Source organism: Nocardia sp. NBC_00508, from assembly GCF_036346875.1.
GTDB lineage: Bacteria > Actinomycetota > Actinomycetes > Mycobacteriales > Mycobacteriaceae > Nocardia.
The window spans coordinates 115,343-173,013 of record NZ_CP107852.1 but is presented as its reverse complement, the minus strand read 5'-3'; the positions used below and the strand labels follow the sequence as shown (position 1 = coordinate 173,013).

Annotated in this window: 52 protein-coding genes and 4 pseudogenes (2 of these 56 running past the window's edge); 35 read left to right on the top strand and 21 right to left on the bottom strand. The window is 65.1% G+C overall.

The genetic code is table 11. The features are described 5' to 3' along the window. Nucleotides 1-512, bottom strand: partial view of a sensor histidine kinase gene (locus OHA40_RS00695; RefSeq protein WP_330231120.1) — the 5' portion only. Its footprint begins 1,066 nt before the window's first position; the window shows 512 of its 1,578 coding nt (coding positions 1-512); its start codon is at nt 510-512; its stop codon lies beyond the left edge, outside the window. Nucleotides 513-688: 176 nt separating this feature from the next. Here OHA40_RS00695 and OHA40_RS00690 point away from each other — a divergent pair, with 176 nt between their 5' ends. The 4 genes from OHA40_RS00690 to OHA40_RS34605 are packed head-to-tail and all read left to right on the top strand — an operon-like array spanning nt 689 to nt 4,450. Next, nucleotides 689-1,666 (top strand): Bug family tripartite tricarboxylate transporter substrate binding protein, encoded by a 978-nt coding sequence (locus OHA40_RS00690; protein ID WP_330231119.1) that lies wholly within the window; start codon nt 689-691, stop codon nt 1,664-1,666. Then, the gene (locus OHA40_RS00685; protein WP_330231118.1) at nt 1,663-2,268 is read left to right on the top strand and encodes a tripartite tricarboxylate transporter TctB family protein; all 606 of its coding nucleotides are present in this window, start codon (nt 1,663-1,665) and stop codon (nt 2,266-2,268) included. Before OHA40_RS00690 ends, OHA40_RS00685 begins: the two co-directional genes overlap by 4 nt. Nucleotide 2,269: 1 nt before the next feature. Further along, complete coding sequence (locus OHA40_RS00680; RefSeq protein WP_442943887.1) at nt 2,270-3,826, top strand: tripartite tricarboxylate transporter permease; 1,557 nt, start codon at nt 2,270-2,272, stop codon at nt 3,824-3,826. 57 nt (nt 3,827-3,883) lie between these two features. Next, nucleotides 3,884-4,450 carry an alpha/beta fold hydrolase gene (locus tag OHA40_RS34605; RefSeq protein WP_442943886.1) on the top strand — a complete coding sequence of 189 codons (567 nt, stop codon included), beginning with the start codon at nt 3,884-3,886 and terminating at the stop codon, nt 4,448-4,450. Between the two features lie 485 nt (nt 4,451-4,935). On the opposite strand, the gene OHA40_RS00675 is transcribed toward OHA40_RS34605, so the two are convergent. The 3 genes and pseudogenes from OHA40_RS00675 to OHA40_RS00665 all read right to left on the bottom strand — a co-directional run. Then, on the bottom strand, nt 4,936-6,003 hold the full coding sequence (locus OHA40_RS00675) for an ABC transporter ATP-binding protein (protein ID WP_330231117.1): 1,068 nt from the start codon (nt 6,001-6,003) through the stop codon (nt 4,936-4,938). A gap of 141 nt (nt 6,004-6,144) precedes the next feature. After that, the gene (locus tag OHA40_RS00670) at nt 6,145-6,519 is read right to left on the bottom strand and encodes a hypothetical protein (RefSeq protein ID WP_330231116.1); all 375 of its coding nucleotides are present in this window, start codon (nt 6,517-6,519) and stop codon (nt 6,145-6,147) included. Between the two features lie 34 nt (nt 6,520-6,553). Next, nucleotides 6,554-6,866: pseudogene (locus tag OHA40_RS00665) on the bottom strand (transposase); the annotation flags it as partial. Nucleotides 6,867-6,875: 9 nt separating this feature from the next. Between OHA40_RS00665 and OHA40_RS00660 the strand changes: the two are divergent. From OHA40_RS00660 to OHA40_RS00655, 3 genes and pseudogenes are all read left to right on the top strand, one after another. Beyond that, a pseudogene (locus OHA40_RS00660) lies at nt 6,876-7,711 on the top strand (IS3 family transposase); the annotation flags it as partial. 357 nt (nt 7,712-8,068) lie between these two features. After that, nucleotides 8,069-8,365: pseudogene (locus tag OHA40_RS34600) on the top strand (alpha/beta fold hydrolase); the annotation flags it as partial. Between the two features lie 178 nt (nt 8,366-8,543). Continuing rightward, nucleotides 8,544-8,819, top strand: coding sequence for a hypothetical protein (locus tag OHA40_RS00655; RefSeq protein WP_330231115.1), 276 nt, complete (start codon nt 8,544-8,546; stop codon nt 8,817-8,819). 638 nt (nt 8,820-9,457) lie between these two features. On the opposite strand, the gene OHA40_RS00650 is transcribed toward OHA40_RS00655, so the two are convergent. Both OHA40_RS00650 and OHA40_RS00645 read right to left on the bottom strand, forming a co-directional pair. Beyond that, entirely contained in the window at nt 9,458-10,837 is a 1,380-nt protein-coding gene (locus OHA40_RS00650) for a DEAD/DEAH box helicase (protein WP_330231114.1), read from the bottom strand. Nucleotides 10,838-11,423: 586 nt separating this feature from the next. Further along, on the bottom strand, nt 11,424-12,065 hold the full coding sequence (locus OHA40_RS00645; RefSeq protein ID WP_330231113.1) for a TetR/AcrR family transcriptional regulator: 642 nt from the start codon (nt 12,063-12,065) through the stop codon (nt 11,424-11,426). Between the two features lie 14 nt (nt 12,066-12,079). Here OHA40_RS00645 and OHA40_RS00640 point away from each other — a divergent pair, with 14 nt between their 5' ends. Further along, nucleotides 12,080-12,811 (top strand): hypothetical protein, encoded by a 732-nt coding sequence (locus tag OHA40_RS00640; RefSeq protein ID WP_330231112.1) that lies wholly within the window; start codon nt 12,080-12,082, stop codon nt 12,809-12,811. A 152-nt stretch (nt 12,812-12,963) separates the two neighbouring features. Here OHA40_RS00640 and OHA40_RS00635 read toward each other — a convergent pair whose 3' ends face one another. Beyond that, nucleotides 12,964-13,176: a hypothetical protein gene (locus OHA40_RS00635; protein ID WP_330231111.1), complete on the bottom strand. Its 213-nt coding sequence runs from the start codon at nt 13,174-13,176 to the stop codon at nt 12,964-12,966. Nucleotides 13,177-13,775: 599 nt separating this feature from the next. On the opposite strand from OHA40_RS00635, the gene OHA40_RS00630 reads away from it, so the two are divergent. The 4 genes and pseudogenes from OHA40_RS00630 (at nt 13,776) to OHA40_RS00615 (ending at nt 18,132) form a co-directional block, all read left to right on the top strand. Beyond that, on the top strand, nt 13,776-14,714 hold the full coding sequence (locus tag OHA40_RS00630) for an MFS transporter (RefSeq protein ID WP_330231110.1): 939 nt from the start codon (nt 13,776-13,778) through the stop codon (nt 14,712-14,714). Between the two features lie 69 nt (nt 14,715-14,783). Next, the gene (locus tag OHA40_RS00625; protein WP_330234030.1) at nt 14,784-15,896 is read left to right on the top strand and encodes an IS630 family transposase; all 1,113 of its coding nucleotides are present in this window, start codon (nt 14,784-14,786) and stop codon (nt 15,894-15,896) included. Nucleotides 15,897-16,176: 280 nt separating this feature from the next. After that, a pseudogene (locus tag OHA40_RS00620) lies at nt 16,177-16,647 on the top strand (TSUP family transporter); the annotation flags it as partial. Nucleotides 16,648-16,812: 165 nt separating this feature from the next. After that, nucleotides 16,813-18,132: an MFS transporter gene (locus OHA40_RS00615; RefSeq protein WP_330231109.1), complete on the top strand. Its 1,320-nt coding sequence runs from the start codon at nt 16,813-16,815 to the stop codon at nt 18,130-18,132. On the opposite strand, the gene OHA40_RS00610 is transcribed toward OHA40_RS00615, so the two are convergent. Continuing rightward, a protein-coding gene (locus tag OHA40_RS00610; protein ID WP_330230251.1) for an IS3 family transposase occupies nt 18,101-19,263 on the bottom strand; the annotation gives its coding sequence in 2 pieces (ribosomal slippage) (nt 18,101-18,976 and nt 18,979-19,263; 1,161 coding nt in all). The genes OHA40_RS00615 and OHA40_RS00610 overlap by 32 nt on opposite strands. A 196-nt stretch (nt 19,264-19,459) precedes the next feature. On the opposite strand from OHA40_RS00610, the gene OHA40_RS00605 reads away from it, so the two are divergent. Together OHA40_RS00605 and OHA40_RS00600 are read left to right on the top strand one after the other, a co-directional pair. Then, nucleotides 19,460-22,144 carry a helix-turn-helix transcriptional regulator gene (locus OHA40_RS00605; RefSeq protein ID WP_330231108.1) on the top strand — a complete coding sequence of 895 codons (2,685 nt, stop codon included), beginning with the start codon at nt 19,460-19,462 and terminating at the stop codon, nt 22,142-22,144. A gap of 54 nt (nt 22,145-22,198) precedes the next feature. Next, on the top strand, nt 22,199-23,740 hold the full coding sequence (locus tag OHA40_RS00600; RefSeq protein WP_330231107.1) for an SDR family oxidoreductase: 1,542 nt from the start codon (nt 22,199-22,201) through the stop codon (nt 23,738-23,740). A 241-nt stretch (nt 23,741-23,981) separates the two neighbouring features. Here OHA40_RS00600 and OHA40_RS00595 read toward each other — a convergent pair whose 3' ends face one another. Continuing rightward, the gene (locus tag OHA40_RS00595; RefSeq protein ID WP_330231106.1) at nt 23,982-24,866 is read right to left on the bottom strand and encodes an oxidoreductase; all 885 of its coding nucleotides are present in this window, start codon (nt 24,864-24,866) and stop codon (nt 23,982-23,984) included. A 24-nt stretch (nt 24,867-24,890) separates the two neighbouring features. On the opposite strand from OHA40_RS00595, the gene OHA40_RS00590 reads away from it, so the two are divergent. From OHA40_RS00590 to OHA40_RS00570, 5 genes are all read left to right on the top strand, one after another. Further along, the gene (locus tag OHA40_RS00590) at nt 24,891-25,793 is read left to right on the top strand and encodes a LysR family transcriptional regulator (protein WP_330231105.1); all 903 of its coding nucleotides are present in this window, start codon (nt 24,891-24,893) and stop codon (nt 25,791-25,793) included. A 1,350-nt stretch (nt 25,794-27,143) separates the two neighbouring features. After that, entirely contained in the window at nt 27,144-29,426 is a 2,283-nt protein-coding gene (locus tag OHA40_RS00585) for a sensor histidine kinase (RefSeq protein ID WP_330231104.1), read from the top strand. A 65-nt stretch (nt 29,427-29,491) separates the two neighbouring features. Continuing rightward, complete coding sequence (locus OHA40_RS00580) at nt 29,492-29,884, top strand: roadblock/LC7 domain-containing protein (RefSeq protein WP_442943883.1); 393 nt, start codon at nt 29,492-29,494, stop codon at nt 29,882-29,884. After that, on the top strand, nt 29,881-30,255 hold the full coding sequence (locus OHA40_RS00575) for a DUF742 domain-containing protein (protein ID WP_330231102.1): 375 nt from the start codon (nt 29,881-29,883) through the stop codon (nt 30,253-30,255). Before OHA40_RS00580 ends, OHA40_RS00575 begins: the two co-directional genes overlap by 4 nt. Beyond that, a complete protein-coding gene (locus OHA40_RS00570; RefSeq protein WP_330231101.1) occupies nt 30,236-30,844 on the top strand; it encodes a GTP-binding protein in 609 nt (202 codons plus the stop codon). The genes OHA40_RS00575 and OHA40_RS00570 overlap by 20 nt, the downstream gene beginning before the upstream one ends. Nucleotides 30,845-31,015: 171 nt before the next feature. Here the strand turns inward: OHA40_RS00570 and OHA40_RS00565 are convergent, their stop codons facing one another. The 11 genes from OHA40_RS00565 to OHA40_RS00515 form a co-directional block, all read right to left on the bottom strand. Further along, nucleotides 31,016-31,456, bottom strand: a complete 441-nt coding sequence (locus tag OHA40_RS00565; protein ID WP_330231100.1) for a hypothetical protein — start codon at nt 31,454-31,456, stop codon at nt 31,016-31,018. A gap of 124 nt (nt 31,457-31,580) precedes the next feature. Then, nucleotides 31,581-32,504 carry a VOC family protein gene (locus OHA40_RS00560; protein WP_330231099.1) on the bottom strand — a complete coding sequence of 308 codons (924 nt, stop codon included), beginning with the start codon at nt 32,502-32,504 and terminating at the stop codon, nt 31,581-31,583. Nucleotides 32,505-32,507: 3 nt separating this feature from the next. Then, nucleotides 32,508-33,368: a fumarylacetoacetate hydrolase family protein gene (locus OHA40_RS00555; protein ID WP_330231098.1), complete on the bottom strand. Its 861-nt coding sequence runs from the start codon at nt 33,366-33,368 to the stop codon at nt 32,508-32,510. Between the two features lies 1 nt (nt 33,369). Then, nucleotides 33,370-35,010, bottom strand: a complete 1,641-nt coding sequence (gene mhpA / locus OHA40_RS00550; RefSeq protein ID WP_330231097.1) for a bifunctional 3-(3-hydroxy-phenyl)propionate/3-hydroxycinnamic acid hydroxylase MhpA — start codon at nt 35,008-35,010, stop codon at nt 33,370-33,372. Between the two features lie 30 nt (nt 35,011-35,040). Continuing rightward, nucleotides 35,041-35,502, bottom strand: coding sequence for an anthrone oxygenase family protein (locus OHA40_RS00545; protein WP_330231096.1), 462 nt, complete (start codon nt 35,500-35,502; stop codon nt 35,041-35,043). Nucleotides 35,503-35,505: 3 nt separating this feature from the next. Continuing rightward, nucleotides 35,506-35,883 (bottom strand): hypothetical protein, encoded by a 378-nt coding sequence (locus OHA40_RS00540; protein WP_330231095.1) that lies wholly within the window; start codon nt 35,881-35,883, stop codon nt 35,506-35,508. A 91-nt stretch (nt 35,884-35,974) separates the two neighbouring features. After that, complete coding sequence (locus OHA40_RS00535; RefSeq protein ID WP_330231094.1) at nt 35,975-36,532, bottom strand: hypothetical protein; 558 nt, start codon at nt 36,530-36,532, stop codon at nt 35,975-35,977. Nucleotides 36,533-36,536: 4 nt separating this feature from the next. Beyond that, nucleotides 36,537-37,274 (bottom strand): hypothetical protein, encoded by a 738-nt coding sequence (locus tag OHA40_RS00530; RefSeq protein ID WP_330231093.1) that lies wholly within the window; start codon nt 37,272-37,274, stop codon nt 36,537-36,539. A 258-nt stretch (nt 37,275-37,532) separates the two neighbouring features. After that, nucleotides 37,533-38,081, bottom strand: a complete 549-nt coding sequence (locus OHA40_RS00525) for a pyridoxamine 5'-phosphate oxidase family protein (RefSeq protein ID WP_330231092.1) — start codon at nt 38,079-38,081, stop codon at nt 37,533-37,535. Continuing rightward, nucleotides 38,078-38,467 carry a hypothetical protein gene (locus tag OHA40_RS00520; RefSeq protein ID WP_330231091.1) on the bottom strand — a complete coding sequence of 130 codons (390 nt, stop codon included), beginning with the start codon at nt 38,465-38,467 and terminating at the stop codon, nt 38,078-38,080. Before OHA40_RS00520 ends, OHA40_RS00525 begins: the two co-directional genes overlap by 4 nt. Nucleotides 38,468-38,894: 427 nt before the next feature. Further along, nucleotides 38,895-39,728: an IclR family transcriptional regulator gene (locus OHA40_RS00515; protein WP_330231090.1), complete on the bottom strand. Its 834-nt coding sequence runs from the start codon at nt 39,726-39,728 to the stop codon at nt 38,895-38,897. A 181-nt stretch (nt 39,729-39,909) separates the two neighbouring features. On the opposite strand from OHA40_RS00515, the gene OHA40_RS00510 reads away from it, so the two are divergent. From OHA40_RS00510 to OHA40_RS00450, 13 genes are all read left to right on the top strand, one after another. After that, a complete protein-coding gene (locus tag OHA40_RS00510) occupies nt 39,910-40,125 on the top strand; it encodes an SDR family NAD(P)-dependent oxidoreductase (protein ID WP_330231089.1) in 216 nt (71 codons plus the stop codon). A 94-nt stretch (nt 40,126-40,219) separates the two neighbouring features. Beyond that, entirely contained in the window at nt 40,220-40,489 is a 270-nt protein-coding gene (locus OHA40_RS00505) for a nickel-binding protein (RefSeq protein ID WP_330231088.1), read from the top strand. Nucleotides 40,490-40,497: 8 nt separating this feature from the next. Beyond that, entirely contained in the window at nt 40,498-41,499 is a 1,002-nt protein-coding gene (locus tag OHA40_RS00500) for a TAXI family TRAP transporter solute-binding subunit (protein ID WP_330231087.1), read from the top strand. 2 nt (nt 41,500-41,501) lie between these two features. Next, nucleotides 41,502-42,491 (top strand): NAD(P)/FAD-dependent oxidoreductase, encoded by a 990-nt coding sequence (locus tag OHA40_RS00495; RefSeq protein ID WP_330231086.1) that lies wholly within the window; start codon nt 41,502-41,504, stop codon nt 42,489-42,491. 66 nt (nt 42,492-42,557) lie between these two features. Then, nucleotides 42,558-42,890 carry an indolepyruvate ferredoxin oxidoreductase subunit alpha gene (locus OHA40_RS00490; protein WP_330231085.1) on the top strand — a complete coding sequence of 111 codons (333 nt, stop codon included), beginning with the start codon at nt 42,558-42,560 and terminating at the stop codon, nt 42,888-42,890. A 6-nt stretch (nt 42,891-42,896) separates the two neighbouring features. Further along, nucleotides 42,897-44,078 (top strand): FAD-dependent monooxygenase, encoded by a 1,182-nt coding sequence (locus OHA40_RS00485; RefSeq protein WP_330231084.1) that lies wholly within the window; start codon nt 42,897-42,899, stop codon nt 44,076-44,078. Nucleotides 44,079-44,086: 8 nt separating this feature from the next. After that, complete coding sequence (locus OHA40_RS00480) at nt 44,087-44,785, top strand: class II aldolase/adducin family protein (RefSeq protein WP_330231083.1); 699 nt, start codon at nt 44,087-44,089, stop codon at nt 44,783-44,785. After that, complete coding sequence (locus OHA40_RS00475) at nt 44,775-45,452, top strand: maleylpyruvate isomerase family mycothiol-dependent enzyme (RefSeq protein WP_330231082.1); 678 nt, start codon at nt 44,775-44,777, stop codon at nt 45,450-45,452. Before OHA40_RS00480 ends, OHA40_RS00475 begins: the two co-directional genes overlap by 11 nt. Nucleotides 45,453-45,455: 3 nt before the next feature. Beyond that, the gene (locus OHA40_RS00470) at nt 45,456-46,127 is read left to right on the top strand and encodes an MBL fold metallo-hydrolase (protein WP_330231081.1); all 672 of its coding nucleotides are present in this window, start codon (nt 45,456-45,458) and stop codon (nt 46,125-46,127) included. A gap of 15 nt (nt 46,128-46,142) precedes the next feature. After that, on the top strand, nt 46,143-47,231 hold the full coding sequence (locus OHA40_RS00465) for a cupin domain-containing protein (RefSeq protein ID WP_330231080.1): 1,089 nt from the start codon (nt 46,143-46,145) through the stop codon (nt 47,229-47,231). Nucleotides 47,232-47,235: 4 nt separating this feature from the next. Continuing rightward, a complete protein-coding gene (locus tag OHA40_RS00460; RefSeq protein WP_330231079.1) occupies nt 47,236-48,069 on the top strand; it encodes a fumarylacetoacetate hydrolase family protein in 834 nt (277 codons plus the stop codon). Nucleotides 48,070-48,082: 13 nt separating this feature from the next. Further along, a complete protein-coding gene (locus OHA40_RS00455; protein ID WP_330231078.1) occupies nt 48,083-48,802 on the top strand; it encodes a maleylpyruvate isomerase family mycothiol-dependent enzyme in 720 nt (239 codons plus the stop codon). Between the two features lie 503 nt (nt 48,803-49,305). After that, the gene (locus tag OHA40_RS00450; RefSeq protein WP_330231077.1) at nt 49,306-52,605 is read left to right on the top strand and encodes a protein kinase domain-containing protein; all 3,300 of its coding nucleotides are present in this window, start codon (nt 49,306-49,308) and stop codon (nt 52,603-52,605) included. Between the two features lie 1,209 nt (nt 52,606-53,814). Here the strand turns inward: OHA40_RS00450 and OHA40_RS00445 are convergent. After that, nucleotides 53,815-54,768, bottom strand: a complete 954-nt coding sequence (locus tag OHA40_RS00445) for a LysR family transcriptional regulator (RefSeq protein ID WP_330231076.1) — start codon at nt 54,766-54,768, stop codon at nt 53,815-53,817. 79 nt (nt 54,769-54,847) lie between these two features. Here OHA40_RS00445 and OHA40_RS00440 point away from each other — a divergent pair, with 79 nt between their 5' ends. The 3 genes in view from OHA40_RS00440 to OHA40_RS00430 are tightly spaced (at most 18 nt apart) and all read left to right on the top strand, a layout consistent with a single transcriptional unit that may run on beyond the window. Continuing rightward, nucleotides 54,848-55,684: a glucose 1-dehydrogenase gene (locus OHA40_RS00440; protein ID WP_330231075.1), complete on the top strand. Its 837-nt coding sequence runs from the start codon at nt 54,848-54,850 to the stop codon at nt 55,682-55,684. Beyond that, nucleotides 55,681-57,156, top strand: a complete 1,476-nt coding sequence (locus OHA40_RS00435) for a benzaldehyde dehydrogenase (protein ID WP_442943882.1) — start codon at nt 55,681-55,683, stop codon at nt 57,154-57,156. The genes OHA40_RS00440 and OHA40_RS00435 overlap by 4 nt, the downstream gene beginning before the upstream one ends. Nucleotides 57,157-57,174: 18 nt before the next feature. Continuing rightward, nucleotides 57,175-57,671, top strand: the 5' end (the start) of a protein-coding gene (locus tag OHA40_RS00430; protein WP_442943881.1) for an NAD(P)-dependent alcohol dehydrogenase. The gene runs 607 nt beyond the window's last position; the window shows 497 of its 1,104 coding nt (coding positions 1-497); it begins with the start codon at nt 57,175-57,177; the stop codon falls past the right edge of the window.

Sequence of the window (57,671 nt, the reverse complement as noted above, 5' to 3'; positions counted from 1 at the left end):
CCGAGCAGACCGGAAAACGAATCGGTGAGTACCTGCCAGACGGAGGGCTGCTGTTTGCGTGCGGCGACAAAGCCGACGACGCGGTGGGTGTCCTGGGCGATCACTGGAACGTGCGCCACCACCGAGCCGTCGATCTCGCCCACCCAGGCCCGGCCCTCGGACACCGACGAATCGGCCAGCCGTAGCGGCTCGCCGATCTCGTCGGGGTACTGCGAGGTGAGCACCTTGCCGTCGGCCCGCGCGATCACCACCACGTCCGCGCCGGAGGCCACCTGCGCCGACGTGGCGAACGGCGCGAGCCGCAGATGCTGCTTCGGATCGGCGAGCAGCGCACGCAGGCTCGGATTGGCCGCGACATCTTCGGCGATACCGAGCATCCGCCGCGATTCGGTGGTCCGGAATGTCTCGCTCGCCTGCGCAACCACCACCGCGGCTACCGCCGCGAGCAGGACGAGCACGATCAGCAGCTGCAAGGCGAGCAGCCGACGTGCCAGCGAGCCCTTCTTGCCCACGGTCCTGGTACCTCCTGGCAAATCACCCGCAGCCAGTGTGACCCGTACCACGCCGATCCGTGGCCTGCTCTGCTGTGAACACTACGAACACAACGACCGTTGCGGACGCAAAGCAGACACAGCGCAGTGACAGTGCTCACAATTTCGCCAGTTCGATGAAGAGATGAGGATCGACAATGCGAACCCCGAAACTGCTTGCCGCCATCGTCGGTGTGCTGGCAGCCGTATCCATGACGGCCTGCACCGACACGGGCGGCGGTGCCGACAAGATCACCGGCCTGCGGATCATGGTGCCGAATTCCCCCGGCGGCGGCTACGACATCACCGCACGCACCTCGGCGAAGGCCATGGAGGACGCGAACATCGCGCGGTCCGTCGAGGTCTTCAACCTGCCGGGCGCCGGAGGCACGGTAGGCCTCGGCCGATTGGTCGGCGAGAACGGCAACGGCAAATTGGTGATGCAGATGGGCCTCGGGGTGGTGGGCAGCGTCTACACGAACAAGTCGCCGTCCGACCTGACCGAGACCACACCGATCGCACGACTGGTCGAGGAGCCGGACATCATCGTGGTGTCGAAGAACTCCAAGTACACCGATATCAAGCAGCTCGCGGCCGAGTGGAAGGCGAACCCGGGTGCGGTCCCGGTCGGCGGCGGCTCCTCGCCGGGCGGACCCGATCACCTGGCTCCGATGCTGGTGGCCAAGGCGATCGGGATCGAGCCGAAGCAGGTCAACTACGTGCCCTTCGATGGCGGCGGCGAGCTGCTCGCGTCGATCCTCGGCAACAAACTCGGCTTCGGCGTTTCGGGCGTCGGCGAGTACCTCGACCAGATCCAGGCGGGTGAGCTTCGGGTGCTCGCGGTGACCGGTCCGAAACGAATCGACGGTGTGGACGCGCCGACACTGAGGGAGGCGGGCATCGACGTCGAATTCACCAACTGGCGCGGCGTGGTGGCGCCCTCCGGTATCAGTGAGACCGATCGCCAGGCCCTCATCGCCGCCTACACGAAAATGCACGGCTCGGCGCAGTGGAAGGACGCGCTTGCGAAGAATGGCTGGGGCGATGCGTACCTCACCGGCGACGAGTTCGGCTCCTTCATCCAGCGACAGACCGACCAGGTCGGGTCGGTGCTGAGCGAACTGGGGGTCGGATGACCAGCGACGGACCGGAGCGCAGCCATGCACGAATAGGTATCAGCGGACCCAAAGGCAGCGACGCCGAAATCAACAAGCAGCGGCAGGGCAGCAACACCGTGGGGTCCTTGTCCGGCTGGCTGCGGGAACACGCCGAACTGGGAGTGGTTGTGCTGCTGGCCGGTTCAGGTGCGCTGGTGATCATCGATGCGATGACCATGCCGGTCGGCTACACCCAGCGCGGCCCGGTCGGTCCGAAAGCGATGCCGCTGGCCGTGGGTGCGCTGCTGCTGGTGGTCGCCGTCACGCTGGCCGTAGACGTGCTGCGCGGCGGACGAGGCGAGGCCGAAGCAGGCGAGGACATCGACCTGGCGACGCCGCCGGAATGGCGGACCGTTCTGCTGCTCGTCGGCGTGTTCGTCGGCAATATCGTGCTGATCGATATCGTCGGATTCCCCATCTCGGGTGCCCTGCTGTTCTGGGGCGCCGCGTACGCGCTCGGCAGCAGGCACTGGCTACGCGACCCGCTGGTCGCCGTCGCACTCGCACTGGTCACCTACGTCGTGTTCGTGCGGTTGCTCGATGTGCCACTGCCCGGCGGTCCGCTGGACGGGATGATCTGAAATGGGACTGGATAACCTGATCGAGGGCTTCGGCACCGCGCTGACCCCGACACATCTTTTGCTTGCGGCGATCGGGGTGCTGCTCGGCACCGCGATCGGAGTGCTGCCCGGTATCGGGCCGGCGATGGCGGTGGCGCTGTTGCTGCCGATCACCTACAGCGTGGAGCCGACCGGCGCGTTCATCATGTTCGCCGGGATCTACTACGGCGGCATGTTCGGCGGTTCCACCACGTCGATCCTGCTGAACACACCCGGCGAGACCGCAGCGGTGGTGACCGCGATCGAGGGCCATCCGATGGCGCGGCGGGGGCGCGGCGCGCAGGCGCTGGCAGCCGCGGCGATCGGGCACTTCATCGGCGGTATCGCGGGCTCGCTGCTGCTGGTGGTGCTGGCGCCTGCGGTCGCCGATCTCGCGGTGAACATCGGCGCACCGGACTATTTCGCGATCATGCTGCTGGCGTTCATCGCGGTCACCTCGGTGCTCGGCAGCTCCCGAGTACGCGGATTCGCCTCGCTCGGCCTCGGTTTGACGCTCGGCCTGATCGGGCTCGACCCGATCACTGGGCAGCAGCGGCTGACCTTCGGCGCACTGCAACTGGCCGACGGCATCGACGTGATCGTGGTCGCGGTCGGGCTGTTCGCGGTCGGCGAGGCGCTGTGGGTGGCCGCTCATCTGCGCCATCGCACCGCCCAGCCGATTCCGGTCGGCAGGCCCTGGCTGAGCAAGCAGGACGTGGCGCGGTCGTGGAAACCCTGGCTGCGCGGACCGCTCATCGGATTCCCGTTCGGCTCGGTCCCAGCGGGCGGAGCGGAGATTCCGACGTTCCTGTCCTACGCGATCGAGAAGCGGTTGTCGAAGCACCGCGACGAATTCGGCAAGGGCGCCATCGAGGGCGTCGCCGGACCCGAGGCCACCGCAAGCGCGTCAGCGGCGGGCACGCTGACCACGATGCTCACCCTCGGCCTGCCGACGACGGCGACCGCGGCGGTGATGCTCGCGGCCTTCCAGCAGTACGGCATCCAGCCGGGACCGTTGCTGTTCCAGCGGGAATCGGAACTGGTATGGACCCTCATCGCGAGCCTGTTCATCGGAACGACCCTGCTGCTCGCGCTGAATCTGCCGCTGGCGCCGGTCTGGGCGAAGCTACTGTCGATTCCGCGCCCGTACCTCTACGCGGGGATTCTGTTCTTCGCCACCGTCGGTGCGTACGCGATCAGCGCTGATCTGGTCGATCTGGTTCTGCTGCTGGTGATCGGCGTCATCGGTTTCGTCATGCGCCGATTCGGGCTGCCGCTGCTGCCGGCGATCATCGGGGTAATCCTCGGACCGAACGCGGAACAGCAGATGCGGCGGGCGCTACAGATCAGCGACGGCGACCTCGGCGGATTGGTAAGCACCTGGTTCTCCGTGGCGGTGTACACGCTGATCGCGATGATCCTGTTGTGGCCGCTGATCGCAAAAGCGATCCGATTGGTGCGCGGCCGAAGGGGTTCCGGCGCTGGCAGGACAGGGGGTGGGACAGCCGCGGATGCCGAACCGGTGGCCGTCGATACGTAACCGGGTCGTCCACTGGTCAGCTCGCCATGCTTGGCGGGGATTCGCCGAGGCGCCGCAATGAGGGGGCGCCTCGGCGAATCTGCTCGGACCGGCCAGCTCGAGCCGCTGTGCCCGCCTGCGCGCCGACACCAGGCTGATCGGGAAGTCCCAATATCCATTCGGCTTTGCGAGCGAACTCCTCTGGTGTCCACGGCCGGAGCCGGATACCACGTTGTCGCGCCAGACCTCCGCGCATTTGGCCGAACTACGGGATGGGAAGGACGCTACGACGCGGATATCGCGCAGTTTCGGAATCTGAATCTGGTCACCGATATGGTCGCATTACTGCGAGCCCTCGAAATCGAGTGGGACGCCGGGGTTGTCGGGCACGATCTCGGCTCCGCGGTTGCCGGTTACTGTGCAATGGTCCGACCCGATGTTTTCCGCAGTGTGGTCATGATGAGTGCGCCGTTCGCCGGGGTGTCGGCACTGCCCTGGGGACAGCGGACGTCGCCTCCGGCGGAGGATCTGTCGGCGGCCCTCGGCTCGCTCACCCCACCCCGAAAGCACTACCAACCTACTTCGCGACACCCCAAGCAAACGATGACATGTCAGCTCCACCGCAGGGCTTGCACGAGTTCATGAGGGCCTACTTTCACTCCAAAAGTGGTGAACATCAAGACAATTCGCCGTGTCTGACCGACAGCGAACTGTCTGTCTTCGTGGCCGAGTACCAGCGAACGGGATTCCAAGGCGGGCTGCAGTGGTACCGGATTCGCACAAACGCCGCGTACTTGGCAGAGCTCGCCTTCCTCACCGGATGCACGATCTCGGTTCCGGCCTGTTTCATTGCGGGAGAGCGCGACTGGGGCATTCACCAACCCCGGGGGCACTTCGTGCGATGGAGCAGATAGTCTGTGCCGACGATCGAGGTACTACGCTTGTCGCGGAAGCTGGCCACTGGGTTCAGCAGGAGAAGCCCTCGGAGGTTGCTGCGGCAATTCTGTCCTTCAGCAGGTAAGGCTAGCCGCTCCCGCCCGCCCTTTTTTCGACGGCGATGGCAACTCGCAAATCCTGGTTCTGGCCGACTTCTCTCGATCGGCCACTCCATGCCGTCGGCTACGGACGGGTCACCACGTACGCGCCGCCAATTCCGCTGTGCCACCGTCGTAATTTGGCCCGGCCTGCGTGTATGCGGGAAGCACCTGCGTGTCTCCACCGTCTTCGTCGAGCGACTCGCGAATCGCGACCTGAGCCGCGTGCGGCAGCGTGCGCATGATCTCCCGGACGCGCTCTTTACGCCGCAGCACCGCCTGACGCACCGGCATGCCCGGCGTCGCCCGCATCTGCGGGATGATCCCCTCGACCTCCTCGGCGCCACCGTGGTGGTGACCGGCGTCCACCAGCGCCTGCTCGCGCGCCATCTGCGCCTCGTCCTTCTCCTCGGACATGCCGATCGGACCGATCATCCGGCCGTTGAGGAACTGCTTGACCACCGGCTCCTCCGACGTCAGCAACACCTCCCGCGGACCGAACATCACCAACTGGCGACGGAACAGCATGCCGATGTTGTCCGGCACCGTCCGGGCCAGGTTGATGTTGTGCGTGACGATCAGGATCGTGGCGTCGATCTGCGCGTTGATATCGATCAGCAACTGCGACAGGTACGAGGTACGGACCGGGTCCAGACCGGAGTCGGGCTCGTCGACGAGGATGATCTGCGGATCCAGCACCAGGGCGCGGGCCAGACCGGCACGCTTGCGCATACCACCGGAGATCTCGCCGGGCAGCTTGCCCTCGGCCCCGAGCAGACCGGTCAGCTCCAGCTTCTCCATCACGATCTTCTTGATCTCGGACTCGTTCTTCTTCGTGTGCTCGCGCAACGGGAACGCCACGTTGTCGAACAGATTCATCGAGCCGAACAGCGCACCATCCTGAAACAGCACACCGAAGAGCTTGCGGATCTCGTAGAGCTCCTTATTGGAGCAGGTGGTGATATCGGTGCGATCGATGAAGATCAAGCCGCGCTCCGGGCGCAGCAAACCGATCAGAGACTTCAGGAACACGGACTTACCGGTGCCCGACGGGCCCAGCAGGGCGCTGACCTCGCCGGACGGCAACGTCAGAGATACGTCCTGCCAAATTCGCTGCGAACCGAAGGACTTGGTTACACCCTCGGTCCTGACCTCGACGCCCACGCCAACCTCCACAATTCTCAGCGAGCCCCCTACGTGCCGAACCGCGCGCGGTCTTCTCGGTGTGTCACGTCACAGTGGGTGCGGCCAACGTATCTCACGTGCGAGAGGCGGCGCACCCCAACCTGATCGGAGAGTAACTTCTCACAGCCGCACGCCCGTATCGTTGTGTACGTCCGGGTCGGCGGCTTTGTGTTCGCGAAACCCTCGCATCGCGTGCTCGCGTTGCGCAGCGGTCGAATCACCAAGCGCGGTGGGGTCGAGGCAGGCGCGCTGCCGTCCACGCCCCGCCAGTATCGAAGCGTTCGCCGAGCGGCCCGGAATCGGCCGATACTCGTGTCGGCTCCCGGTGTTTTCCATTTCCTTGGAAGTGGAACGACTCGGAACCGAGTGCAGACGGCTCCGGTCATCGAAATGCGAACAGGGCGAGTCGAAACGCCCGGCGTTCCGGAAGTCGTTGCACAAAAAGTCATTCCAGAAACCTCGTACGGCGACGATTTCCCGTACATTCTCGCCCATGGTGACCGCAACGCGGCACCGCGGCGGGCTCGACCGGCGGTCGACCTCCGCCGCTGCGAAAAAGCGCTCGCAGTCCGCAAAATCTCGTTTGCCCTTCGTTATTCGGCCACTTCACGACGCAGTGCTTTCAACTCCTCGGACTCCGACACGGTCACCGGCTTCGAATCGTCGGCCGGTTGCCCCGCCTTCTCGACCCAGTTCCGCAGCGTCGCCGGGTTGATATCCAGCAACGTGCCCACATGCCGACGCGCCATCGTCATCGAATCGCCGTGCTCGCGGATCCGGTCCTGGTACATCCGTACTGCTCGAGCACGAGTCTCCTCGTCGAACTTCCGTGGTGCACCTATGACTGGAATCTTCTAGACCCGGAACGGCGGCGGGCAGCCGTGGCGCACCTGAAGCGACTTATGGGCGTCAGCGAACGGTTCGCCTGCCGGGTGACCGGGCAGCATCGCAGTACCCAGCGCCGTCCTGCGGGCGCGGAGCAGCCCACGGATCGGGATGCCCCGTTGCGGGCATGGTTGCGTGACTGGGCGCGCAGCCATCCACGTCAAGGGTTCCGCCGCGCCTACCACGATGCCCGTGCCGAGGGCTGGACGGTGAATCACAAGAGGATCCAACGCCTGTGGCGCGAGGAAGGGCTACGGGTACCGCGGCGACGGCGCCGAAAACGAATCGGTGACTCGACGGTCACGGCGGTGACCGCGGACGCGCCGAATCGCGTGTGGGCAGTCGATTTCCAGTTCGACGCCACCGATGACGGCCGTCCGGTCAAGATCGTGTCCATCGTCGATGAGCACACCCGCGAATGCCTCGGCGGGCTGGTCCAACGCTCCATCACCGCCGACCGGCTCATCGACGAACTGGACCGCATCGCCACCGGCCGCGGTTATCCCGCCGCGCTGCGCAGTGACAACGGCCCGGAACTGGCATGCCAGGCGATGCGGACTGGGCCGGTGAACGCGTCGGCCTGGCGTTCATCCCACCCGGGCAGCCCTGGCGCAACGGCTACATCGAATCGTTCAACGGCCGACTGCGCGACGAATGCCTCAACATCAACAGTTTCTGGTCGCTGACCCAAGCCCGCGTCGTGATCAGCGACTGGAAGGACGACTACAACCACCACCGCAGACACTCAGCCCTGGGCTATCAAACCCCCGCGGGCTACGCTGCTGCCTGCATCCACCGATAACCGACTCACACTCACGGTGGACCAACTCCCGGGGTCCCGTCAGAACTGCTCGGCCAGTGCGACGACGATGCCTTCGGGGCCGCGGACGTAGCGCAGAGCCGATAGCTGTCCTCGTACTGCGCCAGCTCGCCGATCGGGTTGTAACCAGTGGACCCGGCCCGACCGGGAGCCTGCGGTCGGTTGTCCAAGGGAGGATGGCGTTCATGGCGAAGCATGAATTGTTCGCCGCCTTAGCGGACGACACGCCGCGGGACACGCTGTTGCACAGGGCCGTCGTGGGGCGCTCGGTCGCCGCGCCAGCCGCCACTGCCAGATCGGGCTCACCATCCTTCGACTGCATGGTGGACACTTGCAGTCGTGCAAGGTCTTTCGATTCTCGAGCACGGGGCCGGACCGGCGGTGGCACTGGTGCATGGTGGCGCCGGGCCGAAGACAACCTGGACCGGGCTGCACTCGCTGTCCGCACAGTGGACGCTGCTGCTCGTGCACCGACGCGGCTTCGGGGCGAGTCCGCCGCCACCGGGTGGGCGACAGGACTTCGAGATCGACGCGGACGATCTCGAAGGTATATTCCGGGATCGGCACCCGCACGTGGTCGCCCATTCCTATGGGGTACTCGGCACGCTTCTGGCCGCCGTCCGGCAACCTCGGACCGTGCGCTCGCTGACCCTCATCGAACCACCCCTGTATTTCCTCGCCCCTGAGGATCCTGAAGTGGCTCGGCTGGAGAGACTGGGAAATACGGTGCTCGCCCACGGTCTCGACGCCGACCCGGCAACACTGCGCGAATTCCTCACCCTCGCCGGGATCACCGGATGCGGGAGGGAGTCGATTGTCCGATGGGGCCGTGCGCCGCGCGTGGGGCGCTCGTCTACCGGGACAAGCACGACCGAATCTGACCGTCCTGCGCGCGGCCGGAATTCCCGCGCTGGTCGCATCGGGGGGACACTCTCCCGGCCTCGAACGGATCTGCGACCTGCTTTCCGACGCACTCGAGGCACAACGGCTCGTAGCACCGGGTGCGGGCCATTTCGTCCCGGCGGCACCGGGTTTCGCCGACCGGCTCAAGGACTTTCTCTCGTCGAGCAGTGGCACGGAATCGCGGTAGCCCTGCGCTGCGCTGGCCCGTCGAGCCGTCCTGGCGTCGACGCCCGCGCACTCATCACCGAAGCCCTCGAAGCACCCCGCGGCCTGAACAAGCCGCTCTCCGAACCAAGGTACCGAAACAGCGGTCACCGCAGCAGTTCCAATGAGTTGTTCAACGTCCTGACCGGCGCCAGTGCTACCAACCCGGCCAGAACTGCGCGTGGGGCACGGCGCTGTCGCCAACGCCTGGAATCTCGACCCAGTGGCGGGCCCGCCTGATCGACCGCGTCGGGATCGACGAGGCGTTGAAGGTCGTCGAGACCGGACAGGAAGCCCAGTCCGGCACGGTGCTGCTGGTCGAGTGACCGGCGCGACCCATTTTGTCCCTGCCCGTCCCGGTCGAGAACTTGGTGATGGATTGGAAAGGTACAAGTGTCATGTCCCAGCGTGTCCCTCCTGGCCACGCTCGCAGATTTCGCGGCTACGCAATCGCACGGCAACCCATCAGGCGTGAATGCCTGGCACCCGATGGGTTGCCCGCCAGTACCGGCGTCATCGGCCACGTTCACCAGCGTTCGCTGCCCGGCAGTTCGCCGGCGATGCTCAGTGCCTGGGCGATCTCGGCATAGGCTGGCATGGGGAGCGACCGAAAGACGGGCCCTATACGGCCGTTCCGCGCGCGGAGTGAGCACGCGGCCTCGCGCGCGGCTGCCGTTGCGCCGCACTGCCGTTGCGACGGCCGCTGCCTTGGCGCGGACCGTCATTGCCCCTGCGCGGTCCGCCACTGCTGCGGTACGGTCCGCTGCCGCTGCGGCGGTCGTCTTCACGTGCCGCCCGTTCGCTGTAGGAGGGCGCGATGAATGGGGCAGTCGTGCCGACGACCTCGGCCACCACGGGCGAATCGGCGGTGACCCGTTGCGGGGTCACGGTGATCTTGGCCTTGCGCATGAGGTCGGCCAGGTCGCGTCGTTCGCCGGGCAGCACCAGGGTGATCACTTCACCGGAGTTGCCAGCCCGCGCGGTACGGCCCGAACGGTGCAGGTAGGCCTTGTGTTCGGCGGGCGGATCAACGTGCACGACCAGCTCGACACCGTCGACGTGCACGCCGCGCGCGGCCACATCGGTCGCCACCAGCACCAGGGCATCACCGGCGGCGAAGACAGCGAGGTTGCGGTCGCGGGCGCCCTGCGAGAGGTTGCCGTGCAGATCGACGGCCGGAATTCCGGCGAGGGTCAGCTGCTTGGCCAGTTTGCGGGCCTGATGTTTGGTGCGCATGAACAGGATTCGCCGACCAGAGCCCGAGGCGAGCCGGTGTACGACCTCGCGCTTGGCTTCGACGCTCGCGGTTTCGAACACGTGATGGGTCATGGCGGCGACCGGGGAGTTCGCCTCATCGACCGAATGCAGCTTGGCATTCGGCAGGAAGCGGCTGACCAGCTTGTTGACGCCGTTATCCAGGGTGGCCGAGAACAGCAGGCGCTGACCGTCGTTCGGGGTGGCCGCGAGAATGCGGGTCACGCCTGGCAGGAACCCGAGGTCGGCCATGTGGTCGGCCTCGTCGATAACGGTGACCTCGACGGCATCCAGGCAGATCAGACGTTGGTTCATCAGATCCTCGAGCCGGCCGGGGCAGGCGACGACAATGTCGACACCGCCGCGTAGCGCCCGGACCTGCCTGTTCTGCGGGACCCCACCGAAAATCGTGGTGACGGTCATGCGATAGGCCGCGGCGAGGGGTTCCAGCGCGGCCGCGATCTGGGTGGCCAATTCCCGAGTCGGCGCCAGCACCAGGCCGGTCGGGCGGCTCGGTGCGCGCCTACCGGCCAGACCGCCGCCGAGACGGTTGACCATCGGAATGGCGAAGGCGAGCGTCTTGCCGCTGCCGGTCCGGCCACGGCCCAGCACGTCGCGTCCGGCCAGCGAATCGGGCAGGGTGTCGGTCTGGATCGGAAAAGGTTCGGTGATCTGGGCGCGAGTCAACGCCTTCACCAGCGGTGCGCTCACGCCGAGCGCGGTAAAAGAGATGTCAGCAGAACTCATAGGTGTTGCGGTGCCTTTCGGGCATCAGGTGGTGCCCAAGCCGTCTGCGGACCTTCAGGGTCCGCGCCGGGGGCACGAAATGGCGAGATTGCCGATGGGCAAAATCGATCGCCGTAAGAAGAGCGGATGCGGCAAGCGCTGGTTGCGAAGCGAATGCGATCTACGACGCTTGGCGTGACATGTCACGCACTCGATCAACAATAACCTGTGATGGGCGGTTCGTACTCATCGGGTGATGTTTCTCGCTTCTGGCCAGGGCTGGACCGCCAGGCTCGTGTTCGCCCGCCCTGCGACAGCGGATCCTCGGACACGCCGTCACCCAGCTGCGTACGGCGCCCGACCTCGCTGCCGTCCCGGTGGCGGTCGAGCTCCGCATCGCAGGCCGGGCCCGCACGCAGCGAACAAGACGACGCGATCGACACCTACGTCCGCTGGAGCAACCAGCACGCCGGACCCATCCGCGACTTCGCCGTTGGATCCAAGATCCGCACCCGGATTACCTACTGAACGTTGCGTGACGCAGCACTATCGATATCGTAGGCGAAGTCATGGCTGAAGGGGCCGGTCCTCGGTAACGTCCATGAGGTCATGGTGTCTTCGTGTCGGGATACCCGGTGATGCCGCTGAACATCAACTCGACTGCCGCTGTGATCGTGCGATTGCGTGTGTCCTGATCGAACGCCGGGTTCATTCCTGTCAGAGCGGTCCCGAAGATCATGCCGACGACGGCGCGGGCGGTGGCGGCGGTATCCAAATCGGTTCGCAGGTAGCCCTGTTCGCAGCCGTGGTCGAAGTAGGCGGCGGTGAGCGTGGCGGCGAGGTCGAAGATGCCGAAGATTCGCAGTTCGAGTTCCACGTCCACGCTAAGGCTTTCGATGAGCAGCAAGCGCACGACGCGCAGGTCAGCGGTGATATCCCCGAGCGCGGCGGCAATGCGGTCCACCTGAGCTCGGTATTCGACGAGCGTTCGGGCGGCCTCGGGGGCGTTCTCGGCGACTAGTACCGCCTTCGATCGCTCGATCACGCTGTCGATGACGGCGTCGAGTATTTGACGTTTGGACTGGAACTGTCGGTAGAAGGTCGAGTGACCGATACCGACCCGTTCGGCGATCTCGGCGACCCCAGCGTCGTGGTAGCCGCGTTCGGCGAACACCTCGAAGGCCGCCTTGAGGATCTCTTCTCTCAGCGCTTGTCTGCGGCGGTCGGCCCACGTTTTGGGTCTGGTCATACCAGAAAGGATACTTGATTCCAAACCGGAATGATGATTCCCTAGTGGGTGTAGGAATCCCATATTTTTGGAAAGGGCAGGTCATGACCACATCGACAATGCCGTCCGCGGTAGCCGAGCGAGTCGCTCGACTGCGCACGCTGGCCGAAACCGATCCTCAGGCCGCTCAGGACGCGGCGTGGGCGTGGTTCACACGCCTTGGCGCCCAGTTGCCGGATCATGCGGCCGAGCTGGAATTGGCGCAGCTGTTCGCGGCCGGAGATGTCGCTGACATCGACGGGCAGACCGAGGGCAAGCTGGTCGGTTTTCTGAATCCGACCGATGATCTGCAACGAACCGGCCGGGTGATCATCACGCTGGGCAAGGTCGTCACCGGCACCCTCGGGCTGATGCCGTGGCTGGGTAAAAAGTTCGACAAGTCCGCCCGGCGCGGCACCAACACCCTCTCCGGGCTGGCGTTCATTCTCGCGGCGGTCTTGGCCCCGAAGTACCGGCTGCGCCGCAATGGCAGCCATTGGGAGGGGTTCGAGATGCTCAACCGCGTTGAACCCAGCGTTGTGTCCCCGCAGACTCAGGTGCTGGTCCTCGATTACGAAACCATTGGCACCAACCCATGGCCGATCAACCAGATTCGTGATGAGGCCGTGCAGATCGTTGCCGGTACGTACCTGGGCGCGAAACTGCTGCACCAGGAAAGCGGTTACCGCCAGCTCGCCTACTGGGCTGCCAGAGTTCCGGTCGCCTGACGAGCGCGCACGAGATCGGCCGTCGTCTGCTGCCGGATTACCAGCGCAATAACGATCAACGCCAACCCGAGCACCGACACACCTGTATGTTGGATCGCAGGTGCAGAATTGCCGCCTCGGCGGGTGATTGTCTCCATCCGCCGATGACGCATTCACCGACTTCCCGGTTGTAGTGCACCTCGGCCCGCCAGAATCGCCTCCCGGACCATAGTGGTCACCACGGCCGACGGCTCCAGGCATGTGCCCAGGCGCCAGTCCAGGACGGTGACGATGATCTTGTCCAGGACGCGGCTGCCGTCACCCACGGTGCAGATCCCGTAGACGACATCACCGTCGGCGGGCCGCACCGTCGGGGTGGTCAGCAAGGACCGTGGATGAGTTCCTGCAACCGCAACTGCGGCGGAACCACAGCGGTGATCATCGGCGATCACACCCGCCAGCAAACTTTTCCGAGGGGGTGCAACTGTCGTGATTGGCAGATACGACACGAATCGGCGCAGGTCAGATAGTGTCTCCACTGGTGGGGCTCCCGTGTGTGCGAGGGCCCTCGCACACAGTGCACGGAAAAGTGTCACATCTGACGTGAATCTGTGCGCGAGAGGGGACTTGAACACCGAACCCCGTCATCCCTGACGCAGATCCGTGTTGGAGTGGTACCAATCTAGGTCGCCAGCAGATAGCAGCCAACCCTCTTGCCTATCATGTGCAAGCGGAAGCAGGTGTAGTGGAACATGTAGCGGACCTTTACCCGCGTGTCCGCTTATGACTTCGGTGCCGGAGACCGGCCGCTGCCGTCGATGGAGACACTCGAAGGCAGCGGGTCCGGATCCGAGCGGCAGCACTGCCGACACAGGGTCTTCGGTCAGTCGCGCTGAGGTAGTAGAGCCCCCGCGGCGGCCCAGGCTCGGGCGAGCCCGAACTCGGCGACGCCGCCGCGGCCGCCGCCCCGAACAGCGCCGTCGCGGTGACGGGGCTGGCGGTCGCGGGTCTGTTCGCGGTCGTGGTTCAGGTGACCGTCGCTTATGTCGCCGCAGTCTCCGCGCCGAGCGAGCGAGGCCGCAATATCGGCGCGGTCACCTCCGGCGTGGTGATCGGCATTCTCGGCGTCCGCGTCCTCGCGGGCGCCTTGGGCGACACGGTCGGGTGGCGCGCCGTGTACGCGCTGCTCGCCGTGCTCTGCGTGGCTCTGGCTCTCACCGTCCGCGCGACACTCGACCCGGATTACAGAACTCCCGGCGCACGGTACGGGGAGGTGCTGGCATCAATGGGGCAGCTCGCGCGCACGGATCGCCTGTTCCTGAGCCGAGGCCTGATCGCCTTCTTCCTTTTCGCGTCCTTCGGAACCCTCTGGAGCGGGCTCGCCCTCCCCCTCGGCACCGAGCCCTGGAACTTCGGCACCACGCAGATCGGCCTATTCGGATTGGCGGGCCTGGCCGGAGCGCTCGGCGCCGCCCGCGCGGGACGATGGGCCGACTGCGGTCACGCCCAGGCGATCACCGGTTCCGCACTGGCGCTGCTCACCGCCTCCTGGCTGCTCATCGCCCGGACCGAAGCAACCGTGTGGCTGCTCGTCATCGGCATCGTCCTGCTCGACTTCGTCGTTCAGGCAGTACATGTCAGTAGCCAGCATCTGCTGACCGCAGCGCACCCGCCGCGCGCCAGCAGCGTCATAGGCGCCTACATGGCCTTCTATTCCCTCGGATCCGCCCTCGGCGCGATCACGACCACCTGGGCATACAGCACCTGGGGATGGTCGGCCTGCTGCTGGTCCGGCGCGGCCTACTCCCTGTCCGCACTGGTTGTGTGGGGACTGACCCAGGTCACCGGCATCACCCGATACCGTGCTGCCAGTTCGCCCCGGCCCCAACCGAAGTGCCGAGACACGGCGCCCCTGCAATGCTGACTAGTGCCTCGTCCAGGTAGGTTGCCCTGGTAACCGGGTGTCGGGTTGATCGTGGACGCGTGTCCGGTGATGCTGCCAGTGGAGGTGGTGTCGGTGGCCCGGAGGCCGGAAGTGTTTGTGCGGGCGGTGACCCCGGAGGAGGGGCGCCGGTTGCAGAAGATCACCAAGACGAGCAAACAACCGGTCAGGACGCGACGAGCGATCGTGGTGATGGCCTCGGCGCAGCGGCAACCGGCCCCCGCGATCGCGAGGTTGATGCAGGTCAGCGAGGCGTATGTGCGGCAGGTGATCCACGAGTTCAACGAGCGGGGGTTCGAAGCTCTGGACCCAAAATGGAGCGCGGGCAGGCCGAAGAAGGTAGATCGGGCGACGCGTGAACGCATCGCTTGTATCGCCCGGTGCTGCCCGCGTGATCTGGGCTGGCCGTTCTCGGTGTGGAGCCTGTCGAAACTGCGAGAAGTGTTGCTGACCAACGGAATCGCTGAGATCAGCCGCGAAACTCTGCGCAAGATCCTCCACGGCGAGGGGGTGTCGTGGCAGGCGGTCAAGACCTGGAAAGCGGGCACCGACCCGGAGTTCACCGCGAAGATGAACCGCGTCCTGGACCTCTATGACCATCCACCCACCGATGGGCGGGTGGTCTGCGTGGACGAGTTCGGGCCGCTGAACTTGCAACCCCGCGCTGGTCGTGGCTGGTTCGGGCGACGAACCCCGAAACGGTTGCGGGCGACCTACCGGCGCACCCAGGGCGTGCGGCACCTACTCGGCGCTCTGGATCTGGCGACCGGCAAGATCCACTACCGGATCCGGGATCGTAAACGGTGGCAGGAGTTCCTGTCGTTGCTGAAGTCGCTGCGGGCGCGCTGGCCCGGACAGAAGCTCTACGTCATCGCCGACAACTTCTCCCCGCACAAACGAGCCGAGGTCCGCACCTGGGCTGCGGCCAACAACGTGGAACTGGTCTTCCTACCGACCTATTCATCGTGGTTGAACTGGATCGAGTCCGAATTCGCGGCTCTACGCTACTTCGCCTTGAACGGCACCGATCACCGCAGCCACGACGAACAGGACGCCGCGATCGGCGCCTACATCCGCTGGTACAACCAGCACGCCCGACCCAAACGCGACTTCGCCGTCAACTCCAAGATCCGGCACCCTGATTACCTACCGAAGGTTGCTTGACGAGGCACTAGCAGCCTGTATAAGGGCCGACATCCACTACCCTATTCGGTATAAGTGGCATCCAATCCGAGTTCGTCGACGGCGCGCCAGCCGACGTGATCCACTTCATCCGCTCCGTTCGCGCCAGATCCTGACGCCGGATATTCGAACCTGCGGAATGGTCTCTGGTTCACGCACTCTCCGGTAGCGAATGTGCCCGCCAGCACCCCGTATCGTCTCGGCATGTGAATGAGGCGGTTGAGGACCGGCAACATCGACTTCGACCGTTTCTCAGCGACGAAGCGCGCCGCTGCGTGTGTTTGCGTCCGGCTCTGTGATCGGGGTTCTGGGCGGGCTGATCGGGCTCGGTGGTGCCGAGTTCCGGTTGCCGCTGCTGATCGGTTTGTTCGGCTTCGTTGCTTTGCATGCGGTGGTTCTGAATAAGGCGATGAGCCTGATCGTGGTGCTCACCGCGCTTGCTGCCAGGCTAATTGCCCTGCCTTATGGCGAGATGACCGAGCATTGGACGATCGCGGCCAACTTGCTCGTCGGCAGCCTGGCTGGTGCGTGGCTCGGCGCGAGCTGGGCGACCCGGATGCATTCTCGAACCCTCTACCGGGTTCTCGCGCTCATCGCCGCCGCGCTGGCCGTTAGCCATCTGGGGCATGTCGGCACCGTCGAATTGCCCACGGCTGCACCGTTTGTAGCACCGCTTACGGACGCGTCGAGGCCATCGCGGCCGACGTCGCACCACGGAACCGAGGAGGACTGACCGGTACTGACCAGTGTCAATTTCGGCATACGGCGCTCGGGCAGTGTTCTTGTCGGAATCTCGGTGAGCGGGATTCATGCGACCCGTGTCACACCAGCCTGTGAGACGTTCCGCAGACCATCTCGAACACGTCGAACGTGGTTCCCCGAACAACGGAGCGTGGCTATGTCCACCATTTCCCAAGATCCCTCGAAGCCCGAGAGTGCCACTGCCGTAGCCGATCCGGACATCGATACCGGCCGCCTGGAGGGCGCCTCGCGGGCCAGGATCTTCGCCATACTGGCGGTCATCGTGCTCTTCACCGAGGTCGCCCCGATGCAGTACACGATCGTCGCGGCCGCGTTGCAGAAGATCGCACCGACATTTCCCGGTGTCGGCGCCGATATCAATTGGGCCATCATCGTTTTCGGCCTGATCGGCGCGGCCGCTTCCCCGCTGATCGGCAAGATGAGCGATGTCTGGGGCAAGAAGCGGATGTTCCTCGTCTGCGGCGTGCTGTTCATGATCGGCTGTGTGCTCGACGCGGTCACGTCGAACTGGGCCCTGTTCCTGATCGGCCGCGGCCTGCAGGCCACCGCCATCGCGACGGCGGTCATCGCCTACGGATTGATCCGGGATCTGATGCCACGCAGGTACGTTCCGCTCGGCCTCGGTATCACCGCCACCGGACTCGGCCTGTCCGCCATCGCGGGGCCGTTGCTCGGCGGCTTCCTGGTCGACAGCTACAGCTGGCGCGCCATCTTCTGGTGCATGGCCGGATTCACTCTGCTGATGCTCCCGGCGGTCTGGCTGGTGGTGCCCGAATCCAAGCTGCGGGTGCCCGAGCGCATCGATATCGTCGGTGCGGTCCTGCTGTCGGCGGGCGCGGGCCTGACGCTGATCTACCTGGACAAAGGGCGGGATTGGGGCTGGGGTAGGCCGACCACGGTGGCGTGGTTGATCGGTGGCGTCGCGCTGCTGGTGCTGTTCGTCGTCGTGGAGACCCAGGTCCCGCGTCCGATCATGGACATGAAGCTGCTGTTCCACCCGCGGGTCGCACTGGTCCTCGCCGCCGCACTGTTCGCTTCCTTGCAGATCGGCGTGCAGTCCTACGCCATCGCCTACATGGCCCAGAGCCCCGACGAAGCGAACATCGCGGGCAAGGTGCAGCAGGGCTCCCTCGCCCAGATCCAAGCGCAGACCGGCCAGCCGATGCCGCCCGAGGCGGTGCAGGTGACGCTGGATCCGGGCTACAGCTACGGAAACGGTTACACCCTCCTGGAATTCGCAGTTCAGATCGCGCTGCTACAAGCCGTGGTCGCGATGATCTGCGGTGCCCTCGCCGGCGCACTGGCTCGCCGGATCGGCGCCCGCATCCCGCTGATCATGGCCCTGGCCATCTTCGTCGCGACGGGCGCCTGCTACGCCCTGCTCCCGCACACGGGACTGCTGCACGATCGGGTGACAGATTCGATCACGCGGCCTGACTGGCCGGTGGGGTCATGATGGTCTCGTATTGGACCGGCGTCAAACGGCCGAGGGTAGCTTGGCGTCGGCGGCGGTGGTAGGTCCGTTCGATCCAGGTGACGATCGCGATGCGCAATTCCTCACGGCTGCACCAGGATCGGCGGTCGAGGACATTCTTCTGCAGCAGCGCGAAGAAACTCTCCATGGCGGCATTGTCACCGGCCGCGCCGACACGGCCCATCGACCCGGCCATGCCGTGACGAGTCAGGGCTCGCACGAATTTCCGGCTGCGAAATTGCGATCCGCGGTCGGTGTGCAGAATGCAACCGGCCACCTCGCCACGGCGAGCCACCGCATTGTTGAGCGCGTGCACCGCCAGCGCCGATTTCATGCGTGAGTCGATGGAGTAGCCGACGATCCGGTTGGAATAGACGTCCTTGACCGCACAAATGTAGAGCTTGCCCTCGCCTGTCTGATGTTCGGAAATGTCGGCCAGCCACAACCGATTCGGAGCCTCAGCGGTGAAGTCGCGTTGGACCAGGTCATCGTGGACCGGCGGGCCGGCCTTGCCCTTTCCGCGTCGCTTCTTGCCGAACGCACTCCACCAGCCCTGGGCCGAACAGATCCGCCATGCAGTGCGGTCGGCCATCGGTTCACCGGCGGCGCGGGCCTCGTCGGCGAGAAATCGGTACCCGAATTCGGGATCGTCGCGATGGGCGTCGAACAGCGCGTTGGCCCGATACGCCTGGTCGAGTTCGGCGGCAGTGACCGGTTCGGCCAGCCATCGGTAGTACGGCTGACGAGCCAGTTTCAGCACCCGGCACGTCACCGTGACGGGGATCCCGTCTTCGGCCAGCTCGCGGACGAGCGGGTAGATCATTTTCCCGGCAGGTTCGCCTGCGCGAAATAAGCGGCGGCCCGTTTGAGGACCTCGTTCTCCTGCTCCAGCAACCGGATTCGCCGTTTCGCCGCCCGCAGCTCGGCCGACTCGCTCGTGCTGGTGCCCGGTTTGGTTCCCTCGTCGACGTCGGCCTGACGCATCCATTTCGACAGCGTCATCGGGTGGATCCCGAAATCGGCGGCGATCTGCTCCAGCGTCACACCATCGTCGCGATTGCGAGCCACACGCACGACATCGTCGCGGAACTCACGGGGATAGGGCTTCGGCACGATGACATCCTTCCAGCCCACCCGAAGGGCAAGCCAACTCGGTTGTCACCTATCCGTGCAGCAGTCCCGATCCCGACGCGGCTCGCGCGGCGAAGGGCATGCTCGACCAGCTCGGCTGGTGGGGTCGGTTGCTGCGGTTCGGCCGAGCGCAGGCGCCATATGGGCAGTGACGAGCGAACGGCGATATCCTCGGAGCATGCTGGTCAGCCGGGCTGCCGAGATCGAGCGCATCGAGGGTGCGCTCGACCGCGTTCGTACGGGACGCGGCGCGGCGCTCATCCTGCGCGGCGATCCCGGAGTGGGTAAATCAGCGCTGCTCGAGCATGCCGCCGGCGTCGCGAGCGCGGACCTCCGCGTACTGCGCGCCACCGGTGTGGAGGCCGAGACCGGGGTGCCGGGCGCGGCGCTGCAGTTGCTGCTAGCGCCGGCCCGGGATCGAGTAAGCGCTCTGCCGCCGACGCAGGCACGCGTCTTGCGGCAGGTCTTCGACCTCGACGGCGAGATGGCCGCGGACCGATTCGAAATCGGTCTCGCGGTCATGGCCCTGCTGGCGGAGCTCGCTGCGGAACGGCCGGTGCTGTGCGTACTCGACGACGTGCATTGGTTTGACGAAACGTCCTCCGCAGCAATCGCTTTCGCTGCTCGCAGACTGACCTCCGAGCCGGTGGCGCTGCTGGCTGCCGCACGAAGCGGGATAGCCACCGGCGTAGATCCGGCCGGGCTGCCCGAGCTCGTGGTGGGACCGCTCGACGAGGCCAGCGCCGAGAGGCTGCTGGCCCGGCGCGACCGGCTCTCGGCACCGGCCCGCCGCTCTCTGCTTGCGCGAGCCGCGGGCAACCCACTGGCCCTGCTGGAGCTGCCGGCCGACGGGGAGGGTGGCCGATCACCGTCACTCGGTTATCGCACGCTGGTGGGGACCTACAAGGATCAGATCGCCGCGCTGGCCGAACCCGCTCGCGCCGTCCTGTATGCCGCGGCGGTCGACGGTACCGGAGACCCGGCGGTGCTGGCTCGTGCCGCCGAGGTGCTGGGGGAAACTGCCGCGAGCCTGGCGCCCGCCGTGCAGGCCGGGCTGCTGATTGTGAGCCCGGACAACCGCATCGCATTCCGGCATCCACTGATCCGCACGGCCGCAAAGGAGGCCGTCGGGCTGGAGCGCAGGCTTGCCATACAGAGCGCGCTCGCCATGGTGTTCGCCGAACGAGGCGACACCTGCCGGTATGCGCAGCACCGAGCAGCGGCGGCGGCCGGCCCCGATGAGGAGACTGCCGCCGCGCTGGAAAGAGCCGCAGCGGGCGGGTCACCAGGGGCGTCACTAGCGTCGATGCTGGAACGAGCGGCGGAACTCACCCCGGAGCCGGGGCGGCGCGGCAAACGCTACGGCGCAGCGGCGTCCGCCGCCATGGACGCCGGGCTGCCCGACCGCGCTGCCACACTGGCCGATCGAGCCGAGGCGGAGGCCCGCGAACCGTCCGGTCTGGTAGCGGTCGCCGTGCTGCGGGCTCGGCTATTGGATGCGCGGGACCGCAGTGGCGAGGCGCACGGACTGCTCCTGCGCACCGCATCGGCGATGCACACCGACGATCCGCGAGCGGCCGGGCAGCTGCTGGTGCGCGCAGCATGGGCCGCCGCCCACACCGGCGACCTGTCGATGGTGAAACACACCGCGGCCGAAGCGTTTCGGCTCGCCGTGCCGAACGTCGACACCATCGACTCGCTGACCCGGTTGTTCATCGCCAATGCCGAACTCCACGCGGGCGGGCCTGGTGCTGACGGAGGGCCGTTCACCGTGGCGGACGAGCCGCACACCGCACTGGACGCGGGCTGGCAGCACCTGATGCTCGGTAACCTCGGCGGTGCCCATCACACCGTGCTGCACGTGGAGCGGGTCGCTCGGGAGGACGGTGCCTCCGGTCTGTTAGCCGCCGCGCTACCGTTGCTCGCCCGGGTTTCGCTGCTGCTGGGCAGGGTCGACGAGGCCGCGGCGGCGGGTGCCGAGGGGCTGCGGCTCGCCGCCGACACCGGGCTCGGCCGCCACGCCTCCTACCTCGAAACGGTGCTGGCGTTGCTGGCCGCCATGCGCGGTGACGAGCAGCAGTGCGTGGGGTTGACCGCTGGTGCGATCGCGCGCGGGACGCCGCCCGGCAACGTGCACGCTGCGGGCGCGTTGAGCCTTCTCGACCTGGGGCTCGGACGCTACGAGGAGGCGTTCGGGCGGTTGACCGCCCTCGCGGAGGCGTCCAACCGGAGCGGAATGACGGCAAGTCTGCCCGATCTGATCGAAGCCGGCCTCCGCTCCGGAAGAGCTCGCGACCACGTGCCCATCGATGGTGCCTACACCATCTACGCCGAGTGGGCCGACCAGGTGGATCGGCCGTGGACCCGAGCGATCGCGCTGCGGTGTGCCGCCCTACTGGAGGGTGAGCGCGACAGCGCCGAAGAGCTGTTCTTACAAGCGCTCGACCTGCATCGCGACGCGGGTTTGCCGTTCGAATACGCGCGCACGCAGCTACTGTGGGGCGAATGGCTGCGCCGTCGCCGCCGTCGCGGCGAGGCGCGGCTGGCCTTGCACGGCGCCCGCGAAACGTTCGAGCGACTCACCGCCCGGCCATGGGCCGAACGCGCACGGGCCGAACTGCGCGTGGCCGGCTACACCGGGCGAGATGTCGCCGCCTCCCTCGCCCTGTCCCAGCTGCTGACCGCACAGGAGCTGCGGGTGGCGCGCTGGGCGGCCCGCGGGCTGAGCAACCGCGAGATCGGCGCCCAGCTGTTCCTGAGCCCGCGCACGGTGGGCTACCACCTGCACAACGTGTTTCCCAAGTTGGGGGTGCGCACCCGCGCCGAGCTGGCCATGATCCCGGAACTCATTGCCGGCGAATGATTCAGGTCATTCGACAGATCCGCGGGGTGGTCGTATGTCCCTACCGTTGGCGGCATGAGTGCAGACGACACAGTTCTGGTGACCGGCGCGACCGGCACCGTCGGCAGGCGAATCGTCGATGAGCTGGCACGGGCCGGCGTCCCGGTACGGGCATTGACGCGGAACCCGCGATATGCGCGGATGCCCGAAGGCGTCGAGGTGGTCGCGGGCAGCCAGACCGATCCGGCGAGCCTGGAACGGCATTCCGCGGGCGTATCGGCAGTGTTTCTGGTCTGGCCCGACCTCGGTGACCTCACCACAGCCGACAAAGCGATCACAGCCATCGCCAGTCAAGCGAGCCGGATCGTGTTCCAGTCCTCCGCCGCGGTGCGCGACGACGCCGACCCACAGGCCACCGTGATCGGCCGCTCGCACCGTGAGATCGAGCGGCTCATCGAGCGGTCCGGTCTGGACTGGACGTTCCTGCGCCCGTGGGCATTCGCCGCGAACTCGCTCGCCTGGGCGGACGACGTACGCGCGGGCCGGGCGGTGCGGGGCGCATTCGGCAGCATCCCGGTGACCGCGATCGATGAGCGCGACATCGCCGCGGTGGCTGTGCGCGCGCTGCGCGACGATCGGCACGCGTCCGCGGTTTACGAACTCTCCGGGCCCGAGTTGCTGACGCCGGTCGAACGGCTTCACATCATCGATGACGTCACCGGACGGCGGTCACTCTGGGCTGACATCTCCGCCGGCGAGTGGGCGCGACAAATCGGTGCAGATTTCGGCCCAGCGGAAGTCGAGGAGCTGCACCGGTCGTATCTTGCGATGGCGGACAACCCACCGCCGGTCACCGACACCATGCGGGCGGTGACCGGCGAACCGGCACGCCGCTTCCTGGAGTGGGTGCGCTGGCATGCGGCCGAATTCACCGATCCGGTGCCCGATGTCGCGCGGCCCGATATGGACGTGGCGACAGTCGGCCGGTGGACGCTGGGCTCGGAGGCCGCACAACTAACCGCTGCCGACGCCGCACTGGAGCTGTGGGCCGACTCAGCATGGCCGGATGGCCTGCTGCGGCGCAGTGTTCTGCTCGGCACCGACGGCCGGACCGTCTTGCACTATGCACAGTGGTCCAGCGCCGAAGCGGCCGACAGGTTCGGCGCCGACGAGACGGCGACCTACACACGGATCGATAGGGCGCTGCCCGAGATCGTCCGCTCGGATACGACAACTCATCGCCTGTACCGCCGCGTCGTACCGCACGAGTCGTTGCCGGTCGGATGCGTCGTCGTGGTGTCCTTCGACACCGACAGCCAGGAGACCGGTCGAACATTCGTGGACACCCTGCTGGATCGGTTCCACCCGATACACGACCCAGACCCGAAAAAGACAGCCGGCATGATCAGCAACAACTTTCACATCGCGACGGACGGGACCGGGGTGATCAACTATGCGGAATTCGTCGACGTGGACGCCCATCGCGGTATCGTCGACGGCCAGCTGAGCAGCAACGACGCGGTTCCGAAGATGATCGCTTCCATGCCCGGCCTGACCCCGCTCGGCTTCCAGCGCTTCCTGCCCTATCGAAGCGTGACCGCTCCACGCTCCGAGTGAGCGTCCACGACCAGCTCGCCACGTGCCCCGGGTCACGGCGAGCACTCGCTCGGGAACATCTCGACGCCTCGAGAGGCATCGCACGAGCGCCGGTCCCGCTGCCATATCGGAAACTGCGCACGCTGGCGGCGACGTTGCCCGGATTGCATGACTTGCTGCCGTCTTATCGCGCAGCGGGCTGCCATCCCGGCATCGGCCGTACAGGCGAAGCCAGTGCTTCAATGCTCCACGGCTGAACATCTCATCCGAATTGCAGAACTCGGCAGCGTTGGAACGCGGTCTCCCGGGAGGCGTCCTCGTAGGCTTCGATGTCGTCGCGGACTTGGTCGAGGTGGGCGAGGATGCCGTCGACGGCATCGGCGCCGAGCGCCAGTCGCAGTGGCGTCCTATCGACATCGAGGGCGGTGAGCATGAGGGCCGCGCCGCGGGCCGGGTCGCCGGGCTGTTCTCCGTCAGATGCGGCGATGACAGCGCGCATGCCGCCGACCGTGGCGGCGTAGTCGGACAATTCGGAGCTGAGCGTGGTGTTGCCGGGCAGGCTGGTGCGGAACGACCCCGGCTCTACGATTATCACCTTGATGCCGAGCGGCCGGACCTCCCCCGCGAGAGCCTCGGACATGCCCTCGACGGCGAACTTGCTGCCGCTGTACGCGGAGAAGCCCGCCCGGGAGGTCTGGCCGAGCAGGCTGCTGACCTGGATGATCGCTCCCGATCGTTGAGCGCGCATATGCGGCAGGACGGCGCGTACCATTGCGGCTGGCCCAAAGACGTGCAGTTCGAACAGATCCCGAAGTTCCGCGTCGGAGGTCTCCTCGAAGGCTCCGATATGGCTGCGGCCGGCATTGTTGACCAGGACGTCGATGTGGCCGTAGCGGGCTGCGATGTCCGCGACAGCGGTCGCGATAGCGGTCTGATCGGTGACGTCGAGGCTGAGCGCCTCGATCCGATCCGGGTGGGCGGCGACGAGATCTGCCAGGGCTTCGGGTCGCCGCGCGGCCGCGACGACAATGTTCCCCGCGGCGACTGCCGCCTCGGCGATGGCCCGACCGAAGCCGGAATTGGCGCCTGTGACAATCCAGATCTCGTTCATCTCTTCAGCGTGCAGCCGGTTCAGGGGCGCGTCCAAGACCTGTCATGATAACCATTGGTTATGGACCTGCACGGACGCGATCTGCGCTACTTCCTGGCTGTCGCTGAAGAGCTGAACTTCACGCGCGCGGCTGAACGACTCTATGTGTCGCAACCGGCACTGAGCAAGCAAATTCGGGCACTCGAAAGACACTTGGGCGCACCACTTTTCACTAGGGGTCCGCAGCAGGTGATACTCACCCCCGTCGGGGAGGCACTGCTCCCGCACGCACGGACAGTGCTGGAGGCACTGGATGCCGCGACCGCGGCGGTGGAGCAAGCGCGAGCGGCCCAGCGAAGCACACTCGTGATCGGGATGGGTGCCAGCCCGGGGCGCGGCGGGCTGCTTCCGGCGGTGCGGTCGCGGTTCCTCGCGGCCTACCCCGAAGTCACCTTGAAGTTACGTCAGGTGGGCTGGCAGGACCCGACCGCCGGACTGTCGGACGGCAGCAGCGATCTGGCATACATTCGGCTCCCGTTGCCGGATCCGGGGCGCTACGCCACAACAGTGATATCGGAGGAGCCCCGGCTGATCGCGCTGCCTCCCGGACATCAGCTGGCTGGCACGACGGCATTGGACTTCGCGGACCTGCTGAACGAGCCGTTCCTGGCACTGCCGCACGCGGCAGGACCACTGCGGGACTACTGGCTGGCAATGGAGAAGCGGGCCGGGCGGCCGGTCCGCGTCGGCGCCGAGGTGGCCGGTATCGATGAGGTCAACGAAGCTCTGGCGGCGGGCCTCGGCGTGATCCTGACCGCCGCGGGCGACATCCCGCTGCTCGACCGCGGCGGGGTGACTTTCCGCCCGGTCCGCGATCTACCCCCGCTACTTTTTGCGCTCGCCCGCCGCGCAAACGACCAGCGTCCTCTGGTTCGGGCCTATGAGCAGGCACTACGAGCAGTCCGCGACGTCGACGAGAAATAGGAGCACGCGCTGCATCAGCGATAGCAACTCGCGGATCTCATTGCTGCGGTGGTCGACGATGTCGCCTGAACCGATGCCAGGTCGATGCGCTCTGCGATTCTCTTGGTAGCCGAGACCGCTGCGACGGTGCTGACAATCTCCTTCGCAGCGGTGTTGCCGTACCGTTCGCGCTACCGCCGATCGCCGCACACGCGATATGGATTCGGCTCGTTGAGGGTCCCCCGCCTTCTCGGAGGTGATGAGCACGGTCCCCCATCGATCTGCTCACGAACCGATCGACATTGCCGCCGAATGCGATGCGGTCGACACCGACCGCCCAGCCGACCAGGGCGGCCCCTCCTGGCCACGGCCCGGTCAGCCGGCCTTCCGCGGTAGTCCTCTTGCCGCACGCAACCAATAGTGTCACAATAATGAACACTGTTCCGTATAGTGAGACGCATCTGGAGTGAGACGTTGTGACCCAAGTCATCGCCGACCGGCTACGGTTGGAGGCCATACTCCGCCCCCGAATCCCAACATCGAACCACTCGAAGTGAACGTCTACAGGCACATGGCGAAGGCGGCCGCACACGTGATGCCGCCGTTCCCGGATGCTGCAGCTAGTCAAAGATGCCGGCTGGAACCCTGGATTCGGGACGGGCGCCGGGTGGTTCTGAGCTTCGGCGGTGTCGCTGGTGCGATTCTACTCGGAATGCTCACCATTCGGTATCGCCTCGACCGAATATTGTGGATATCAGTACTTTCCGCTGCGGCAGGCATCGTTACTTTCGCAGGAATGCTCACTCACACCGGTCCAGCGATAGTGTTCACCGCCGCAATGGGATCGGCGGTGAACGCCTCGCTCAGGGGCGTGGCGGCGGTGACCCCGAAGGCTTATCCTGTCATGTCGCGATCCACCGAGACCTATTGGCTACTTGATGGCGACTGTGCGCCGATCTCGGGCCGATTCCGGTTGGGTATGCCGCTCACAGAACTAGCGTCACAACAATTGCAGACCCGGGGCCAGCGGATGAACGGCCCTGACACCAGCTAGCTTGCCGCCGGAGGCGATGTCGCCGGCAGCAATCCTGTCGAATGAGTGGTAACAGCAGTGGATCGAGTAACGACATTGATTCTTCATTCCCGGCCAACCGTGTACCGAGTGGACATACCATTGCGGATTGATCGCCGTCGGCTCGACAGTGCGGAGCGTGGCGCGCGAAATACGAGCAAAGTGGAGGACCGTATCCGAAATTTGCATAGCGGCCCGGCCGGTGCGCAGGGCGGCAGGTTGCGGTGAAACTTGGATTGAACACAAGCGCTCGATGGCTCGGGTTCTACCGGCTCATGCGCCGACCAGGGTCGATTCGCGTGCGCGTTCTGGCGATCGCGCTTGTCCCATGTATCGCCTTGCTGGTCACTGGTGGAACGTTAGTCGGTCTGCGGCTTTATGACGGTGTTTCGGCGCGGGATTGGTCGAGGAGCTTGAGTATCCAGGTCGATCCTTTTCTCGGTTACGTCGCCGCGGTGCAGTCCGAGCGAACCGAAAGTCTTCGGGCCGTCAGCGACTCTCGAGTACCGACAGACCTACAGGCAACTCGGGATGGAACCGACGCGGCCGTGCGGAAGCTCAGTGACATCGCGCGAGCGCTGAGTAAGCTCAATCCCGAAGTGGCGGCCAAGCCTGACTCCGCCTTCCGTTTATTGGTCGCGCGAGTACCAGCGGTCCGCCGTGCGGTGGATACCCAGCAAGCTGAGGCCGCTGAGATCGACGAGTTCTACACCCAACTCGCCGGCGTGATCGCGCTCGGATTCAACAGCTCTGCTCGTAGCTCACCGGACCCGCAGGTAGTTGCCGAGGAAATCGTTGTGGGCGAGCTGATACAGATAACTGATCTGCATGCTCGCGCGATCGGTCGCGTCGTGGGAACGTTGGCGGGCGGGGGCATCCTCAACTCATCAGACCGGCTGACGTATACCCGGTTGGTTGGTGCATTCCACAGTCGGCTCGAGGCGGCGGTATCGCAACTGACCGTAGCTGAACAGAAAAAATACGGGAAACTCATCGCGAGTACAGAATGGCAGTCGGTAATTGCCGCCGAGGGCAGGCTGGGAGAAACCGGAAAGCTTCCGCTACCGCTGGGGGAGTGGCTGGATGCTCAGGAAAAAGTGAGTGCCGAGTTGCGCGGCCTGTGTAGTGATCACTTTCGCCACGCTGAGCGATCAGCAATCGACGCCGCCGACGCGCTATTGGCCCGAGCAATCGCTGCCTGTATTGCCGTACTCCTGGCCGGTGTTGTCTCGTTCGTCACCGCCATTCGACTTGCGCGTACGATGATCCGACGGTTGCGGTCGTTGCGTGCCAAAACACTGGAGCTGGCGGACCAAACGCTGCCCTCGATTGTGGAACGACTGCGTGCCGGTGAGCATGTCGACGTTGACGCGGAGTTGATGATTGCGGACGATGGCATCGACGAGATCGGGCAGGTCGCCGAGGCGTTCAACACGGCTCAGCGGACCGCGGTGACCGCGGCTGAGGCCGAAGCGAGGACGCGGGGCGGGGTAAACCGCGTCTTTCTCGATATTGCGCGCCGTAGCCAGGTCGTCATCCATCAGCAGCTCAGTGTGCTCGATGCGGCAGAGGCCAAGCAGAACGATCCCGAGCATCTCGAGCTGCTGTTTCAGCTCGATCACCTGACCACTCGCGCCCGCCGCAACGCTGAGAACCTGTTGATCCTCGGTGGCAGCCAACCCGGCCGGAAGTGGCGTAAACCTGTGTCGCTCGAGGAGATCGTGCGTAGCGCGATCTCGGAAACCAGAGATTTCACCCGGGTGAGCGCGGTGCGATTGCCAAAGGTGTACATCCTAGGCGCTGCAGTCGCCGACCTAGTCCACCTATTGGCGGAGCTGATAGACAATGCCGCCACGTTCTCACCGCCGGATTCGCCCGTTTCGGTAAGAGGAAACCTCGTGGGAAAGGGAGTCGTGGTCGAAGTCGAGGATCAAGGCCTTGGCATCCGTTTCGAGGAACGCGAGCGCCTCAATGAGGTCCTGCGCGAGCCACCCGACTTCCAGGAAATGGCGCTGGTGGGGCACCGGAATCTGGGTTTGTTCGTGATCGGCCAGCTGGCTCAGCGGCACAGTATCGCGGTGAACCTTCTGGAGTCGGCGTACGGCGGCATCAAGGCTATCGCGCTGGTACCCGCCAAATTGCTCGACCATGTCGAGTGGGCCGATCCGATGACTGGCGAAGTCACTCCGGCCGACATCCGTTCCGGTGGTCGGCATCATTGGCCAGTGGCCGGTCCACAGTTCGTCTCCGATCCGGTCCCGGGAATCGCGAGTCAGGATCGCCTTCAGTTGCCGCCGTGGCCGCCAGCGAAGCCGCCTGCCGGAACACAAGCGATCAATTCAGTTCCGGCAGTGAATTCTTCGACTTCGATGAACGGCCGTAAGAAAGCGCCGCTACCTCGGCGGCAGCGCCAGACCCATCTCGCGCCACAACTGCAGCTGGAGAAATCCGAACCGGCAAAAACAATGACGTCGACCCGGTCGACGCGGCGACGAAATCCGGACGAAGCGCGAAGCGCGATGGCTTCGTTCCAACGGGGAACACGTGAGGGGCGTGACTCGGATGTCAGGCCCATGGATTAAAAACGGATGGTCGAGAAATGAATGATCGCAAAGGACTCACTGCTACCGGTCATGGGCTGGACTGGTTGCTCGACGACCTGGTCGGCCGATTGGCGGGAGCAGAGAAAGCGGTGGTGCTGTCTGCCGACGGACTGGCGATCGCGCGCTCGAAGGCATTGACGAGGGAGGACTCCGAACATCTTGCCGCGATGGCATCAGCGTTGAGCAGTTTGGCGCGCGGTGTAGGCAACCAGTTCGACAAGGGACTTGTGCAACAGACTGTTGTCGAACTCGAATTCGGCTATCTGGTGGTCACCGAAGCCGGTGCCGGTGCCTGTTTGGCGTTGCTGACCGCGGAGCGCGCCGATCTCGGCTTGGTGGCGTACGAGATGAATGTGATTGTTCAGCAGGTCGGGGACAGCCTGTCCACGACTCCGCGGGAATCGACAGGACCTTCACCTGCCCATTACACACCATGACGCACGACGAAGACTCCTGGTTCGAGGAAGACCCCGGGCCTTTGGTCCGGCCTTTCGCTGTAACCCGAGGACGGGCCGGGCGGGATCTACACAACCTCGACATCATCACATTGGTCGTCGCGATCCGGTCGGCGGATGAGGCGGCGACATTGGATAGAGAATACGGAGAGATTTTGCGGATTTGTCAAGGTCGGCCCCTGACGATCGCCGAGATTGCGGCCGGACTGCACTTACTGCTGGCCACGGTCAAGGTTCTCGTCAGCGATCTGATCAGCTCGGGTCATCTCATTTTCAGCTCCCCGACTCCCTTGCTCGACCGTCCCGACGTTCGATTGCTCCAGGCGGTGCTCGATGGCGTTCGCAATATCTGACGGTCTCGGCGCACCCGAGCTTCACGAAATACAGGCAGTCAAACTGCTGATCGCCGGAGGATTCGGCGTTGGTAAGACGACGTTGGTCAGTTCAGTCAGTGAAATTCCGCCGCTGCGCACAGAAGAGCGACTGTCAGACATCGGCTCGACCGTGGACGACCTGGCGGGTATCGAGTCCAAGATGACGACCACGGTCGCGCTCGACTTCGGCAGGATCACGCTCGATGCGAATATCGTCCTGTACTTATTCGGTACGCCGGGGCAAAACCGGTTCTGGTTCATGTGGCGAGAGTTGTCGGTCGGCGTGCTCGGAGCGGTTGTGCTGGCAGATACTCGGCGGATGCAGGACTGTTTTGCAGCGGTGGACTTCTTCGAGTCTCGTAACATCCCCTTCGTCGTCGCGGTGAACTGCTTCGATGGAGCGGACCTCTACGACGAGGACGAGGTGCGCGGTGCGCTGGACATGGCCCCTGACGTGCCGGTGCAGTTCTGCGACGTCAGGAACCGGGACTCTGCCAAGCGCGTGTTAGTCCGTCTACTCGAGTATCTGATGACTGTCGCGACAGCGGACATCGTCGCTGATCAGTAGCCACACAGCGATGCACGGCCGGGTATGGGCGCGTCGGCTGCGCGGGTACTGATCACTCACGTTGGCCGATGAGCCTTTCGGGTGGTGATGTGGTTCGGCGGTGTTCGGTGTGGGGCAGTATGAGTGCGGGGGGCGGCGATGGCGCTGGGCGAATGACTGTGGCGACCAGGCTCATTGCAGCGCGACTGCGGTGCTGATGCAGGCGAATGCGATGACCGCGATGGTGGACCGCAGATGATGTCCGGGTAGCCATCGGGCACGCCACGCGCCGAGCAGGTCGCTCTCGGTGCAGGACATGATGTCCGTCTGAACGGGTACGAGAAATGCCAGCGATCCAACGGCTATGGCCAGCATGATCGCTGCGGTCGCGAAGGCCAGGATCCGGGGAGCGGAATCCACGGTGACCGCGTAGCAGGCGGACGTGAGGGCCGCGAGAATCTCGAGCAGGGGTTGCACGCGGTCGACTCTGGGCACGATGCTGGTGAAGCTGTTGCGAAACACCAGAGTGTCCTGACTTCCCCAGATCGGTGCGCAGCCCAATGACACCGCGGCGGCGATTCCGGTGAACAGTCCGGTCGCGATCAAGGAGATACAGGCAAGCACGGTGTGCATGGGAGTTCCTCTGTGGGCGTCGGCCAGAGGAAAGTCAGCCTGGCAGATGCTCCCGTTTGTTCGGCGGAGGTGGACGAGCCCCGGGATTTGTGACCGGTGGGGCCCGTCATCGTTGTTCGCGCACTCAGGGGGCTTTGTGGGCTCCGGTCATGAGCGCGGCCAGATCTTCCGGGTGCAGGAAGGACGGTGGGGGCGGCGGACCCCAATCGAACAAACCCTTTGCGCCTTCGAGGGTTTCGGGGCTCCACAGTTGGTCGTCGACGATGCAGTCCATATCGGAGTAGTACTCGCTGAAATTGCCTGCGGGATCTTTGAGGTACCAGAAGAAATTGGAGCCTGCGTGGTGACGCCCCAACCCCCAGACGTGGCGTTCCGGGTTGTCCTCGAGCATCGCGAATGCTCCGCGGCCGACCTCGTCGATGTCCTCCACCTGCCAGGAGGTGTGGTGCAGAAAGCACACCGGGGCGGCCAGGACCAGGACATTGTGGTGGTCGGTGGAGCAACGGAGGAACGCGCCGTGGTCCTTGATGTAGTCGCTCGCCTTGAAACCGAGTCCCTCGACGAAGAATCGCATGGTGGTTTCCAGGTCGGTGGTGCCCAGGACGGCGTGCCCTAGTTTGCGGGGCCGGACCCGGTCGGTGCGATCGATGAAGGCGGCTCGTTTTCCGGTTCTCTCGACACGGCCGGGACCGTTGTAGGGAGTGGGCGGTGTAGGAGGCTGGATGATGCGCGGAGTGACACTCATATTGATCTGCGAGCCGGTGATCGGCTCGGTCGCGCGAAGTACGTTGGGGTGCAAGTAAACCGGTATGCCGAGGCGTCCCAGGCGGGCGGCGGTGGCGTCGAGGTCGTCGGTGTCGTCCGCGGCGATGCCGAGCTCGACCAGGCGGCGATGGGCCGAGTGTGTGATCTCGAGCTGGTCGCCGCCGTCCTGGGTCGCGAACCAGCCGTCACCGCGGGGCGTCAAACCGAAATCGGTGTAGTAGGCCTCGGTTTCGGCCGGATTGGGGACACCGATGGTGACGTGCGAAAGGCCGTGCAGTGCCATGATCTACTCCTCGGACTCGGCCACGAAGGTCTGGTGCAGTCCACCGATGCCCTCGATCCAGCTGTCCAGACGTTCACCGGGCTGAATGAACCGCTTGGGATCGCGGCCGACGCCGACGCCGGCGGGGGTGCCGGTGAAGATTATGTCGCCCGGGTAGAGGGTGGTGGTGTGCGACAGCTTGGAGATGAGCTTGGGCACAGAGAAGATCAGTTCGCGGGTGCGGCCCTTCTGCATCTGCTCGCCGTCGAGGGTGCAGCCCAGTTCGAGGTCGTCGCGATTGCCGAGTTCATCGGTGGTGACCAGCCACGGACCCATCGGCGCGAAACCTGGGAACGACTTGCCGAGGCTGAATTGGGGTGCGGGACCGGCCAACTGGGAGGAACGTTCAGAGATGTCTTGTCCGGCGGTGAGCCCGGCGACGCAATCCCAGGCGTCGGCTTCGCCGACCTTTGCCGCGGTGCGGCCGATGACCGCCACCAACTCCACTTCCCAGTCGACGGCTCCGCCGGTCGGGATGACGACCTCGGTGTCGGGGCCGCTGAAGCTACTGACGAACTTGGTGAAGACCGGCGGGATCTGGGTCGGGGATTCGAAACCGGATTCCGCGGCGTGCGCGCTGTAGTTCAGGCCGATCGCGAAGGTTTGGCGGGGTGTGGGGGACGGAGCGCCGAGCGCGCGCCGATCGATCTCGACACCGTCGGTGTCCGAATGTTCCGCTGCATCGGCCCAGGCCCGGAACGCATCCCAGTTCTCGTAGATCCGGGACAGTCCGGGTCCGAATCGGCCTTCGCTCGCGGTCGCGATATCGATGGCGCGCTGTCCGTTAACGAGAACCGCCCGCCCGCCGAGGTTTGCGATACGCACGTCAATTGCTCCTTGTCTGTGTGGCCAGATCGGCCGATGGATGAACCTGTGCCCGGAGGTGCCGGGAATATTGGGAGATGAGGCCGTCGACGGCTTGTGTGTCGTGCACGGCGCCAAAGATGTAGTGATCGGCGCGTACCAATGCCGCGGTCGCACCGAATCGCGCGAACCAGGAATGCCATTCGTCGTCGGCATCGATCAGCGTGGTGGCCGTGGCGACCGGCGGGACCGCGCTCGATGCGGGTGTGAACGGCGCGAGGACGATCAACCGAACCCCGAGGTCGCTGAGTTCGGCGCGGGCTTGCTCGCCGAGGGTTTCGGGCAGCTGTGCGTCAGTGGTGAGTAACATGGCGATGTTCGGGCCGACCAGGTCGTCGAGAAGTGCTGTCCTACCGTCGAGTTCGGCCCGGAACTGGGGCGACAAGCTGCCACGCAGTTCGGGGAGGTCGATTCCCGTCGCCACCACGCCGGGCCCGAGCACCGGCTGAGCCGAAATCGGGAGCACCACAGCAGGATCGGCATCGCCCGCGATCATGCGAGCATCGCGTTGCGCGGCGGCTTCTTCGTCGAGCACACAGATGACCTTGCCCAGCTCGACCGACATGGCGATCGCGTGCTGGATGTGGGTGAGTCGCTCGCTGGTGTAGGTGTCCAGCAGCGCCGGATCCGATTGCCCGCGTAGTACCCGATCAAGTTTCCAGCTGAGGTTGGCCGCGTCACGGATACCCGAGCACATACCCTGACCGGCGAACGGCGGCATATTGTGCGCGGCATCGCCGACGAGGAAGAGTCGGCCTTCGTTCCAGTGGTCGGCCCATCGGGCCTGGAAGGTGTAGACCGCATGCCGTTCCAGGACAGTGTTCTCGGGGGTGCGGCCCCAGGGCTCCATCAGTCGCCATGCGGTGTCGCTGCGGTTGAGGTCATCGAGCGATTCACCCGGTAGCCGCATGAACTCCCAGCGGCGCCGCCCCGGTCCGCCGGAGACGATCGTGGTCGGCCGGACGGGATCGCAGAGTTGCCAGTTCTGCGGCGACCACACCAGGTCGTCCTGCGGAATGGTATCTACGATCAGCCAGTCGAAGTAGAATCCGAGGTCCTTCATCGATGTCGACATCTGTTCGCGGACAAAGCTGTTGGCTCCGTCGGCGCCGATCACATACCGAGCGCGGGTTTGTACGGTGGCACCGTCCTCACCGGTGTGGGTGAGCACGACGTCCTGGTCGGGTTCGGCGACGAGGCGTATCACTTCGCGGCCGCGCCGCACCGTTACCTGCGGCATGGTGGCGACCGCGTCGCCGAGCACTTGCTCGAGTTCGGGCTGGGAGAAGAAGTTCGCCACCGGCCACCCGGATGGGCCGAGCCCGGACCAGTCGATCCGCACCAGTGAATCGCCGTTGCGGTTGCGCCATTCATAGTGATCGGGAACCGGCGCGGAAATGGCCTCGATCTCGCCGCGCAGGCCCATGGCCTGGAACACCCGTCCGATTTCATGGTCGAAATGCACCGCGCGTGGCAGCGGGTACAGCGCGGGCCAGCGCTCCAGCACGATCACCGAATGACCTGCCAGGCCCAGCATGCGGGCGACCGCCAGCCCGACCGGACCGGCACCGACCACCGCTACGTCGTATATCGGCTCCTGCACGAAAACTCCCTTATCCGAAACACTTTGAGATCACAGCGCGGCGACTACCGCGGCAATGAGGAAGATGAGCGCCACGACCGCGACGCCGGTACGGGCGAAATGGAAACGCCGCCAGAACGCGCGGAGCCCTTCGGCGCCCTCGGGTGGTGTGCCCTCGGCGAGCCGGCGGAACTTCGAGTTGATCGGTTCGCCGAACAGGATCGAACCGATCATGATCACCGCCAGGCAGAGCAGCCCGAGCAGGCCGAACAGTCGCGAGTTACCCGATGACTGGGTGGAGAACAGCACCGCGCCGAGGCCGGAGAGCGATACGAAGATGGGCATCATCGGATCGACGTGTTTCAACGTGCGCCGGAAGTCGGTCGCGTATTCGACCACCGACATTCGGTCCCACACAGCGAGCCGGTCGACGGCGATGACCCAGATTCCGCCTGTGGCGAGCCCACCGAACAGCAGCATCAACATCGCGCCCGCGTGCCCGAGATTCGACATGATTCAGTACTCGTTTCTGGTGTGGCCGCTGTCCACGGCGACGTATTCGTTCGACAGGATCGATGTGCTGCGGTCGGCGTCGACGAACGGTTCGTAAGCCGCACGCACCAGGTATCCCGGATCGGTCATACCCGCGATACACTCCTCGCGGGATTCGGTAGCGTGCGGGGAGACGATCAGCATCTCGGTGTCGTAGCGGTAAGGCGTGAACGCCGCGAGCACTGGATCGTTCTGAACCCGATGCATGCTGTAGTACCGGTAGATCTTGGTGAGGTTCGGCAATGACATGACCAGCGAGCGATGCGAATCGGCGATGTGGTCCTGGCATTCCTGCCGGGTTCTCGTGTCTTTTCCGTAAACGGTCAGAATTTCCTTGAACAAATGTCGAATCACTTTCTGTGGCAGGCGATTTTGTCGCGCGCTTGAACCGCTCCGCATTTGGATGAGTGCGGAGCCGGAATGGATCGGATGCTTATCCCGCGGCGGGAACGGCTTCGGAGACGAGTCCGGACCAGCCGAGAATGTCGAGGTCGATCGGTTCGGCTACGGTGCCGCACGTGCCGCAGGTGCGGGCCTCGAGGTCGGCGCTGAAACGGGCGCAGGCGCTCGCGTAGATGGGTGCGGCTTCGGCGTCATTGTCGTGTTCCCATTCCAGACGGTGCAGTTCCTCGCCGCACGTGTGGCAGAACCAGGCCGCGGCTTCGAGTCCTGCTTCGAGCGCGACATAACGCAGCATGACGCCCTCTTCGATGGGCTCGATACGGTGCGGCGTGCCTGCTGGGACGTAGACGTTATCGCCGACCTGAGCAATGAAGTAGTTGACATTGCTGTTGCGCATACTGATTCGGGACGAGCCCGACATCTGGACGATGATGGTGTCCTTGGCGAAGATCTGATAGAACGGCTGGTCGACCCAGTTCCTCGATAGCACCAGTTGGGGGTCGACGTCGATCGGCAGGACCGCGAGATCGGCGTAATTGCCGACTGTGGCACCGGTTTTGAAGGCTGACAGCATGCGGCGGCGCGACATGTGATTATCCCTCTTCCTTCGCGGTTTTGCGCAGTGCGTGGTAGGCCGCGTTGGCGACCCGGGTTTGTTCGACCACTCGGCCCCAGCCCCACGGGTCGGCCGGGAATTCGGTGTTCACGTGCCCGCAATTGCCGCAGGTGCGACCGGCATCGGAGTTGCGGATCGCAGCGAATTCGTGGGATCCGACCATGGTGGAGAACTGCCGATAGACATCGTCGGCCTTGCCGAATCGGGTCGGATCGAAATCCGGTGCGCCTTCGGGGCCGGCATCGTATTCGTGCCGAAGCATCTCCTTCTTGCAGCTCTGGCACTTGGCGACCATGGCTTCCTTCTGCCCGGCCTCCTCGGACTGCAGTTGGGTGACCGTCACCAGCACGAACGCCTCGGGGTTCTCCTGGTCACGCAGAAAGGAATTCACGCCGTGGAACTTCTGCAGCGCCATGATCTGGCCGGTCTGCAGCATCGCGTCGTTCGAGCCGAAGATCACCGTCACCTCCGACACCGAGTTGGCGTGGAAGAAATGGCCGTGATCCTTGCCCGGTTCCCCGTACATGAGCGCGCCGCACGGCACCATCGCGCCCGCATCGTCGTACGGAAAGATCGGGACCAGTTCGGCGCCGGCTTTCGCCATCCGCTCGTACACGCTGACCTTCAACGGCTCTCGCTTGCCCGTGGGCGGCGGGATTCGCTTTCCGGCGGTCATCTCGGGGATGGCTGCCGCGGCTTCGATGGCTTGGCTCACATCATTCTCCTTCGAACTGTGCCTCCTACGTGCCCGCCGATCCAGGGGATGAGGCCGGCGGGCACGCATGGGCGAGCCGGACGCGAGGCGGTGACCGCCAGGTGCGGGGCAGGGCCCGATATGGCGTCCGGGCCGAGTGGCTGCTGCCTGCACCCGATTCTGTTGCATCATGCGGAACAGTGACCCGCGTCACGAGACAACACTAGCAAGTGTCACTACCGTCGGCAAGCGACCGTCAACACTTGCCGCAGTGGTCCGTCAGCCCTGACTCTTGTACGGCTCGAGCGTGGCGACGTGCTTACCGTCGGCGTCGAACCTGACCAACGTGCGCCACTGGATGCGCACGCGGTTGTCGTTCCACAATGCCTCGACCGGGTCGATTCGGAAGAAGACCTGACTGCCGGCGCCGCCTGTTCGCCTGAAGCTCTTGTAGATATCAGCGTCTTTGAGCCACTCGAATTGCTCGTGGCTGACCTGGATCGCCCGGTCGATCTCGGCAGGTTCGGTCACTCTAGTGGCGGTCCCGTTGACTTGGATCGCACGGAGTGCGGCCCGCCCTGCGAAGCCGTCTGCTGGAAGGTGGTCGAGGGTGTAGCTGACTCGGTTGTCGTTCAAGAGGGCGGCGTATTTACGTGTGTAGGTGAAGGTGTGCACGTAGGTGGCCAGCCCGTCGGAGGCGAAGTGCATGGTCGCAGCGAGCGGAGCGCCGTCCGGGGTGACGACTGCCAGGGCTCCGATCTCCTCGATGCGCAGTAGTTCGACGATCTCTTGCTCGACTTCGGCGGGTGTGGGTTCGTTCAGTGTCATGAGCTGAATTCCTTTGTGTCACTTGGATGTAGCGGCGATGCTTGGAGGAGCAGCACAAGAGCCCCGATTTGGATGAGCAGCACAAGGCCGAATAGATACAGCACGCCGCCGAGCCGCATATTTTCCATTCCGTCGATGACCGCGGACCAGGTGGTGGTGCCCTTTATTCCGTACGCGGTCAGGACCAGTTCCGCCAAGCCCACGAGGATGCACAGGCCGCCGAGAATTCGGCTCGACCACCGCGTCGCGAGGAGGGCCAGGATCGTCGTGATCAGCGCGAGCGCCCAGGCGATCCACCCGAAGAATGCCTGCTGCAATCCGGATGGGCTCTGGCCGGCGCCTGCGGCCATCTCCGCGAAGTTCAGACTCATCGCGGGAATCTGCATTTCGGGTTGGGCGGGAACGTACGACCAGGCCGGGCCCAATAGGGCAACCCATAGTGAGAATGCGGAGAGTAGTGCAAACCGGTAGGAGGGGCGGGCGGTGTCAGTCGGGGGCGTTGCCGTGGGGGTGGTCGTTGTTGCTGGCGTTGCGTTCATGGTCGCGTCTGCTCTCAGGTCGATCTCGGTGGGAACTGAGTCGGGTGTTCGACCAGGGTGGATGCGACACACCGCTGGCTCACCGGATATTATGTAGCGCGATGCGGAACAGGTGGCCGCATCACGAACCGTACGTTAGCAAGGGGTTGAGCCCGAGGGGGGCGAATTGAGAACAATCGAAATCCGCGTGACCGTGAAACGAGTTCGGTGACCTCCGCATGAACCTGAGGGTTCGCGAAGGTCACCGAAGTGGTTGGTCGTGCAGTGTTGTCGGCTACCCGATCCGGCCGCTGAGTTCGTTTGCGATACGGACGGCGGCGGCGGCGGTCGTCGTCACCCACTCCTCGTCGACGCGCGAACGGGGTGCTGTTACGGCGATCGATGCGCGTGCGCGCCCGGCGCGGTCGCGCACGACGGCGCCGACGGCACTGACATCGGTTTCGCTCTCGGCGTTGTTGATCGCGTAGCCCCGGTCGTGTGTCTCGGCCAGTTGGGTGATCAGGGCGGCTCTGCTGTTGAGTGCGGTGTCGGTCGGCGCCTCGAGTTTCTCGTTCGGATACAGCGCCAGTAGGTCGTCCTCGTCGAGTTCGGCCAGCAGTGCTTTGCCGCTGGCGGTCGCATGGGCGGGCAGTGTCCAGCCGATGCGGCTGCCGGTGCGCACGATCTGCTGGCTTTCGATGCTGTCGAGGAACAGCACCTCGGGTCCACGCAGGATCGCCAGGTGGACCGTCTCGTTGGTCTCGGTCCACAGCTTGGTCAGCGCACTGCGGGCCATCACCCGGATGTCCATGTTCTGCACGACGGCCAGTCCGATGTCGACCAGGGCCGGTCCTGGCTGATAAGCCCGGGAGAACTCGTCCTGTTCGACGAACTGGTGGTAGCTCAGCGTGGAGAGCATCCGGTGCACGGTCGAACGGGACAAGCCCATTTCGCGGCTGACCTCGTTGACCCGAAGCTGTTTGCTGTTCTCGAACAGTCGCAGCAGGCGAAGTACGTTGTCGACCGCTCCGATCAGGCCGGCGGGTCGCCCGTCGGATTCCTCATCGGAATTGTCCACTCGCGCAGGCTTGGTGGTGCCGCCCGGATGCTCGAGGCGATTGACATTCATGAGTTCACGGTATCCCACGGCGCTGAGCAGTATGAGCCAATTCATTTCACGATAGGGAACAGGGGCCCTCATAGAGGAACTAAGTTATTGTGATGCGACTCACATCATGGCACTATATGGAACATTGTTCCTCATTGTGAGACGTGAGGGCCTTGTGTGAAGTGGAGGTCTGATGACGTGATTGAGCGACCGGGTTGCGCTGGTCGCCGGTGCGACGAAGGGGATCGGTGAAGCGATCGCCCGGATGAACGCCCGGGAGGGCGCGAGCGTCCTGGTGGCCGGTCGCAATGCGGAACGAGGTCGGGCGGTTGGACTACCCGGAGGGCACCGTCTGTATGCGCAGTCTCGTGCGGCCCATTGCCATCCCTGGCATCCGTGTCGCATAGCCGCTGGATAAACCACTACCACCGCAGCTTTCTTGCAGTGTGACCCACAACATGTCATTATGAGGCACAGTGTTCCACATCGTGACACCAATGTAGGAGATCGATATGCCCCTCTTTCTGAGCCTTCATCAGGCACCCGGGCTGTCCGCCGAGGAAGTCGCGGGCTTCGGGCCCGAGGTAGCCAAGGGCGTGCACGCGACGTTCAAGCGGCTGGAAGCCAATACCGATACGGGGTTCATCGTGACCCTGTATGAGGGGGCCGACGCGGCGTCGGTCGAGAAGGAGTTCGAGCGGGTCGGATTCCCGTTCGACTCCATTACCGAGATCGACTTGACGCTCGATGAGGCTGGTCTGAGCGCGCTGGTCACGGAATGACAGCGGGAGTGCGGGCGACGGTTGAACCTCGGATCGAGCGGGACATCACGCTGCAGTTTCGGGCCGACTGGGGCCAGGCGAACATGACCCGCATCTGCGGGTGGCTGGCCCAGGAGATCGGCGATAGATCCGGTGTCGGTTCACGTTTCGCCACCTGGGCGGGACGCGGCGGCCGCGATCAGACCGATGCTTTGCTCGCGGGCGAGGTCGACATCACCGTCATGACCCCGGCTGCGGCCGTCCGGCTCGTCTTCGACGGATCGGGACCGATCGGGGTCGGCCCGCAGCCGAACTTGCGGGCGCTGGGCTCGATCGCTCACCGTGACCGCCTGGTCATCGCGGTCGATGCGAGCCTGCCGGTGCATACGGTGGCCGACCTCGCGAAGGTGGCCGACCAGCTGGTTATCGCGACCTGCGCGGAAGACGGGATCAACACCATCGGTATGGCCGCCCATCACGGATTGCGGCTGGCCGGGGCGGACCCGGCAACGCTGGTGGCCAATGGTGCCCGTTTCGCGTACTGGGAGCGGCCGTTCCCCGCACTCCACGCCTTCACCACCGGCCAGGCCAATGTGCTGATCAACGAAGCGATCATGATGCCGGTATGGCAGCACATCGCCAACCGGCGGCCGGTGCGCTACCTGGACTGGGGAGACGAAGTCATCGACGGCTTCGCCGAACTCGGCTGGGGCGCGGCGACTGTCGACGCCGGATACCTTCCAGGTCTTGAAAGTGATCTGCGCACATTGGATTTCGCCGATCTGGTGGTGCTGTGCCGCGACGACCTGCCCGACGACATCGCCTACCTGGCGACCTGGTGCATGCTCCAGCAGCGCAAGGCCCTCGAGGCCCAGTACATGCATATGGCCCCCGACCACACACCGGTTGGCTACCCCCTGGATCCGGCCACGATGGCGAAGACCCCGGTCCCGCTACATCCGGCCGCTCAGCGGGCATACGCCGACCTGGCGCAAGAGAAGCCCGCCACCGACGGGTTGATCTGGAGCTGACCATGATCGAAACGGATCTGCTGATCACCGGAGCCGGCCCGGCCGGGCTGTTCGCCTGCTACTACGCGGGCCTGCGCGGACTACGCGTCACCCTCGTCGACAGTCTCCCGCACCTGGGCGGGCAGACTGCCGCGTTGTATCCGGAGAAATACATCTACGACGTCGCCGGTTTCCCGGCGATCCGCGGGCGAGAACTCATCGATCGACTGGTCGAGCAGGCGACAACCGCCGAGACGTCCATTCTGCTGAATCAAGAGGCCACCACCCTGGAGGACCAGCCTGACGGTTCGTTGATCATGACCACTGCGACCGGCACCCGCATCCATGCCGGCGCGGTCCTGGTCACCGCGGGTATCGGCCGCTTCACCCCGCGACCTTTGCCGGCGTTGGACGGATTCACCGGGCACGGCGTCGAATACGTCGTCGGTTCGCCCGAGCGATACGCAAACGATCACGTGATCGTCGTCGGCGGTGGAGACAGTGCGGTGGACTGGGCCAATTCTCTCGTCTCGCACGCCCGCTCGGTCACCGTCGTGCATCGGCGCAACCGTTTCCGGGCGCACGAGAGCGCGCTGGCCCAGCTGTCGGCCACCTCGGCGCGGATGATCATCAACAGTGAGATCGCCCAGGTGCACGGCAACGGCTCCCTGCGGGCGGTGACCGTCCGCGATTGCGTCAACGACACCACCGAGCAACTCGACGCCACTGTCCTCATTCCCGCGCTTGGTCATATCGCCGCGCTCGGTCCACTGACCCAGTGGGGGCTGCGGATGACCGACAAACAAATCGAAGTCGATACCACCATGGCCACCAGCCGATCTCGCGTATTCGCCGCCGGTGACATCACCACCTACCCCGGCAAGGTGCAACTGATCGCGGTCGGATTCGGCGAGGCGGCCACGGCCGTCAACAACATCGCGGTGACTCTGCGGCCCGGAGAAGCCCTGTTTCCCGGCCACTCCACCGAGATGTCACCCCAGCCGGTGGCCTGACAACGCCGCCCCAACTGGCGGATACAGGAAACCAGCCCCGGCTGGTGGTCTGAAAGGAGGTCCGACATGGCGTATGTCATCAACGACGCCTGCATCAACGAACTCGACGGTTCTTGCGTCGACATGTGTCCGGTGGACTGCATCTACGAGGGTCTCACCAAGCGATACATCAACCCGAACGAATGCATCGACTGTGGCAACTGCCTGTCCGAATGCCCGGTGTCGGCGATCCAGAGCCCCAAGGACATCACCGACCCGACCTGGCAGCAGGACAATGCTGCGTTCTTCGCATTGCCGCTACCCGGTCGCGAAGAAGCCCTCGGCGACCCCGGCGGCGCGGTCGGACTCGGCACGGTCGGTGTGGACACCCCGCTCGCGGCCTCATGGATCAAGGAGTAGTAAGTCATGCGTGTTCCCCTTCTGATCATCGGCGGCGGCATCGGTGGTATGACCACGGCGCTGGCCCTGGCACAGGCGGGCTTCGCTGTGCACATCGTCGAACAGGCCCCGGAGTTCGGTGAAATCGGCGCTGGTATTCAATTGGCGCCCAACGCGATTCGGATCCTCGATCAGCTCGGGCTAGCCGGCGCGATCGAGCGGATCGCGGTCCGGCCGAAAAACCTGGTCTTCCTCGACATCGACTCCGGTGAGCACCTGGCCACTGTCGATCTCGCAGACCGGTTCGTCGCCCGCTACGGACAGTCCTACTCGGTGCTGCACCGCGGCGACCTACTCGACGCGCTGCTCGACGCCTGCCGCGCGCAGGCGAACATCACCCTCGAGACCGACAAAACGGTCACTGGGATCGCCAACCGCGAGAACAACACGGTGATGGTCGATTTCGCCGACAGCACCCGATACGTGTGCGACGCAGTTGTCGGCGCGGACGGCCTGTGGTCCAAAACCCGCACGCTGTTGTCCGACGACGCCCCCATCTGCTCGGCGTACGTCGCCTACCGCGGTGCGCTCCCGATGAGCGAGGTCGGCGCGCCCGTCGAGAACGACGACGAAATCGTCTGGATCGGACCGAACAAGCACCTCGTGCAGTACCCGATCCGGGGAGGCGATCTGTACAACCAGGTCGCGGTATTCCGCAGCGACCATTTCGATCCCGCCATCTCCGGGACCGAGGAGTGGGGCACTCCCGACGAACTCGACGAGCACTTCGGCACCGCCTGTGGGCAGGTACGCGGGTCCATCTCCCAGTTCAAACGCGAGAAGCGCTGGCCGATGTACGACCGTGCGCCACTGGCCAACTGGACCGTCGGGCGGGTCACCTTGCTCGGCGACGCCGCGCATCCGATGCTGCAATACCTGGCCCAGGGCGCGTGCCAGGCCATCGAGGACGCCGAGTGCCTGACCCGGTTCATGGCCGAGCACAGCGGTGACGTCGACGAAGCCTTCGCGGCGTATCAGGCCGAGCGTATTCCGCGCACCGCCCAGATCCAGTCGGTCGCCCGTATGTGGGGCGAGATCTGGCATACCGAAGACCCCATCGTCCGAGAACTGCGCAACAGGGTCTTCGCCCGCGACACCACCGAGCATTACGTCGACCTGGACTGGCTATACAAGGTCCGCGTCGGATAGGAGAACTGATGAACGACGTTGTGCGCGAGGTAGTCCAGGCCAGCGGTGCGCTCGCCTTCGCGGGCCTCAGCGATATGGTGTGGGGTCACGCCTCGGTCCGCGACCCCGAGGGCAAGGGCGTATGGATCAAGGCCTCCGGCTGGGGATTCGAAGAAATCGACGCAGGCAAGGTCCACCTCGTCTCGCCCGACGGTGCGGTGCTGACGGGGGAGGGGAAACGGCACCTCGAATTTCCCATCCACACCGAGATCATGGCGCGGCGCACGGATGTGGGCTGTGTCGTGCACACCCACGCCCCCGCCCTCGCCGCCTTCGCCTCGATGGACGTCGAGCTGCAGCCGATTTCGCACGACGCGGTGCCGTTTACCTATCCGCAGCTGCCCCGCTTCGCCGAAACCGGTGCCCTCATCGCGACGCGGGACCTGGGCCGCTCCCTCGCCGAGACACTCGGTGACGCGAACGGCATCTTGATGCCCAACCACGGTGCGGTGACGGTCGGGCCTGACGCCGCAAGCGCTGTCATGTACGCGGTACTGCTCGAACGTGCTTGCCGAACACAACTTCTCGCACTGGCTGCGGGTGGACCGAAGGTACGGTCGGATGAGCAGGAGACACGCTTCAAACGTGATCAGATCTGGAACCTGGGTCAGCTGGGCGCAGGCTGGGAGTACCTGGCCAGACGCGCAGCGCAGGCCGATGTCCACTGATCGGCTCGTCGATTGGCTCGAGTTGGAGACCGAACTCCTGCTCGAAACCATCGACGGGTACTGGGAATCGGATTTCAACGAGCAATCGACCCTGCCCGGGTGGACCACCGGGGCATTGGTCACCCACCTGGCGAACCACGCCGACAGCGTGAACAACCAGCTGACCGGCCGCGATTCGGGCCGACGATGGACCATCGACACCGGTGCGGACCGGCCAGGCGCGGTGCTGATCACCGACGCCTTCGACTCGGCGGACCGGCTCGCAACGACGGTGTCCGGGCTGCGCGCCGCGGACCGGGGGCGCTTGATCCGCACTCCCACAGGAGAACTGGTCACCGCCTCCCGCTTGGTGTGGCTGCGGCTGCGTGAAGTCACCGTGCACCACGTGGACCTGGGTGGCCGCTTCGAAGACCTGCCCACGGATCTGATCGACGAGCTGCTGGTCGACGCGGTACGAGCGGTACAACACAGAGGTGACTGGCCCGCACTCGTGCTGCGACCGACCGGATTCGATCAGGCATTGCGCACCCGGCCCGGAAACTATCCGGGGCCCATCGAGATCACCGGAAGCCCAGCCGGACTTCTCGATTGGGTGACCGGTCGCAGTGCTGGGGGCCTACTCGAAACCCCAGACGGAAGCCTTCCAGCCCTCCCGTTCTGGATCTGACCCATGGAAACGAGAACAATGAAGATCACCCACTTCGGGCACGCCTGCGTGCTCCTCGAGATCCCCGCGCCCGGCCCCGAGATCCGAATTCTCATCGACCCCGGCACCTACTCCACCGGATTCGAAGAAGTCCGTGGCCTGGCAGCGGTGCTGATCACCCACTCCCATCCCGACCACATCGACATCGACCGATTAACGGCACTGCTCGCGGCCAATCCGACCGCCGACATCGTGGCCGATTCCGCCAGCGCCGCGCAGCTTTCGGGCCTCGACCGGACCGTCACCACGGTGAAGCCGGGCGACAAACTGTGGGTCGCCAATGTGCGAGTGGACGTAATCGGCGGCGCGCACGCGTGCATTCACGCCGCGCTGCCGAATGTCCTCAACAACGGCTACGTCATCGACGGATCGATTCTGCATCCCGGCGACGACCTCGAGACCCTCCCCGAAGGGCATGCGATCGAAATATTGCTCATCCCGGCCGGCGGACCGTGGATGAAGATCGGCGAAGGGGTCGATTTCCTGCGCCGCGTCGCGCCCCGCGTCGCGATCCCCATCCACCAGGCCGGACTCGCTCCGATTCATCAGCAACTGCACTACCAGCTGTTGAGGAATCTCGGTCCCGACGGTTGCGAGCTCGTCGTTCTGGAACCAGGCACCGCGCACGCGGTCTGAACGAGGCGGATAGAAATGAGCACCATCGAAAACGTCGACACCGCGACCGCACCCGACCCGGCGCTGGAGCAGCTTTACCGGGACTTCACAGCCGAGCACCTGAACCCGCTCTGGACGCAGACCAACGACCTCATGCCGATGACGCCGGCGTCGAAGGCGATTCCCTTCGTCTGGAAGTGGTCCACGCTCTATCCGATCGCGCAGCGCGCCGGCGACCTCGTCCCGGTGGGACGAGGCGGGGAACGGCGAGCCATCGCTCTCGCCAACCCAGGTCTGGGCGGCGTACCGTACGTCACTCCGACGCTGTGGGCCGCCATCCAGTACCTGGGCCCGAAGGAAACCGCACCCGAGCATCGCCACGCGCAGAACGCTTTCCGATTCGTCGTGGAGGGAGAAGGCGTCTGGACGGTCGTCAACGGCGATCCGGTCGCGATGCGCCGCGGCGACTTCCTACTGACCCCGGGCTGGGCATTCCACGGCCACCACAATGAGACCGATCAGCCGATGGCATGGATCGACGGCCTCGATATTCCGTTCGTCAGCTACACCGACACCGGGTTCTTCGAATTCGGTTCCGATGGAGTCACGGACGAGGCCACACCGGATATCTCACGCGCCGAACGACTCTGGGCGCATCCCGGGTTGCGCCCGCTGGTCGGATTGGGCAACAAGACCAGCTCACCGATCGCCGCCTACCGCTGGGAGCACACCGACGCGGCACTGTGCGAACAGCTCGCCCTCGAGGACGAAGGCCACGCCGCCACCACCGAACCCGGGCATGCCGCGGTGCGCTACACCAACCCCACCACCGGCGGCGATGTCATGCCGACCATTCGTGCCGAATTTCACCGCCTGCGCGCCTGCGCGCACACCCGACCGCGCCGTGACGTCGGCTCGTCGGTCTACCAGGTATTCGACGGCACCGGACGATTCCACCTAGGGGACAAGGTCTCGGAGATCGGCAAGGGCGACATGATCGCCGTCCCGTCCTGGACGGAATGGTCCATCGACACCGACCACGGCCTGGACCTGTTCATGTTCTCCGACGCCCCGATCGTCGAACGCCTGCATTTCGACCGTACCCAGATTTCCGAAGGAGCCTGATCCGATGCGACTCGCCACCTTACGCTTCGATTCGAACGCCACCACCGCCGCCGCTCGCGTGGACAGCGATGAATTCGCCACTGTCATCGATGGTTTCGCTGACGTGTCCGGCCTGCTCGCGGACCCCGATTGGCGGACTATCGCCGAAGCGGCCGGTGGCGTCGCGGTCATGCTCGGGGGCGTCGAATACGGCCCCGTGGTCCCGAAACCGAGCAAAGTCATCTGCGTCGGCCTCAACTACGCGACCCATATCAAGGAGATGGGACGGGAACTACCCGCGTATCCGACCTTGTTCGCCAAGTTCCGGGAAGCGCTGACCGGGCCGTATGATGATGTCGTCGTCCCGACCTATGCTGCGGCGCAATGTGATTGGGAGGGTGAACTCGCCGTCGTCATCGGCAAGACCGCCTACCAGGTGCACGAAGCCGACGCCGAGGCATACATCGCCGGTTACTCGGTCATCAACGACTACACGATGCGCGACTACCAAACCCGCACCCTGCAATGGGACCAGGGCAAGTCATTCGAGAAGACGGCCGGTTTCGGTCCCTTCCTCACCACCACGGACTCGTATACTTTCGGAAGCACGCTCGAGACCAAGCTCGAAGGCCGTACGGTGCAGACCACTACCACCGACGACCTGGTATTCAAGCCCGCCAAGTTGATCGAGTACATCTCCCACATCGTCACCCTGCAACCGGGCGACGTCATCTGCACCGGAACTCCCGGCGGTGTCGGCCACGCACGCAAGCCCCAGGTCTACATCCAGAACGGGGAGACCGTCGAGGTCACCATCGAGGGCCTCGGGACCGTCCGGAACAAGACGATCGTCAAATAGGAGTCTCACGCTGATGGGATTCCACGATCTCGCTCGCACCCAACAATCGCTTCTCGCCCGCCGTGGCACCGCCTATTTCGCGGAGCGGCTCGCCGCGCTCACCGATGACGAACTGGGGGAACCGACCCTGCTGAAGGGCTGGACCCGCCGCCACCTCATCGCGCATGTGAGTTACAACGCGGTAGCCCTCGGTAATCTGCTCGACTGGGCGGCAACGGGTATCGAAACACCCATGTATACCTCGCCCGAGCAACGTGGGCGGGACATCGAGGAGGGCGCCACTATGTCGCCAGCGGCCCTGCGGAACTTGTTCGACCACACAGTCGCGCGGCTCGACGAGAAATGGCGAAACCTCCCGGACGCGGCCTGGGACACGAACGTCCGTACTGTGCAGGGGCGTTCGGTTCCGGTCGTGGAGACACTGTGGATGCGCAGCCGCGAGGTGTGGATTCACGCGGTGGACCTCGCCAACGGTGGTCGTTTCGACGTGTTCCCCGACGTGATCTCGAGCAGCCTGCTCGACGATGTCGTCAGTTTCTGGCGCAAACGGGATGTCGGCGCGGGTTTGGCCTATCGGGTCGATGATCGAGCGCCGGTCGCTGTTCTGCCCGAGGTCTCGACCGGCACCACGATCACAGGCTCGCTTGCCGCGGTGACTCGCTGGGCGACCGGCCGCGGGGCGATCGGCATCACCACGACGGGGCGGGCGGTTGCCGCGCCCAGCTGGCTCTGAACGCCAAAGGTGCCCAGTGGTGCCTCTACGCATCGATGAAACTAGGGAGTGCGGAGAATCGAGCCGGATGGCGACGTCGACCGCTTCCGCCCCGGCCCGATCCAAGGCCCTTGGTACTCGAATGTCGTCTACTGCCAGCCGACCTCGATTGAATGGCCGTGCACGACGATCGAGCTACGGCCACAGCGATGCCGCCGGTCACCGGGCCGGAATCCGGGACTGCCCCATGCACGGCCTGATCATCCTGACCGCCGAGTTCCGCGACGATGAATGGCGGATCCGCACCGGGCAGAACACGCCCGTGAGCACCGGATAAGCTGCCCTGCGAGCACTGGCCCGGACATGGGTCGGCGGCCGAACCTCGACCTCGCTGAAGTGATCGAATGGAAGAACTGGGGTCCCTCCCTTTGCCGTTCTTCGGCGGTACGCTGGGCCTTGGCGAAAGGTGTGCGCATGTTGCCTGGTGTCCTCCGGAGACATGCTGATGGGATCGCATCCGGCCAATGACCGATGATGATCTGCTGCGGACGCGCCGTGAGGTGGTAACGCCCGTCACGGCGGAGTTGGCTGCGGCTGGTTTCGAGGATGCGGTTGAGATCGGGCATGGTGGTTTCGGCGTGGTGTATCGCTGCTGGCAGGTTGCGTTGGACCGGACGGTGGCGGTGAAGGTGTTGACCGCGGAGTTGGACGAAGACAATCGGGCGCGGTTTATTCGGGAGCACCGGGCGATGGGCCGGTTGACCGGGCATCCGAACATCGTCACCGTGCTGGAGACGGGTGCCACCGAAAGCGGGCGCCCGTATCTGGTGATGCCCTACCACCCGCTGGATTCCCTGGATGCGTGGATCCGCCGGGATGGTTCCCTTCCGATGGAGAAGGTATTGGCGATCGGGGTGAAGATCGCCGGTGCCCTCGCCAGCGCGCATCGCCTCGATATCGTGCATAGGGATGTGAAACCGGGGAATATTCTGCTTACCGAGTACGGCGAGCCGGCATTGACCGACTTCGGTATCGCCCACATCGCGGGCGGGTTTCAGACGATTTCGGGCATCGTGACCGGGTCGCCGGCGTTCACCGCACCGGAGGTCCTCGAAGGGGACACGCCGACGACGGCCGCGGATGTGTACGGACTCGGTGCCACCTTGTTCTGTGCGCTGACCGGGCACGCCGCCTTCGAGCGCCGTAGCGGCGAGAAAATGGTGGCACAGTTTGTCCGGATCACCACCCAGCCGGTGCCGGACCTACGGGAGACCGGCATCCCCGACGACGTGTCGGCGGTAGTGGAAACGGCGATGAGCCGCGACCGCTATGAGCGGCCGTCGGCGACAGCGCTGGGGGAGACCATTCGGCAGGTGCAGCAGCGTCACGGGTTTTCGGTGGGCGAGATGGCGTTGCAGGCCGATTCGATTCTCGAGCACCGGGACCAGAAGCCACCGATGCGGGGACGGCGCACGCCAGCGGCGGCGGTTGCTCGGGACAGCAGTGGCAACCTGCCGCTCGAGCTGACCAGTTTCGTTGGCCGGCGTACCGAGTTGTCGGAGGTGAAGAATCTCCTGTCGGCGTCGCGGCTGGTGACGTTGACCGGGATCGGGGGTGTCGGAAAGACGCGGCTGGCCTTGCGGGCCGCGGCTGGGGCACGCCGGGATTTCGGTGACGGGGTGTGGTTGGTCGAGTTGGCCGAGGTGTCCGACGCTTCGCTGCTGGTCAATATGGTGGCGGCCACCCTTGGTGTGCGGGACGCGGCGGCCAATCCCTTGCTCGAGGTTCTGGTCCAATTTCTGAGCTCGCGAGAAACTCTGCTCGTGTTGGACAACTGCGAGCAGGTGGTGGAGGCCATCGCGAAGCTGAACGAGACGTTGCTGCGAGCCTGTCCGGATCTGCGGATCCTCATCACCAGCCGCGAACCGCTCAACGTCGCCGGGGAAGCGGTGCTGCGGGTGACGCCGCTGACGGTGCCGGACCCCGACCGGGAGCCGACGCTTCTGGGGCTACCGCGTTTCGATGCGGTGACATTGTTCGCCGACCGCGCCGCCGCAGCGGTGCGGGGCTTCGAGCTCAATGAGGACAACAAGTCCGCCGTGACCAGGATCTGTGCCCAATTGGACGGGTTGCCGCTGGCGATCGAGCTTGCCGCGGCCCGAATGCGCACAATGTCACCCGACCAGATCCTGGCCCGGCTCACCGACCGATACACACTCCTTACCCGTGGCAGCCGCACCGCGCCGTCACGGCAACAGACGCTGCGGTGGTGTATCGACTGGAGCTACGGGTTGTGCGCCCCGGTCGAACAGCGACTCTGGGCCCGGCTGTCGGTGTTCGCCGGCAGCTGCGAACTCGACGCCATCGAGCAGGTATGCGGCACCGACCTCACCAGCGGCTTGGAAACCGCCGCGCTCGAGCACAGTACCCTCGATGTGCTGTCTGCCCTGGTCGACAAGTCCATCCTGATCCGGGAAGAATCCGACACCGTCGTGCGGATCCGGATGCTCGACACACTCCGAGACTACGGTCGACAAAAACTGCAGGAGTCCGGCGAATACCAGGACCTGCGCCGACAGCACCGCGACTGCTACCAACAGTTGGCACTCGATGCGGAAGCCGAGTGGATCAGCCACCGGCAGCTCGACTGGATCGCCCGCCTCGAACGGGAGCTACCCAACCTGCGCGAAGCACTCGAATCCTGCCTGTCCGAGGACACCCAGGAAGCGGCAGAAGCAGGGTTGCGCACAGCTGCAGCACTGTACGAGTTCTGGGGCTTTCGTGGCCTGTATGGGGAAGGTCGATCCTGGCTCGACCGCGTCCTCGCCCACCGAAGGGCACAATCGATGGTACCCGGCCGCATCAAGGCGCTATGCGTCGGCTGCCAGATGGCCGCGCTGCAGGGGGATTTCCAGTCCGCGGCCAGCCTCCTGGAGCAGGGACGAGTGCTCGCCGGACATTCCTCCACCCCCGCGATCCAGGCGCAGATCGCCTACGCCGACGGCATCCTCGCTCTCGCCGGCGGCGAAGCGGCGAACGCATTGTCCTCCCTCGAACGTGCCGTCGATATGCTCAGCTCGAACATGACGGGGGATCTCTACATCAGTGCTCTGACCCTCTTCGGCTGGGCATACGGACTGCGCGGCGACACAACTCGGGCGATCGAGCATTACCGCCGAGTACTTTCCATCACCGAAGCGCAAGGCGAACTACTCTATCGTTCGGCTGCGCTGCGCAACATGGGCGTTGCCGCATGGCAGCAAGGCGAACGGGACCGCGCCCAACAGCTGCTCGAGAAAGCACTCCGACTCAACCAAGGGCCGAACAGCCCGATGGTCGCCGCGTCCGGTCTCGAGGCACTGGCCTGGACTGCCGCCGACCACGGCGACGCCGAGCGCGCGGCTGTTCTGCTGGGAGCCGCACAGGGACTCTTGCGAGTGGGGAGCATAAGGAACACCTTCCTGAACATCGCGCGCTTTCACGAGGACTGTGAGCGAATGACGCGTCGCACCCTTGGCACACGCAGATTCGACGCGGCCTTCCGGCAAGGCGAGGCGATGAGTGCAGCCGCTGCTGTCGCGTACGCGCTCCGGGAACAGCTCACCGACACGGCGCGCAGATCCACGACATTGACCAAGCGTGAGCGGCAGGTCGCCGACCTGATCACCCAAGGACTCAGCAATAAGCAGATCGCCGCCAAATTGATGACATCGCAACGAACTACCCAAGGCCACGTCGAACACATCCTGACCAAACTCGGATTCACCACACGCGCCCAGATCGCGGCCTGGATCGTGGAGGAAGCCGAACAAGAAGGGTTTTGACCTCGATCCGACCGGCGCAGTCCCCGAATGAGCCGAGAACATTGATCCCTATCTCGAGCACAGTTGCGCGTGGGGTGGAGGACTGTCAATCTAACTGTGTAACAAGGGGTTTCGGTTCTCCTATTTCCGTCCGGCGGACAGGCGGCCTTCGAAGGTGATATCGAAGGCGTTCAGGGCTGCCTTCGTGCGCCGTGAGGCGCTGTGGTTTGAGTGGAGGTGAGAGACCTTTGCCGTCGGGTCGTCGCAGCGGCCCGGTAGGAGCTGAGGGCAGCTGATCCAGGAGGTGCCGGGGAGGGTGGGAGCAGCCCTGACAAAGCCGGGGCGTGTGAGTACTGCCAGATGGTGCGGGTCCGGCGAGCGGGATCGAGAGGAGTACGCGAGGAACCGATGTCTTAAAGTCCCTCAACGATTTACCGACTTCGAACTGGCGGATGTGGGTCGGGAGCGGCGCGTCCCGCAGCGTGAGTGCTGCGGGAACTTCCTGGGCCGGTGAAACCCGTGTCCGGGGAGGCTGCGGTGAAGGTCTGCGGCGTAACCGTAGCGATGCTGCAGGGGTTTCGACCTCCACTGGACGTTCGCTGATCGGCACCAGATCGCTGATCACGCCTGGCCCGGTCGGGCGGCGAGCCCGCTTCGGATGCCGCATCGGCCGCCTGGTGCGCAATCTGCGGGTCAGGGTCCGGTGCCGCGAGTCGGCAACGACAACCCGTATGTCGTTGCCGTCGGTGCCGCATGCGTGGATGCAGGTGTATACGCCGGTGGATGAGGTGGCGTGGGGGAAGTTGGGTGAGTTGTTGGCGATGGGTAAGGAGGAGCGGCAGCGTCCGTGGATCGAGCATCGGGAGACCCACCACGCCGCGGGGCGACGTCGCGGTCACCGGCGGTCCTCGTGCCCGCCACGCCAAGTGGTTGCTGAAGCTCGATTGTCGACCACGTACGAGTGGACCTGATCACGCACCATCTCGGCGCTCCAGCGCGCCCGGTTCGGAATGTGCTGGCATCCGTCGGGGCTTACCGCCTCGGCCAGCTGCCAGGAGTCTTGCGCTTCACCGGTGCCAGCAACCCCGTCGGATACGCCCTCGCCCATCCTCGGGGCTCTGCCCGCCCGAACACCCGGCAATACGGGTGAACACATCATCCGGACTCGACCCCCATGACGAAATATCCTGCGGCACAAAAACGTCCAGCGAAGACGCTGACCACCGCGGGTTATTCCGATGAGGAGTAAACCGCCGCGGCCGATGTCGGGGCGCTGATCGACTGTCGGACGTCCAAGACGGCCTGGGCCGCGGCAGCGCGGAACGCGTCGATCATCGCCTGCGGGCTATCGGCGCGCCAAGCCAGCGCCACCGAGCTGTTGGGTGCCTCATCAAGTGGAACGTAGGCCAGACCAGGCCACGGGTAGTACACCGCGGCCGACGCCACCTCCGTCCCGATGCCGACACCACGCATCACCGCCTGAAACCACTCGTCAACCGTTGAGACGATCGCACCCACAGGACGGCGTACACCGCGGTCCGGCTGCAGATGCCAGAAGTCGCTCCACGCCCGGGTGACCGGGTTGTCATCGGCGCCGACTATGTCCAGCACCGGGCAGTCGATATCCGCTGGCGTGATCGCGGCGCGCTCAGCGTATGGATGTCTACTGGGCAGCACAACGACTCGCTTCTCCTCGTACAGCACGTCCTGTTCGATGCCGGGAGCGGGCAATGGCGGCCAGACGAACGCGAGGTCGGTAGCGCGCGAGACTACGCCACTGCTCAGGTCGCGCAGGTCGTAGCTGTGCAGGTGCAACCGGACGAGGGGGTTGTGCCTGGAGAACAGCTCGATCGAGCGATTTCGCACTTCTGCGCCGACGTGGCCGATGAACCCGAGATGCAGATCGCCGGTGGCGTGTCTGCCGTGCAGCCTGGTGGCCGCGATGGCGTCTTCGATATCGGCGAGCACAGTGCGCGCGCGGGCGGCGAGTTGCTCGCCGGCTGCGGTGAGGGTGACCGAGCGGGTTGACCGCTCGAACAACCTGGCACCCAGCCGTCGTTCGAGACGGTCGATTTTACGGCTCAACGCGGCCTGGTTCATCCGCAGCCGCTGGGCTGCGCGGGTGAAATGTAAGTCCTCTGCCAGTGCAAGGACGGCCTCGAATTCGTGTACCTCGACGTGCACTCATTCATAACACCAGGGCATTAATTGCGGTGTCAAGAGGCGTTGGACGCTGGGCCACCGCGCAGAGAAGACTCCAAGAATGCGGCGCGGATCACAGCGGCAGATGGCCGGACTCCGCCGCTTCGACGACGAAGGAGATGCAGCGATGGTTGGTCGGCTCGACGGCAAGGTCGTGATCATCAGCGGAGCGGGTAAGGGGATCGGTGCCGCGCAGGCGAACCTGTTCGCAGCTGAGGGCGCGGCCCAGGTTCTGTTCGATGTAAATGACGCTGCCCTCCGCGACGTGGCGAAGCCATTGCAGGACGCCGGTCATCCGGTTGCCTACTTCCGCGGTGATGTCACCGATGAAAACACGTGGGCTACTGCGGTGGACGAGGCCGAAAGGCGATTCGGTTCGGTCACCTCGCTCAGCAACAACGCTGGAATCTTCAGGGGGGAAGGCCTCGAGGAAACGACGCGGGAACTATTCGACCGGATTGTCGCGGTGAACCAACTGGGCGTTCTGTTGGGCATGAAGGCCGTCGTACCCGCTATGCGGCGATCTGGTGGCGGCGCGATCGTCAACTTCTCGTCGATCTACGGCATTGTCGGCAGCGGGTTGGCGACGGCCTATCAGGGCACGAAGGGAGCGGTCCGACTGATGACAAAAACCGCGGCATTGCAGTACGCCCGCGAGAACATTCGGATCAACTCCATCCACCCGACGATGATCGACACTCCGCTCATCCAAGAAGGTGTGCCCGCCGACGAGCTCGAACTGCTGCTGAAGCTCGTTCCCATGGGGCGGCTCGGCCAGGCGGAGGAAGTCGCGACCGCGGCGCTCTACCTGCTCAGCGACGAGGCCTCGTTGATCACCGGTGCCGAGCTCGCCGTAGACGGCGGCTACACCGCGGGCGCCCCCATCCCCGCCGCATGACCGCGATGTCGACGGCGCTGCTCTCGGAGTCGCCGTGGGAAGGCCGGGTTCTCCTCGGCGACTGGGTGCCCGCGCATGGCGGAACGGCCAGGGTCATCGAGCCTGCCACCGGTTCGACGCTGGGTAGCGTGGGACAGGCAACAGCCGAGGACGTTCGGATCGCGGCGCAGACGGCCGCGGGCGCGCAGCGGGACTGGGCAGCCGCCCCTTATGTCGAACGAGCTGCGGTTCTCCGCCGGGCGGGCGACCTATGGCAGCGGCATTCGGCTGAAATAGCGCGGTGGCTCGTTCGGGAGGCCGGTTCGGTACCGGCCAAGGCCGAGCTCGAGATCGCACAGGCAGCGCAGGAATGTTATGAGGCATCCGCCGTGGCAGCCGTTCCCAACGGCGAGGTTCTGCCAAGCCAGCAGCCTCGGCTGAGCTTCGCTCAGCGGATGCCGGTGGGGGTTGTCGGCGTTATCGCGCCGTACAACTTCCCGATAACGCTGGCCATCCGTGCCGTTGCACCCGCGCTGGCACTGGGCAACGCGGTGATTCTCAAACCCGATCCGCGAACAGCGGTGTCCGGTGGCGTTGTGCTCGGCATGATCTTCGCCGCTGCAGGACTGCCGCCCGGCGTCTTGAGCGTGCTGCCGGGCGACGCTGACACCGGCATCGCGCTGGTCGAGGATCCGGACGTGCCGGTGATCGCATTCACCGGATCAACGCGGGCCGGGCGTGCTGTGGCCACTGCCGCGGCGCGCAAGCTCAAGCGTACGCACCTGGAACTGGGCGGGAATTCGGCCTTCATCGTGCTCGAGGACGCCGACGTCGAGGCCGCGGCGACTGCTGGCGCGTTCGGTTCCTGGTTTCACGCCGGCCAGATTTGCATGGCGGCCGGCCGACATCTGGTGCACCGGTCGATCAGTGCCCAGTACACTGCGCTGCTGGCCGCCAAGGCGGAGAAGCTGCGCGTGGGCGACCCGGCTACGGATCCGGTCGACCTCGGACCGCTCATCGACGCTCGCCAGCGCGACGCTGTGCATCGGTTCGTATCCGACACGGTCGCGGCGGGTGCCACTTTGGTCACCGGCGGAGTCCACGACGGACTTTTCTACCGGCCGACCGTACTTGCTGACGTGCCACCGGACTCTCCGGCGGCGACCTCTGAGATCTTCGGCCCTGTCGCGCCGGTGCTGAGTTACTCCACCGTGGATGAAGCAGTGGCGATAGCGCGGGCCGGCGAGTACGGGCTGGCACTGGGAATTGTGACCCGGGACGTCATGCGCGGGCTGGAGATCGCAGACCGGATCCCCACGGGATTGGTACATATCAACGACCAGACCGTCAACGATGAGGCGGTTGTGCCGTTCGGCGGCATAGGTGATTCGGGAACCGGTACGCGGCACGGCGGACACCGGGCAAACATCGAGGCCTTCACAGAAACTCGGTGGACGACCCTGCGGTCAAGTCCGCCCACCTACCCATACTGACATCCGCAGGAGCTGGATATGCGAATCACGGCCGCCGTGCTAGAGGAATACGGCAAGCCCTTCACTCTCACCGAGCTGGACATCGGCGAACCCCGCGCGGGGGAGGTGCTGGTGCGGATCGTCGCCACCGGCATCTGCCACACTGATGGCCTTGCGCAGCAAGCGGACCTGCCGTTTCCGACGCCCGGCGTGTTGGGACACGAGGGCGCAGGCATCGTCGAGCGGGTCGGCCCCGGCGTCACCTCTGTCCTGCCGGGGGATCCGGTGATCATCGGCTGGCCCTGGTGCGGGCGGTGCACTCGCTGTCGGGGTGGTCGACCTCGCTACTGCGAGCACCTCGCCCAATTGCTGGCCGGCGGCGGCCGGCCGGACGGCTCGACTGCGCTCAGTCGAGATGGAAAGCCGATACACAGCCACTTCTTCGGCCAGTCTTCCTTCGCCACTTATGCGATCTGCGCGGAGACCAGCCTGGTCAAAGCACCACCAAGCGGCGCGGTCGAGCTGCTCGGCCCGTT

Coding starts and splice junctions, on each gene's coding strand:
- OHA40_RS00460 (WP_330231079.1), top strand. CDS start 47,236: ATGCGACTCGCCACCTTACGCTTCGATTCGAACGCCACCACCGCCGCC.
- OHA40_RS00690 (WP_330231119.1), top strand. CDS start 689: ATGCGAACCCCGAAACTGCTTGCCGCCATCGTCGGTGTGCTGGCAGCC.
- OHA40_RS00475 (WP_330231082.1), top strand. CDS start 44,775: ATGTCCACTGATCGGCTCGTCGATTGGCTCGAGTTGGAGACCGAACTC.
- OHA40_RS00570 (WP_330231101.1), top strand. CDS start 30,236: ATGGCGTTCGCAATATCTGACGGTCTCGGCGCACCCGAGCTTCACGAA.
- OHA40_RS00535 (WP_330231094.1), bottom strand. CDS start 36,532: ATGTCGCGCCGCCGCATGCTGTCAGCCTTCAAAACCGGTGCCACAGTC.
- OHA40_RS00565 (WP_330231100.1), bottom strand. CDS start 31,456: ATGCACACCGTGCTTGCCTGTATCTCCTTGATCGCGACCGGACTGTTC.
- OHA40_RS00525 (WP_330231092.1), bottom strand. CDS start 38,081: ATGACACTGAACGAACCCACACCCGCCGAAGTCGAGCAAGAGATCGTC.
- OHA40_RS00670 (WP_330231116.1), bottom strand. CDS start 6,519: ATGGGCGAGAATGTACGGGAAATCGTCGCCGTACGAGGTTTCTGGAAT.
- OHA40_RS00680 (WP_442943887.1), top strand. CDS start 2,270: ATGGGACTGGATAACCTGATCGAGGGCTTCGGCACCGCGCTGACCCCG.
- OHA40_RS00450 (WP_330231077.1), top strand. CDS start 49,306: ATGACCGATGATGATCTGCTGCGGACGCGCCGTGAGGTGGTAACGCCC.
- OHA40_RS00685 (WP_330231118.1), top strand. CDS start 1,663: ATGACCAGCGACGGACCGGAGCGCAGCCATGCACGAATAGGTATCAGC.
- OHA40_RS00605 (WP_330231108.1), top strand. CDS start 19,460: ATGCTGGTCAGCCGGGCTGCCGAGATCGAGCGCATCGAGGGTGCGCTC.
- OHA40_RS00490 (WP_330231085.1), top strand. CDS start 42,558: ATGGCGTATGTCATCAACGACGCCTGCATCAACGAACTCGACGGTTCT.
- OHA40_RS00575 (WP_330231102.1), top strand. CDS start 29,881: ATGACGCACGACGAAGACTCCTGGTTCGAGGAAGACCCCGGGCCTTTG.
- OHA40_RS00615 (WP_330231109.1), top strand. CDS start 16,813: ATGTCCACCATTTCCCAAGATCCCTCGAAGCCCGAGAGTGCCACTGCC.
- OHA40_RS00650 (WP_330231114.1), bottom strand. CDS start 10,837: ATGAGTTCTGCTGACATCTCTTTTACCGCGCTCGGCGTGAGCGCACCG.
- OHA40_RS00520 (WP_330231091.1), bottom strand. CDS start 38,467: ATGCAGATTCCCGCGATGAGTCTGAACTTCGCGGAGATGGCCGCAGGC.
- OHA40_RS00440 (WP_330231075.1), top strand. CDS start 54,848: ATGCGGCGCGGATCACAGCGGCAGATGGCCGGACTCCGCCGCTTCGAC.
- OHA40_RS00480 (WP_330231083.1), top strand. CDS start 44,087: ATGAACGACGTTGTGCGCGAGGTAGTCCAGGCCAGCGGTGCGCTCGCC.
- OHA40_RS00645 (WP_330231113.1), bottom strand. CDS start 12,065: ATGACCAGACCCAAAACGTGGGCCGACCGCCGCAGACAAGCGCTGAGA.
- OHA40_RS00600 (WP_330231107.1), top strand. CDS start 22,199: ATGAGTGCAGACGACACAGTTCTGGTGACCGGCGCGACCGGCACCGTC.
- OHA40_RS00515 (WP_330231090.1), bottom strand. CDS start 39,728: ATGAATGTCAATCGCCTCGAGCATCCGGGCGGCACCACCAAGCCTGCG.
- OHA40_RS00545 (WP_330231096.1), bottom strand. CDS start 35,502: ATGTCGAATCTCGGGCACGCGGGCGCGATGTTGATGCTGCTGTTCGGT.
- OHA40_RS00495 (WP_330231086.1), top strand. CDS start 41,502: ATGATCGAAACGGATCTGCTGATCACCGGAGCCGGCCCGGCCGGGCTG.
- OHA40_RS00590 (WP_330231105.1), top strand. CDS start 24,891: ATGGACCTGCACGGACGCGATCTGCGCTACTTCCTGGCTGTCGCTGAA.
- OHA40_RS00435 (WP_442943882.1), top strand. CDS start 55,681: ATGACCGCGATGTCGACGGCGCTGCTCTCGGAGTCGCCGTGGGAAGGC.
- OHA40_RS00625 (WP_330234030.1), top strand. CDS start 14,784: ATGCTGCCAGTGGAGGTGGTGTCGGTGGCCCGGAGGCCGGAAGTGTTT.
- OHA40_RS00560 (WP_330231099.1), bottom strand. CDS start 32,504: ATGGCACTGCACGGCCTTTCGCACGTCACCATCGGTGTCCCCAATCCG.
- OHA40_RS00470 (WP_330231081.1), top strand. CDS start 45,456: ATGGAAACGAGAACAATGAAGATCACCCACTTCGGGCACGCCTGCGTG.
- OHA40_RS00505 (WP_330231088.1), top strand. CDS start 40,220: ATGCCCCTCTTTCTGAGCCTTCATCAGGCACCCGGGCTGTCCGCCGAG.
- OHA40_RS00465 (WP_330231080.1), top strand. CDS start 46,143: ATGAGCACCATCGAAAACGTCGACACCGCGACCGCACCCGACCCGGCG.
- OHA40_RS34605 (WP_442943886.1), top strand. CDS start 3,884: ATGAGGGGGCGCCTCGGCGAATCTGCTCGGACCGGCCAGCTCGAGCCG.
- OHA40_RS00455 (WP_330231078.1), top strand. CDS start 48,083: ATGGGATTCCACGATCTCGCTCGCACCCAACAATCGCTTCTCGCCCGC.
- OHA40_RS00485 (WP_330231084.1), top strand. CDS start 42,897: ATGCGTGTTCCCCTTCTGATCATCGGCGGCGGCATCGGTGGTATGACC.